The organism is Enterobacter sp. KBR-315C3_2022, from assembly GCF_041399425.1.
GTDB lineage: Bacteria > Pseudomonadota > Gammaproteobacteria > Enterobacterales > Enterobacteriaceae > Enterobacter.
In genome coordinates this window covers 1-56,441 of the sequence record NZ_JBGKEB010000019.1, presented here as the reverse complement: position 1 = coordinate 56,441, position 56,441 = coordinate 1, and the positions used below count along the sequence as shown (strand labels likewise).

The window sequence follows — 56,441 nt, the reverse complement described above, 5'->3', positions numbered from 1 at the left end:
GGGGATCGCCTGGGCGAACCTGCTGCTGGCGCTGATGAAAGGCTTCCGCGACGCGGCCGGAAACGCGCTGGCGCTGATCCTCGGCAGCATTATTGGCGTAATCGCCTACTACTTCTGCTACCGCCTCGGCGGCTATGAGGGCGCGCTTCTGGGCCTGGCGCTGGTGCCTGCGCTGGTGGTCATTCCCGCCGCGTTTATGCTGATGCGCAGAGGCGATATCCCGCTGCGCTATCTCAAGCCGCAGTGGGACAAGGTGCTGGCGGGGCAGCTGGGTAAATTTACCCTGATGGCGCTCATTACGTCCGTCACGCTGCCTGTCGCCTACGTGATGATGCGAAACCTGCTGGCGGCGCACTACAGCTGGGATGAGGTGGGAATTTGGCAGGGCGTAAGCAGCATTTCTGACGCCTACCTCCAGTTTATCACCGCGTCCTTTAGCGTCTGGCTGCTGCCGACCCTATCGCGCCTTGTCACAAAGCAGGATATTACCCGCGAAATCCTCCGCTCCCTGCGCTTTGTTTTACCGGCGGTAGCGGTGGCGAGTTTTACCGTCTGGCTGCTGCGCGACGTGGCGATCTGGCTGCTCTTTTCGGCGAAGTTTACCGCCATGCGCGACCTCTTTGCCTGGCAGCTGGTCGGGGATGTACTGAAAGTAGGTGCTTACGTTTTCGGCTATCTGGTGATTGCCAAAGCGTCGCTGCGGCTGTATATCCTCGCAGAGGTGAGCCAGTTTGCGCTGCTGACGGCGTTCGCCCACTGGCTGATCCCGGCGCACGGCGCGCTGGGCGCCGCTCAGGCCTACATGGCAACCTATATCGTTTATTTCGCTGCCTGCTGCGGCGTATTTTTACTTTGGCGTAAACGCGCATGACTGCACTGATTCACATACTGGGTTCGGATATTCCACACCATAACCAGACCGTGCTGCGGTTCTTCAACGACGAGCTGGCGTCCGGCTCGTCTGATGCGCGCGAGTTTATGGTGGCAGGCCAGGATAACGGACTGAGCGCGGCGTGCCCGGCGCTGAACATCACCTTCTGGCCGAACAAAGCGGCGCTGGCGAAGGCGGTTGTCGCGAAGGCAAAAGCCAATCGCTCGCAGCGCTTCTTTTTCCACGGCCAGTTCAATACCGGCCTGTGGCTGGCGCTGCTGAGCGGCGGGATCAAGCCTTCGCAGTGCAGCTGGCACGTCTGGGGAGCCGATTTGTATGAAGTCTCCCGCGGCTGGAAATTCCGCCTCTTCTATCCCCTGCGCCGCATGGCGCAGGGGCGCGTGGGCCGCGTGTTCGCCACCCGTGGCGATCTCAATTACTTTGCAAAACAGCACCCCAACGTGCGCGGCGAGCTGCTCTATTTCCCGACCCGCATGGACCCGGCGCTGAACGCGATGGCGAACGATTCGCAACGTGAGGGCAAGCTGACGATTCTGGTGGGGAACTCCGGCGATCGCAGCAACGAACACGTCGCGGCGCTGCGCGCGGTCCATCAGCAGTTTGGCGATACGGTCAACGTGGTGGTGCCGATGGGCTACCCGGCCAACAACGACGCTTATATCGACGACGTGCGCCAGCAGGCGCTGACGCTTTTCAGCGAAGAGAACGTGAACGTTCTGCGCGATAAGCTGGCGTTTGACGATTACCTCGCGCTGCTGCGCAGGTGCGATCTCGGCTATTTTATCTTTGCCCGCCAGCAGGGGATTGGCACGCTGTGTCTGCTCATACAGGCTGGCGTGCCGTGCGTCTTGAATCGCGAAAACCCCTTCTGGCAGGATATGGCTGAACAGCACATTCCGGTGCTGTTTACGTCCGACGCGCTGAACGTTGAGGTCGTGCGTGAAGCGCAGCGTCAGCTGGCGCTGGTGGATAAGAACGCCATCGACTTCTTTAGCCCGAACTACCTTACGCCGTGGCACCGCGCGCTGCGTATCGCCTCAGGAGAGACGGCATGAGCCAGTTGCAATTTAGCGGCCTGCTGGTGGTGTGGCTGCTGAGCACGCTGTTTATCGCCACGCTGACGTGGTTTGAGTTTCGCCGCGTGCGATTTAACTTCAACGTCTTCTTCTCGCTGCTGTTTCTGCTCACCTTTTACTTCGGCTTTCCGCTAACCAGCGTCCTGGTTTTCCGCTTTGACGTAGGCGTTGCGCCGCCGGAAATCCTTCTGGAAGCGCTGCTGTCGGCCACCTGCTTCTACGCGGTGTACTACGTCACCTACAAGACGCGGCTGCGGTCCGTTAAGGAGACGGCGCACCGAAGGGCGCTGTTCACCATGAACCGGGTAGAGACGCACCTGACGTGGGTGATGCTGATGACCATCGCGCTGGTGAGCGTGGGCGTCTTCTTCATGCACAACGGTTTTCTGCTGTTTAAGCTCCAGTCCTACAGCCAGATTTTTTCCGCCGAAGTGTCCGGCGTGGCGCTCAAGCGCTTCTTCTACTTCTTCATTCCGGCGATGCTGGTGGTCTTCTTCCTGCGACAGGACAGCAAGGCCTGGCTCTTTTTCCTGGTCAGCACCGTCGCGTTCGGCATCCTCACCTACATGATCGTCGGCGGCACGCGCGCCAACATCATTATCGCCTTCGCCATTTTCCTGTTTATCGGCATCATTCGCGGCTGGATCTCTCTGTGGATGCTGGCGGCGGCGGGCGTGTTTGGCATCGTGGGCATGTTCTGGCTGGCGCTCAAGCGCTATGGGCTGAACGTGGCCGGTGACGAGGCGTTCTACACGTTCCTCTACCTGACGCGCGACACCTTCTCGCCGTGGGAAAACCTGGCGCTGCTGCTGCAAAACTACGACAAAATTGACTTCCAGGGGCTCGCGCCCATCGTGCGCGACTTCTACGTCTTTATCCCGACCTGGCTGTGGCCGGACCGTCCGGGCGCGGTGCTCAACACCGCGAACTACTTCACCTGGGAAGTGCTGAATAACCACTCCGGGCTGGCGATTTCGCCGACGCTGATCGGCTCGCTGGTGGTGATGGGCGGCACGTGGTTCATCCTGCCGGGAGCCGTTGCCGTGGGGCTGATCATCAAATGGTTCGACTGGCTCTACGCGCTCGGCAACCGGGAGACGAATCGCTACAAGGCGGCAATTTTGCACAGTTTCTGTTTCGGTGCCATTTTCAATATGATCGTCCTGGCGCGCGAGGGGCTGGATTCGTTCGTTTCGCGCGTCGTTTTCTTTATGGTGGTTTTTGGCATCTGCCTGCTGCTCGCCAAGCTGCTGTACTGGCTGTTTGAGAGCGCAGGGCTTATCCACAGACGCGAGCCACGGGGCAGCACAACGCTGTCGCAAGTCTGAGTAAGGATCGTAATGACTGACACAACCTCCGCACCGCGCTACGCGCTGCGCGGCCTGCAGCTTATTGGCTGGCGCGATATGCAGCACGCGCTCGATTATCTGTTTGCCGACGGAGAGATGAAATCGGGCACGCTGGTGGCGATCAACGCGGAAAAGATGCTGGCGGTAGAAGATAACGCCGAGGTGCGAAGCCTGATTGAAGCGGCCGAGTTTAAGTACGCGGACGGCATTAGCGTGGTGCGGTCAATCCGCAAAAAGTATCCCGGCGCTAATGTTTCACGCGTGGCCGGAGCCGACCTGTGGGAAGAGCTGATGGCGCGCGCCGGAGCGGAAGGGACGCCGGTTTTCCTGATCGGCGGCAAGCCTGACGTGCTTGCACAAACCGAGGAGAAGCTGCGTCGTCAATGGAATGTTAACATCGTGGGCAGCCAGGACGGTTACTTCAAACCGGAAGACAAGCAGGCGCTGTTTGAACGCGTGCGCGACAGCGGGGCGAAGATTGTCACCGTGGCCATGGGCTCGCCGCGCCAGGAGATCCTGATGCGCGATTGCCGCCTTGTTAGCCCGGATGCGCTCTACATGGGCGTTGGCGGCACGTATGATGTCTTCACCGGCCACGTTAAGCGCGCGCCGAAGATATGGCAAAAGCTGGGACTGGAGTGGCTCTACCGTCTGCTGTCCCAGCCGACGCGAATCAAACGACAGATCCGCCTGCTGCGCTACCTAAGCTGGCACTACACCGGAAAAATGTAATCAAAATGTAGCGCGATATGCTACTCGCGCTGCAACTCCCCTGCAAAACTGCTGCGTTTATGTGCAATGCATTCATTTTTTTAATGCATCGTTTGCCATTTCCCCGATTTTGCGAAACCATTCGCTCCGTATTTCAGTACCCCCTAAAAACAATAACCGGCAAAAGCCGGTAAACAGCAAACACAACCGAGGATTTATGGCAGAGAAAAAACCGGAGCTCCAGCGTGGTCTGGAAGCTCGACACATTGAATTGATCGCGCTGGGCGGCACGATCGGCGTGGGCCTGTTTATGGGTTCCGCAAGCACGCTCAAATGGGCAGGGCCTTCCGTTTTACTGGCGTATATCATCGCCGGGCTGTTCGTTTTCTTCATCATGCGCTCGATGGGCGAAATGCTGTTTATGGAGCCGGTGACCGGTTCTTTCGCCGTTTACGCGCACCGCTATATGAGCCCCTTCTTTGGCTACCTCACGGCCTGGTCGTACTGGTTTATGTGGATGGCGGTCGGCATCTCGGAGATCACCGCGATAGGGGTCTACGTGCAGTTCTGGTTCCCGGACATGGTCCAGTGGATACCCGCGCTGATTGCCGTTGGCCTGGTGGCGCTCGCCAACCTCGCGGCGGTGCGCCTTTACGGTGAAATCGAGTTCTGGTTCGCGATGATCAAAGTCACCACCATTATCGTGATGATTATCGTTGGCCTGGGCGTGATCTTCTTTGGCTTTGGCAACGGCGGCCATTCGATTGGCTTTGGCAATCTGACCGAGCACGGCGGCTTTTTCGCGGGCGGCTGGAAGGGCTTCCTGACGGCGCTGTGCATCGTGGTGGCGTCCTACCAGGGCGTTGAGCTGATCGGCATTACCGCCGGTGAAGCGAAGAACCCGCAGGTCACGCTGCGCAGCGCGGTGGGCAAGGTCCTGTGGCGCATCCTGATTTTCTATGTGGGCGCGATCTTCGTCATCGTCACTATTTTCCCATGGAACGAAATCGGCACCACCGGCAGCCCGTTTGTGCTCACCTTTGCGAAGATTGGCATCACCGCGGCGGCAGGTATCATCAACTTTGTCGTCCTGACGGCAGCGCTCTCCGGCTGTAACAGCGGGATGTACAGCTGCGGGCGCATGCTCTACGCGCTCTCCAAAAACAACCAGCTGCCGGCGGCAATGAGCAAAGTCTCGCGCGCGGGCGTCCCGGTGGCGGGCGTGGCGGTATCGATTGTCATTCTGCTGATCGGCTCCTGCCTGAACTACATTATTCCTAATCCGCAGCGCGTGTTTGTGTACGTCTACAGCGCCAGCGTGCTGCCGGGCATGGTGCCGTGGTTCGTGATCCTGATTAGCCAGCTGCGCTTTCGTCAGGCGTACAGGCAGGCGATTGCCAGCCACCCGTTCCGCTCGATTTTATTCCCGTATGCAAACTACATGACGATGGCCTTCCTGATTTGCGTATTAATCGGGATGTACTTTAATGAAGATACCCGCATGTCGCTGTTTGTCGGGATTATCTTCCTCGCCGCCGTGACGGCTGCGTACAAGCTTTTTGGCCTGGGCCGCCGCGCCTCGACGCAGAAAGTGGAGGATTAAGCGGCAAAATGTGCAAACCATAACCAAACGCGCATTTTTTTCTAAAAAGCACTAGACAGCGGGGACGGAGGTACGTAATATCCAGCCCCGCAACGGCGCTAAGCGCCCGTAGCTCAGCTGGATAGAGCGCTGCCCTCCGGAGGCAGAGGTCTCAGGTTCGAATCCTGTCGGGCGCACCATTAACCCGGTGCTGGAGCTGCGGTGGTCTGAGAAGTAGTCAGTACCGCGTGAAAGAATACAGTGGTGGCTATAGCTCAGTTGGTAGAGCCCTGGATTGTGATTCCAGTTGTCGTGGGTTCGAATCCCATTAGCCACCCCATTATTTGAAAGAGTTGTGAATTGCGAAGGTGGCGGAATTGGTAGACGCGCTAGCTTCAGGTGTTAGTGTTCTTACGGACGTGGGGGTTCAAGTCCCCCCCCTCGCACCACGACTTTTTAAATGAATTGAACTAAAAATTCAAAAAAGCAGTACATCGGCGAGTAGCGCAGCTTGGTAGCGCAACTGGTTTGGGACCAGTGGGTCGGAGGTTCGAATCCTCTCTCGCCGACCAATTTTGAACCCCGCTTCGGCGGGGTTTTTTGTTTTCTGCAATTCCCTGTCTTTGTAGCTTCCTCACGACAACACGCTTTCTCCATGTCGCATTTCGGTGACACTTAACTTATTGTTATAAAAGTTAATATTATTTATGCGCGTTTATTGTCTCCAGATGGCGACGTTTAGACGCGGTACTCGGCGCGATCGGGCGCTTAAGACGGTGCTTAACCGCAAAATTTCCTTTTATCTTAAAATGTTGCGCGATGTAAAAGTTCTGCGTGTTAAGTTGGCACGTTACGTGCAATAATATACGCGTAGATGCTCATTCCATCTCTTATGTTCGCCTTAGTGCCTCATAAACTCAGGAATGACGCAGAGCCGTTTACGGTGCTTATCGTCCACTGACAGATGTCGCTTCGGCCTCATCAAACACCATGGACACAACGTTGAGTGAAGCACCAAATATGTTGTCTTATAGACCTGTTTTAACGCCTGCTTTTATAGCAGGCGTTTTTTTATGGGCAAAAAAAGGAGGCCTTCTGGCCTCCTTAGTGTTTACGGCTGGTTACCGTTGTTCTGCAGCGTTAGCAGGAGCCCGTCGCGCCGCATAGCGGCGGCCTCTTCGGGCTTGTGCTGCTTATCCAGCGAATCCGCAAGCCAGGCGTAATCGTACGCGTCAGGACGCTGCTTCAGCGCCGCGCGGAAGGCGAGGCTCGCCTCCTGCCATTCGCCGTGCTTCATCAGGGACTGGCCGAGCGTGCTCCACAGCAGCGGGCGATCGCCCACGGTTTTGATTTGCTGACGCAGCGCTTTTTCGATTTGCTCTGGATTGTTGGTTTTCAGGCGCGGGATCACCATTACCAGACGATCGTCGTACTGGCGCTTCAGGCCGTCGAGCACGATCTCCTGAGCGGTGTCATGATCGTCACATTCAATCAGATGTTCCGCCATGGCCACCTGCAGCGGAACCTGCTGGCGCGTTTTGCGGCTCTGATTCTTCCACCAGGTTTTCAAACCGTCGCTGCCCAGATCGGCTCGCGCCTGATCCATCAGGCCAATCCACGCCATGCGCTGCAGCTCGTCACGGTGCTCATCATCGCCCACGTCGGCTTTCGCCATGGACGGAATGATGTCCAGCAGCGAGCCCCACGCGCCGGTGCGGATGTAGGCCTGCTCGGCAAGGCGCAGCACTTCCGGATGGCGCGGGGTGATCTCCAGCAGGCGATCGACGCCGTGGCGCGCCGCGTGGTTTTCGTTACGCGCCAGCTGAAGGCGAACGCGGGTGATCTCAACCGGAATCGGATCTTTCGTGGACAGCTCGGACGCGCGCTCAAGGTGCTGATTCGCGCGGGCTTCATCGCCGCGCTGCTGCGCGGCTTCCGCGGCCAGCAGATAGTTCACCACCGGCTGCTCGGCATGGTCGGCATTTTTCGACATCAGCTTTTCAACCTGCTGATAATCGCCTTCGGCCAGCTTAAGCAGCGCCTGTTCGGTCTGCTTGCGGGCGCGGCGACGCTTGCGGCCCACGAACCAGCCGCGGGTATGCGCGCCGGTGCGGAAGAGGCGGCGCAGGATCCACTCAATAGCAAACAGCACGACCACGCCGAGAATCAGAACGATGACCAAACCCGTCACGCTGGTTTCGATGTTGTAGTTATCGGTCTGGATCAGCACGTAGCCCTGATGGCCGGCAAGCATCGGGCCGAGGACGATCCCGGCGATAAGCAAGATAAAGAGGAAGAGAACTTTAAGCATCGTTACTCTCCTTGTGGCGCTTCAGGTGCTACGGCTGGCGCTGCAGCCTGAGGCTCTGCCGGAACGCCCGGCTGCGCCAGCAGGTTACGCACGCGGGTCTGCATCAGCTTTTCCAGAATCGGCTGGCTGACCAGCTTGTCCGGCACACTCATGGTGATGTTTTGCTGGCTCAGCTTGTCGATATCTTCCAGGAACGCGGTCGTGGTGGCGTCGTCGGTGTTGTAATACGCGCGCACCCACGTCGAGACGTTATCCAGCGCCTGCTTGTAGGTCTCTTCCTGATGGCGCGGCACGGCCTGCGCGGCGACCAGCAGGCGAGAGCGGATGTTTTCGCGCAGATAGATATCCTGATTTGGCGCGAGCAACGGCACGGCGGTCTCGTCGCGGCGGCGAATGGTGATGAAGCTGTCCATAAAGTTCTGCCAGCTTTTTTGCAGGTTGATGCGCCACTCGCTCAGCGAGCTGGAAAGCTCGGTGCCGTCAGAGTCCATCGGGGAGTCGTCGTCGTTGTTATCCGCCAGCTGGAGGTTATCAATCTGGTTTGAAAGCTGGTTAACCTTGAGGATGATGCCGTCGTAATCCACCTGCGAAACCGCAGACAGGCTGGCGATATCTTCGGTGATGGCGCGGCGTGCGTTGATCAGGCTTGGGTCATTCATATCCGCCAGGCTGGCGTCGGCGCTTTTCAGCAGCGCGGCGGCGGTGGTTACGTCCTGATCGCTCCAGAGCTTACGCCCGGCGAGCTTAACCAGAAAATCCGCCTGCGAGAGCAGCCAGGTTTTGGCGTCGGTGCCGGAAATGGTCGCAACCTTTTGCTGAACCTCGTCGAGCTGTTTCGTCAGCGCCTGCTGCTTCGCGTTCGCGTCAGCCAGCTCGGCGGCCTGCTGCTTGATCACGCCTTCCAGCTCGGATTTTTGCGTCTCCTGCGCTTTCTGCAGGGCGGTGATTTGGTTGACCAGCGCATCGCTGGTCGCCGTCTGGTTGGTGCCCTGTTGCTTCACCAGGCCGTACAGGCCGACGCCTGCCGCCAGCGCAATGGCGATGGCAATCGCACTCAGCGCGAGGCTGGTTTTACTGCCGCCGTTTTTCTTCTCAACGGTTTTCTCAGTCGTTTCTGGCTGCGGCGTAATGTCCGCAGTTTCCCTGGTCTCTTCAACCACGGCGGAGGATTTTTCGTGTTCCGTCATTATGGCTTCCCATTTGAGAGTTATTGTAATGCGCGCAGCAGCGCATCGTTGTCGGCGTTATCAGCGATCCGAATATCCTGCCAGCCCAGTTCCCGGGCGAGGTTCGCCAGACGCTCGCTGACGACCAGAAGCCGACAGCGGAGTAACCAGTTTTCACGATACCATTGCGGAACAAGCGCCCAAAGCTGCTGCAGCATTTCACCGCTGGTCACCACCAGGGTAGAAATGCCGCGCGCCTGCCAGCGCATGGCCTCCTGTGCGCCATCGTAGTGTTTTGCACAGCGCTGATAGCATTCGCAAAACGTTACGTCAGCGCCGCGCTCGCGCAGCGTTTCGCCCAACAGCTCGCGGCCGCCGTTGCCGCGCAGGATCAGCGCGCGCTTGCCGACAAGAGTTTGTAATTCAGGTAATTGTAGCAAGACTTCGCTGATTTCCCGATCCAGCGGGTAACGAACGTCAATTCCGCTGACGGTGTGCAGGGCCAGCGCGGTCGTACGGCCGATGGCGAAATAGCGCGGAGCGGTTGGCCAGCGCATCCCTTCCTGCTGAAGCTGCGCGTGGGCAAACTCCACGGCATGCTGCGACAGGGCGAACAGGAGGTCATCCTCCCGAAGGGCATTCAAACGGTCGGTGAGCATGGCAAGCTCCCGACCGGGGGAAAATTCGATCAGCGGAAAACTCCAGGCCACCTGCCCCAGTGCGCGCAGACGGCTCACTAATTGCTCTCCTGCGGGAGAAGGGCGGGTGACAAGAATGCTCATGCAGGGGGTTCTCCGTTATAAACCTCGGCCAAGATCTCGCGAGCGCCGTTATCCAGCAGCTCTTCAGCCAGCGATACGCCAAGCGCTTCGGCCTCTTCTGGCCTGCCGCGACGCTCGCCGCGCACCATCTGCGTGCCGTCCGGTGCGCCAACCAGCGCGCGCAGCCACAGCTCGCCGTGGGTTAATTCAGCATAGCTGCCAATGGGCACCTGGCAGCCGCCCTCGAGGCGGGTATTCATCGCCCGCTCGGCTTTGACGCGAATTTCGGTCTCGTCGTGATTCAGCGGCGCAAGCAGCGCGCGGGTGCGATCGTCGTCAAGACGGCATTCGATACCCACGGCACCCTGGCCTACTGCCGGCAGCGAGAGCTCCGGCGGCAGCGCGACGCGAATGCGCGACTCCAGCTCCAGACGCTTCAGGCCCGCCACCGCGAGGATAATTGCATCGTACTCGCCGTTATCCAGCTTGCCGAGGCGCGTGCCGACGTTGCCGCGCAGCGAGCGAATCACCAGATCCGGACGGCGCTCTGCCAGCTGGCACTGACGGCGTAAACTCGACGTGCCAACCACGCTGCCCGGCGGCAACGCGTCAAGGGAATCGTACTGGTTGGAGACAAACGCATCGCGCGGATCTTCGCGCTCGCAGATCGTCACCAGCCCCAGCCCTTCAGGAAATTCTACGGGCACGTCTTTCATGGAGTGCACGGCGATATCGGCACGCTTATCAAGCAGCGCCAGCTCAAGCTCTTTGACGAACAAGCCCTTTCCGCCCACCTTTGCCAGCGGCGTATCAAGAATCACATCGCCGCGCGTGACCATCGGCACCAGCTCGACGCGCAGTCCGGAGTGGCAGGCTTCAAGGCGCTGCTTAACATAATGTGCCTGCCAGAGCGCGAGGGGGCTTTGGCGTGTGGCAATTCTCAAAACATTGTCTAACATGCTTGTTACCGTCATTATCAATCGCTAACCATCCTAACATTGTTGACACTCGGATGGCAGTTTTACGGTTGATGAGGCGAGTGAGGGACAGGGCGGCGTTCTCGTCAGCCAAAGCCGTATTCAGGAATTTACACGTACAGAACGGTGCTACACTTGTATGTAGCGCATCTTTCTTTACGGTCAACCGGCAAGGTGTTAAATTGATCACGTTTTAGACCATTTTTTCGTCTGTACCACCATAAAGATAAGGGCGAAAAAGGGTAACGGTTATCTTTTTGAAATACTGCGGGCCTGCTGTTATTCGATTCTGGAATAGCATGTAACGCCCGGAAACATCAGGCGATACGTCTTGTACCTCTATATTGAGACTTTGAAACAGAGACTGGATGCCATCAATCAACTGCGTGTGGATCGCGCGCTTGCTGCCATGGGCCCTGCTTTCCAGCAGGTATACAGTCTGCTGCCGACATTACTGCACTATCACCATCCGCTGATGCCGGGTTACCTTGATGGTAACGTTCCCCAGGGCATTTGCCTCTTCACGCCTGATGAAACTCAACAGCATTATCTCAACGAACTTGAACTCTACCGCGGCATGCCGCCTCAGGTTTCTCCGAAAGGTGAACTGCCGATCACCGGCGTTTACTCCATGGGGAGTACCTCATCGGTAGGGCAAAGCTGTTCGTCTGACCTGGACATCTGGGTCTGCCACCAATCCTGGCTCGATAACGAAGAGCGCCAGCTGCTGCAGCGTAAATGCAGCCTGCTGGAGAGCTGGGCGGCGTCGCTCGGGGTGGAAGTGAGCTTCTTCCTGATCGATGAAAACCGTTTCCGCCATAACGAAAGCGGCAGCCTGGGAGGCGAAGACTGCGGCTCGACGCAGCACATCCTGCTGCTGGACGAGTTTTACCGCACCGCGGTACGTCTCGCCGGCAAGCGTATTCTGTGGAATATGGTGCCGTGCGATGAAGAAGAGCATTACGACGACTACGTGATGTCGCTCTATTCGCAGGGCGTCCTGACGCCGAACGAATGGCTGGATCTGGGCGGCCTCAGCTCCCTGTCCGCCGAAGAGTACTTTGGCGCGAGCCTGTGGCAGCTTTATAAAAGCATCGACTCGCCGTACAAGGCGGTGCTGAAAACGCTGCTGCTCGAAGCCTATTCCTGGGAATACCCAACGCCGCGCCTGCTGGCGAAAGACATTAAACAGCGCCTGCACGACGGAGAGATTGTCTCCTACGGGCTTGATGCCTACTGCATGATGCTGGAGCGCGTCACCGAATACCTGAAAGCCATTGATGACCACACGCGTCTTGACCTCGTGCGTCGATGTTTCTATCTCAAGGTATGCGAAAAACTGAGCCGCGAGCGCGCCTGCGTGGGCTGGCGTCGTGAAGTGGTCAGCCAGCTCGTGAAAGAGTGGGGCTGGGACGAAGAGCGCCTTGCGATGCTCGACAACCGCGCCAATTGGAAAATCGACCAGGTGCGCGAAGCGCACAACGAACTGCTCGATGCCATGATGCAAAGCTACCGCAACCTGATCCGCTTTGCGCGCCGCAATAACCTGAGCGTTTCCGCCAGTCCGCAGGACATCGGGGTGTTGACCCGTAAGCTATACGCCGCGTTTGAAGCGCTGCCGGGTAAAGTCACGCTGGTGAACCCGCAGATTTCGCCGGACCTGTCAGAACCGAACCTGACCTTTATTTTTGTGCCGCCGGGCCGCGCGAACCGCACCGGGTGGTATCTCTACAACCGTGCGCCAAGCATGAACTCCATCATCAGCCATCAGCCGCTGGAATATAACCGCTATCTTAACAAGCTGGTGGCCTGGGCCTGGTTTAACGGCCTGCTGACCTCGCGCACGCGCCTGTTTATCAAGGGCAACGAGGTCGTCGATTTAGCTAAGCTGCAGGAGATGGTCGCTGACGTGTCGCACCACTTCCCGCTGCGCCTGCCTGCGCCAACGCCGAAAGCGCTCTACAGCCCGTGTGAAATTCGCCATCTGGCGATTATCGTCAACCTGGAGTACGACCCGACGGCGGCCTTCCGCAATCAGGTGGTCCACTTTGACTTCCGCAAGCTGGACGTCTTTAGCTTCGGCGAGCAGCAAAACTGCCTGGTGGGCAGCGTCGATCTCCTGTACCGCAACTCGTGGAACGAAGTGCGTACCCTGCACTTCAACGGCGAGCAGGCGATGATCGAGGCGCTGAAAACCATTCTCGGCAAGATGCACCAGGACGCCGCGCCGCCGGACAGCGTGGAGGTGTTCTGCTACAGCCAGCACCTGCGCGGCCTGATCCGTACCCGCGTGCAGCAGCTGGTGTCGGAATGCATCGAGCTTCGCCTCTCCAGCACCCGTCAGGAAACCGGACGCTTTAAGGCGCTGCGCGTCTCTGGCCAGACCTGGGGCCTGTTCTTCGAACGTCTGAACGTGTCGGTGCAGAAGCTGGAAAACGCCATCGAGTTTTACGGCGCGATATCGCACAACAAGCTGCACGGCCTGTCGGTGCAGGTGGGAACCAACCACGTCACGCTGCCGCAGGTGGTGGACGGCTTTGCGAGCGAAGGGATTATTCAGTTCTTCTTTGAGGAGTCGGGGGACGACGCCGGTTTCAACATCTATATTCTGGATGAGACCAACCGCGCCGAGGTCTATCACCACTGTGAGGGCAGCAAAGAGGAGCTGGTGCGCGACGTCAGCCGCTTCTACTCCTCATCCCACGACCGCTTCACCTACGGTTCAAGCTTTATTAACTTCAACCTGCCGCAGTTCTACCAGATCGTGAACGTGGACGGGCGCGCGCAGGTGATTCCGTTCCGCACCCAAACGATCGCGCCGGTTCCCGCAAACCAGGATACCGCACCGCTGCTGCAGCAGTATTTCTCCTGATTTCGTGAGCCCGGTGGCGGCTACGCCTTACCGGGCCTACAACAGCCCGAACCCGTAGGCCGGGTAAGCGCAGCGCCACCCGGCAAAAAAACTACCTGAAACTGACGGTTTCACCCGCCTGCGCCGTCGCCGCCTGCTCCAGCAGATCCCAGAACGTTTCGCCACTGCGGTCGCACACCCACTCGTCACCTTTCAGGTCGAAATGGTAGCCGCCCTGTTTCGCCGCCAGCCATACCTGGTGCAGCGGCTCCTGACGGTTGATGATGATTTTGCTGCCGTTTTCGAAGCTCAGGGTCAGAATGCCGCCGTTGATTTCACAATCGATATCGCTGTCGCCGTCCCAGTCGTCCAGGCGCTCTTCGATGGTCATCCACAGGGTGTCGGCAAGGCGATGAAATTCACTGTCGTTCATGGTTTTGTTCCTTTTTTCGTGATGGCGGCAGTATAACGCTAAATAATTCCCGTTGCAGGAAAGCGGCAAACTCTTGCTTTTGTGTCTTCTCCTGCGATGATAGAAACAGATTTGAACTTACGGGCAACTTTATAATGAAAAACGTCTTCCGAGCGCTTGCCGTTCTTGTCACTCTGTTTAGCCTGACCGGCTGCGGACTCAAGGGACCTCTCTACTTCCCGCCAGCGGATAAAAACGCGCCGCCGCCAACCAGGCCTGTGCAAAGTGGTATTGATTCCACAACGCCGGACACCAACGACCGCGGCGACAACGGCGGCCCGACCCAGGTGAATTACTGACAATTACGTTCTGTACCCGCGAAGTGGAGCAAATGATGCAGTTCTCTAAAATGCATGGCCTGGGCAATGACTTTATGGTCGTCGACGCGGTAACGCAGAATGTCTTTTTCTCTCCGGAGCTGATCCGCCGTCTGGCGGATCGCCACCTTGGCGTGGGTTTTGATCAGCTGCTGGTGGTTGAGCCGCCTTACGATCCTGACCTAGATTTCCACTATCGCATCTTCAACGCGGACGGCAGCGAAGTGTCCCAGTGCGGCAACGGCGCGCGCTGCTTTGCCCGCTTTGTGCGCCTGAAAGGGCTGACCAACAAGCGCGACATCCGCGTCAGCACCGCCAATGGCCGCATGGTGCTGAGCGTCACCGACGATGAGCTGGTGCGCGTGAACATGGGCGAGCCTAACTTCGATCCTTCCGCCGTGCCATTTCGCGCCAACAAAGCGGAAAAGACCTATATCATGCGCGTGGCCGAGCAGACAGTATTGTGCGGCGTCGTCTCGATGGGTAATCCCCACTGCGTGATTCAGGTTGATGATGTGGAAACCGCGGCGGTCGAAAGCCTCGGCCCGGTGCTGGAAAGCCACGAGCGCTTCCCCGAGCGGGCAAACATCGGCTTTATGCAGGTGGTGAAGCGCGAGCACATTCGCCTGCGCGTATTCGAACGCGGCGCGGGTGAAACGCAGGCCTGCGGAAGCGGCGCCTGCGCGGCCGTGGCGGTAGGTATCTCTCAGGGGTTACTGGCAGAAGAGGTGCGCGTGGAGTTACCGGGCGGACGGCTTGATATCGCCTGGAAAGGACCGGGTCATCCACTGTATATGACGGGCCCGGCGGCACATGTCTATGACGGGTTTATCCATCTATGAAACAACCAGGGGAAGAACTGCAGGAAACGGTGACGGCGCTGGACGATGCGGCCGTCGTTGATTATCTGCTGAACAATCCTGAGTTCTTTATTCGCAACGCGCGCGCGGTCGAACAGATGCGCGTGCCGCATCCGGTGCGCGGCACCGTGTCGCTGGTCGAATGGCACATGGCGCGTTCGCGCAACCACATCCATCAGCTCGAAGAGAACATGACGCTGCTGATGGAGCAGGCCAGCAGCAACGAGAGCCTGTTCTATCGCCTGCTGAATTTACAAGCGCGGCTGGCGTCGGCGCACAGCCTGGAAGAGTTCCTCAATCGTTTCCACCGCTGGGCGCGCGAGCTTGGGCTGGCAGGCGCAACGATTCGCCTCTTTCCCGATCGCTGGCGCATTGGCGCGCCGTCCGGCTTTACCCATCTGGCGCTCAGCCGTCAGGCATTCGAACCGCTGCGCATTCAGCGCCTTGGGCATGAACACCACTATCTCGGGCCGCTGAACGGACCTGAGCTGCTGGTGGTGTTGCCGGAAGCCAAAGCGATTGGCTCGGTGGCGATGTCGCTGATGGGCCGCGACGGCGATCTGGGCGTGATGCTTTTTACCAGCCGCGACGCGCATCATTACGAGCCGGGCCAGGCCACGCACCTCTTGCAGGAGCTTGCGCTGATGCTGCCGGAGCTGCTGGAGCGCTGGATTGAACGGATATGACGGACGCGCTGCTTTCAACTGACGTTACGCGGTTCCTGCGCTATCTGGGCGTTGAGCGCCAGCTTAGCCCCCTCACGCTGCTGAATTACCAGCGCCAGCTTGATGCCATTATGCAGATTGCCGACGAGATCGGCCTTAAAAGCTGGGAGCGCTGCGACGCGGCAACGGTGCGCGGTTTTGTCGTGCGCAGCCGTAAAAAAAACCTTAGCCCGGCAAGCCTGGCGCTGCGGCTTTCAGCCCTGCGCAGCTTCTTCGACTGGCTGGTGAGCCAGGGTACGCTCAAGGCCAATCCGGCAAAAGGTATCGCCACGCCTAAGGCCCCGCGCCATCTGCCCAAGAATATCGACGTTGACGACGTGAACCGCCTGCTGGATATCGATCTTAACGATCCGCTGGCCGTGCGCGATCGCGCGATGCTGGAGGTGATGTACGGCGCCGGGCTGCGTCTGTCCGAGCTGGTCAACCTCGATCTCAACCACCTCGATCTTGAGTCCGGTGAAGTGTGGGTGATGGGGAAAGGCAGCAAGGAGCGTCGCCTGCCGATTGGCCGCAACGCCGTTTCGTGGATTGAGCACTGGCTGGATCTGCGCGGGCTGTTTGGCGCGGAGGAGAACGCGCTGTTTCTGTCGAAGCTCGGCAAGCGTATCTCCGCGCGCAACGTGCAGAAGCGCTTTGCGGAGTGGGGCATCAAGCAGGGGCTGAACAGCCACGTCCACCCGCACAAGCTGCGCCACTCCTTTGCGACCCACATGCTGGAGTCGAGCGGCGATCTGCGCGGCGTGCAGGAGCTCCTCGGCCATGCGAATTTATCGACAACTCAAATCTATACCCACTTAGACTTCCAACACCTTGCCTCGGTGTATGACGCGGCGCACCCACGCGCCAAACGGGGGAAATAATGCGTTTTTACCGCCCACTGGGTCAGATTTCTGCAATCACCTTTGACCTTGATGACACCCTTTATGACAACCGTCAGGTGATCCTGCGCACCGAGCAGGAGTCGCTGGCGTTTGTGCAAAACTACCACCCGGCGCTGAAGGCCATGCAGAACAAGGACTTCCATCAGCTGCGCCAGTCCCTGCGTGAAACCGAGCCGGAGATTTACCACGACGTGACCGAATGGCGCCGCCGCGCGGTGGAGCAGGCGATGCTTAACGCCGGGCTGAGCGCGCGCGACGCGGCGATCGGGGCCGAAGCGTCAATGGAAAACTTCGCCAAATGGCGCAGCCGTATCGACGTGCCGCAGGCAACCCACGACACGCTGGCGAAGCTTGCTGAAAAGTGGCCGCTGGTCGCGATCACCAACGGCAACGCGCAGCCGGAGCTGTTTGGCCTGGGCGACTACTTTGAGTTTGTGCTCCGCGCGGGTCCGCACGGGCGCGCCAAGCCGTTCAGCGATATGTACCACCTGGCGGCTGAAAAGCTAAATCTGCCGCTCGGCCAGATCCTGCACGTGGGCGATGACCTGACGACGGACGTCGCGGGCGCCATCCGCTGCGGCATGCAGGCGTGCTGGATCAAGCCGGAAAACGCGGACCTGATGACAACGCAGGACAGCCGCCTGCTGCCGCACATCGAAATTTCGCGGTTGGCATCCCTCACGACGCTGATATAATCACCAGTAATATTGTATAAATTACCAGGGTTTTGCAGTTGTAGGCCCGGTAAGCGAAGCGCCACCGGGCGTTTTGCTGTGTTCCTGAATACTATGTGACGGTGCCAATGGACGTTTCTTACCTGCTCGACAGCCTTAATGACAAACAGCGTGACGCGGTTGCCGCAACGCGCACCAACATGCTGGTTCTGGCTGGAGCGGGCAGCGGCAAGACGCGCGTGCTGGTTCACCGTATCGCCTGGCTGCAGAGCGTGGAGAACTGCTCGCCGTACTCCATTATGGCGGTGACGTTCACCAACAAGGCGGCGGCGGAGATGCGCCACCGTATCGCGCAGCTGATGGGCACCAGCCAGGGCGGCATGTGGGTAGGCACTTTCCACGGCCTGGCGCACCGCCTGCTGCGCGCGCACCACATGGACGCCAACCTGCCGCAGGATTTCCAGATCCTCGACAGCGAAGACCAGCTGCGCCTGCTTAAGCGCCTGATCAAAGCTATGAACCTCGACGAGAAGCAGTGGCCGCCGCGTCAGGCGATGTGGTACATCAACGGTCAAAAAGACGAAGGGCTGCGCCCGCACCATATTCAGAGCTTCGGCAACCCGGTCGAGCAGACCTGGCAGAACGTCTACAAGGCCTATCAGGAAGCGTGCGACCGCGCCGGGCTGGTGGACTTCGCCGAGCTGCTGCTGCGCGCGCACGAGCTGTGGCTCAACAAGCCGCACATCCTGCAGCACTACCGCGAGCGCTTCACCAACATTCTGGTGGACGAGTTCCAGGACACCAACAACATTCAGTATGCATGGATCCGCCTGCTGGCGGGCGACACCGGCAAGGTGATGATCGTTGGCGATGACGACCAGTCAATCTACGGCTGGCGCGGGGCGCAGGTGGAAAACATCCAGCGCTTCCTGAACGACTTCCCCGGCGCGCAAACCATTCGCCTGGAGCAGAACTACCGTTCGACCAGCAACATCCTGAGCGCGGCCAACGCCCTGATCGAAAACAACAACGGGCGACTGGGTAAAAAGCTGTGGACCGACGGCGTCGACGGCGAGCCGATCTCCATCTACTGCGCGTTCAACGAGCTCGACGAAGCGCGCTTCGTGGTGAACCGCATCAAAACCTGGCAGGACAACGGCGGCGCGCTGGAGCAGTGCGCCATTCTCTACCGCAGCAACGCCCAGTCGCGCGTGCTGGAAGAGGCGCTCCTGCAGGTGGGCATGCCGTACCGCATTTACGGCGGCATGCGCTTCTTCGAACGTCAGGAAATTAAAGATGCGCTGTCGTATCTGCGCCTGATCGCCAACCGCAATGATGACGCCGCGTTCGAGCGCGTGGTGAATACCCCGACGCGCGGCATCGGCGACCGCACGCTGGACGTGGTGCGCCAGGCGTCCCGCGATCGTCAGCTGACGCTCTGGCAGGCGTGCCGCGAGCTGCTGCAGGAAAAAGCCCTCGCCGGACGTGCGGCCAGCGCGCTCCAGCGCTTTATGGAGCTTATCGACGCGCTGGCGCAAGAAACCGCCGATATGCCGCTGCACGTGCAGACCGACCGGGTGATTAAAGACTCCGGCCTGCGCACCATGTACGAGCAGGAGAAGGGCGAGAAGGGCCAGACCCGTATTGAGAACTTAGAGGAACTGGTCACGGCAACGCGCCAGTTCAGCTACAACGAAGAAGACGAAGACCTGATGCCGCTGCAGGCGTTCCTCTCCCACGCCGCGCTGGAGGCGGGCGAAGGGCAGGCGGACACCTGGCAGGATGCGGTTCAGCTGATGACCCTGCACTCCGCGAAAGGCCTGGAGTTCCCGCAGGTGTTTATCGTCGGGATGGAAGAGGGGATGTTCCCGAGCCAGATGTCGCTGGATGAAGGCGGGCGTCTGGAAGAAGAGCGTCGCCTGGCCTACGTCGGCGTAACGCGCGCCATGCAAAAGCTGACGCTGACCTACGCCGAAACGCGCCGCCTGTATGGTAAAGAGGTGTATCACCGTCCGTCGCGCTTCATCGGCGAGCTGCCGGAGGAGTGCATTGAAGAGGTACGCCTGCGCGCGAGCATCAGCCGCCCTCTCAGCCATCAGCGCATGGGCTCGCCTATCGCGGAAACTGACACCGGCTACAAGCTGGGCCAGCGCGTTCGCCACTCAAAATTCGGCGAAGGCACCATCGTCAACCTGGAAGGCAGCGGCGAGCACAGCCGCCTGCAGGTCGCGTTCCAGGGCCAGGGGATCAAATGGCTGGTGGCGGCATATGCTAAGCTGGAAACTGTGTAACTTTCAGAAAAATATCATTATTTTGTAATAATCTGCTAGCCTTATACATTGAAGGTGATTTATTACCCTCAAGCGTCCCGTTGCGTGTTGACGCCGCCGTGAATGCTGGCGTAACATGCGCGCACGATTACGCTAAGAGGACATTCGCCTTGGACACACCCAGTAGATACTGGCTCAATTCCCTGTCATCCAGGAACAACTCCTAAGGCTATCTCCTCTTGCTGATGGCCTTAGTGGTTGTCAGCGACCTGCATTATTCCCGTCGCGCTGAGTCAGGCTTTTAATGGTCTGAAACCCATATTGTTTCTGTGTGCCCACCGAACTGTCCGATATTATTTGCATTGGGAGTCCCGGTCATGTTGAGCGCATTTCAACTCGAAAATAATCGACTGATTCGGCTTGAAGCCGAAGAGTCGCAGCCCCTCAGTGATGCCGTATGGGTGGATCTGGTCGAGCCGGACGACGATGAGCGCCTTCGCGTACAATCAGAGCTGGGGCAAAGCCTGGCAACCCGTCCGGAACTGGAAGACATCGAGGCCTCGGCGCGTTTTTTTGAAGACGAAGACGGCCTGCACATTCACTCTTTCTTCTTTTTTGAAGATGCTGACGATCACGCCGGTAACTCCACCGTGGCGTTTACCATTCGCGACGGCCGCCTGTTTACCCTGCGCGAGCGCGAGCTGCCCGCGTTTCGTCTTTACCGCATGCGCGCCCGCAGCCAGGCGATGGTGGAAGGCAACGCCTACGAGCTGCTGCTCGACCTGTTTGAAACCAAAATTGAACAGCTGGCGGATGAAATCGAAAACATCTACAGCGATCTGGAAAAGCTGAGCCGCGTGATCATGGAAGGCCATCAGGGCGATGAGTATGACGAAGCGCTCTCGACGCTGGCAGAACAGGAGGATATCGGCTGGAAGGTGCGCCTGTGCCTGATGGATACCCAGCGCGCGCTGAACTTCCTGGTGCGAAAAGCCCGCCTGCCGGGCGGCCAGCTGGAGCAGGCGCGTGAGATCCTGCGCGATATCGAATCCCTGCTGCCGCACAATGAATCCCTGTTCCAGAAGGTCAACTTCCTGATGCAGGCGGCGATGGGCTTTATCAACATCGAGCAGAACCGCATCATCAAGATCTTTTCGGTGGTATCCGTGGTGTTCCTGCCGCCGACGCTGGTGGCGTCAAGCTACGGGATGAACTTTGAGTTTATGCCCGAGCTGAAGTGGAGCTTTGGTTATCCGGGCGCGATTATCTTTATGATCCTCGCCGGGCTGGCGCCGTACCTGTATTTTAAGCGCCGGAACTGGCTGTAAAAATTAGAAAAGGGCATGGTTATCTTCTGTGCCCTTTTTTTATAACTTAACATGACAATGGTTTTATTTGTTTGCTCTTGAGGGGATCAGCAACAGCGCAATAGTTAGCACCAGATAGGATGCCCCAATAAAATAGAAACCCATATTTGGATTGTAATAGAGTAAAATCCAAAATCCAAGGACGTAGATAAGTATTTCAATGAGTAGTAGATAACGTCCCTTCAGTCCACAATCTCTTGCTCTTTGCAGGCGCAGGTTGAAATAGCACAGGCTAATGATGAGTGATAAAAGAGTCAGCGAAGATTGTATATTTCGGCTATTGTTGTCTATAAAATTTAGTAATGAAGCAGGAAAGATAATAAACAAAGAATGAATAATTGTAGCAATACAAAAAGGGCGGCGGGTGATTTTTTGTTTCCCATGAAAAAAGAAACAGTGACGTAATATTTTCATGCTAATTGTCTCGAGGATGACAAAGCGACAGGCTAGCATTTTTAGCCCTTTTCTAAAGAAGAAAATTAAGAAAAGGGCATGTTTCAGAATTAATTAATATTAATTACCGCCGAAACCGTTTTGTTGAATAAATTGCATCAATAACAAAAATGGCCAGCGCGCCCCAGATAAACGCGAACGTCACCATCTTATCCGCGCCCGGCACTTCGCCGTAGAACATCACCGCCAGCAGGAACATCAGCGTGGGGCCAATGTACTGGAAGAACCCCAGCGTCGAGAGGCGCAGGCGCGTTGCCGCGCCGGTGAAGCACAGCAGGGGAATGGTGGTCACCACGCCCGCGGCCATCAGCAGCACGTTCAGCGACCACGGGTTACTGCCCATATGGCTGGTGGCGCTGTCGGCGATGCCAAACAGATAAATGGCGGCAACGGGGAGCAGCCACAGGGTTTCGAACAGCATCCCGGTTTGTGCTTCCACGGCAATTTTCTTGCGCACAAGGCCGTAGAACGCGAAGCTGAACGCCAGGCCGAGAGCGATAATCGGCAGCGAGCCGAACGTCCACAGCTGAACCAGTACGCCGCAGAAGGCGAGGATCACCGCCAGCCACTGCATGCGGCGGAAGCGTTCGCCGAGGAAAATCATCCCCAGCACGATATTCACCAGCGGGTTAATGAAGTAGCCGAGGCTCGCTTCGAGCATGTGATGGTTATTCACCGCCCAGATAAACAGCAGCCAGTTGCCGCCAATCAGCACCGCCGAGAGCGCCAGCAGGAAAATCTTTTTCGGCGTCTTCAGCAGCGTTTTAACGCCTGACCACTGACGGCTGATGCTCATCAGCGCAATCATAAAGAAAAACGACCAAATGACGCGGTGAGTCAGGATCTCGTCGGCGGGGACGTAGTGGATCAGCTTGAAATAGGCAGGCGCGATGCCCCAAATAAAATAAGCGGCAAGGGCGAGTAAAACGCCCTGCCGCGTCTGTTTAGCATCCATCGGGAAAATCCATTACAAAAGTGTGAGGCAATTTTACCCGCTTTTGCCGCGTTAACCCACCATATAAGTGGCGGTTGCGCTGGCGATGTAAACCTGCTCTTCGTTATGCAGCTCCACGCGCGCCACGGCGACTTTATTCCCCGCGCGCAGCAGGCTGCTGGTGCAGGTGAAGCGGTTGCCGCGGCCGGGGCGCAGATAGTCGACGCGCAAATCGATCGTGCCCATGCGCGACAGGCGCTGGCGCAGCTCGTCCTCGTTGATGGTGTCGTGGCGCGTCAGCGTGCTGCCCACGCAGACCAGCCCGGCCGCAACGTCCAGCGCCGAGGCAATCACGCCGCCGTGCAAAATGCTTTGCGCCCAGTTGCCTACCATCATCGGCTGGTTATTGAAGTTAAGCTTCGCAAAATCCTTCTCGTAACGCTCCAGCTCCAGCCCCAGCGCGCGGTTAAACGGCATGTGGTAAACAAAAATTTCGCCCACGAGTTTCAACGCTTCTTCAGCGGTAAGCATGGCTGACATCTGTATAGCATCCTTGTTGTTAACAAAATGTTGATTTTATGCTTCGCAACGGAGAAATTCCACTTTCAGAAACCAGGAGGGGAAGTTCGCGCGGAAAAATGTAGAATGCGTCTACAAAACTATTCATTAGACGTCACAATCTCAGGAGAACACCACCGATGCGGACGTATCTGGGTTGGTTACTGGCGGCGGTTTCGCTGCCCCTCACAGCATATGCGCAGGAAGCAACGGTTAAAGAGGTCCATGATACGCCCGCCGTGCGCGGCAGCATCATCGCGAACCTGCTTCAGGAGCATGACAATCCGTTCACGCTTTATCCGTACGACACCAACTATTTGCTCTACACCTGGACCAGCGACCTCAATAAAGAGGCGATTCGCTCCTACGACTGGGCTGAGAATGCGCGCAAGGACGAGGTGAAATACCAGCTCAGCCTGGCGTTTCCGTTCTGGCGCGGGATCCTGGGGCCGAACTCGGTGCTCGGCGCGTCCTATACGCAGAAGTCCTGGTGGCAGCTCTCCAACAGCGGTGAATCCTCGCCGTTCCGCGAAACCAACTACGAGCCGCAGCTGTTCCTGGGCTTCGCGACGGACTACGAGTTTGCCGGCTGGACGCTGCGCGACGTCGAGTTTGGTTTTAACCATGACTCCAACGGCCGCTCCGATCCCACTTCGCGCAGCTGGAACCGCGCCTATACGCGCCTGATGGCGCAGAACGGCAATTACATGGTGGAAGTGAAGCCGTGGTTTGTCGTGGGTGACACTGACGACAACCCGGACATCACCAAATACATGGGTTACTACCAGCTTAAGATCGGCTACCAGCTGGGTGACGCGGTGCTGAGCGCTAAAGGTCAGTACAACTGGAACACGGGCTACGGCGGCGCAGAGCTGGGCGTGAGCTACCCGGTGAGCAAACACGTGCGCCTTTATACGCAGGTCTACAGCGGTTACGGCGAGTCGCTTATCGACTATAACTTCAACCAGACCCGCGTTGGCGTGGGCGTCATGTTGAACGATATTTTCTGATTACGCGTGATGAGGCCGGGAGCATCGCGCTTCCCGGACCTCAATACAACACACCGTCTTTATTTGCTCTGGCATAGTCTTTTGCCGCTTTAATAGCCGCATCATCGAAGATGCGTTGCTCGGTGTTGTTAGATAAATCTCTGACTCGATAGATTTTCCAGTAACTATCCTCGCGCCTGAGATAGACCATGAGCTCCAAAGACTTTCCCTCTTCGACGCCCAGGCTGACCGGAACAATTGCCCCGCCGAACCGCATCGTCGCTTTGCCAATTTTCAATGCGTTAACCCATTCCGGCGCGTAATCCTGACAATAGGTAAAATAGTCCGCTTCAAGAATTTCTTGCTCGAATATCCGGTCTATATCAGTGATTCGGTTCCGGGTATCTACTGATACATACCGTTTAAGCAAAGGAGAGTTGTTAGAAAGGGGGGATTGCTCTGCCTCATCGGGGGCGAAATCTGCAAAGGCCTGAAGATATTGCTGATAAAATGCCCGTGTCGCTGCTTCTGGCGTCTCTTCCTGAGGGTGGCTGCAGCCAATCAGCACGATTGATAGCACGGTGAGTAAAAGTCCCTTTATCATCATCTCTTCCTATAAATTTTGTGAGGGGGACGTCTGGCTCTGTAGCCGGGACCGGCCCACATATCGTTCTGTCTAAAATCAGAAAACCATGCGCTGCCATCATAGATAGCGATATGCCCGGCAAGATTCCCGCCGGAATAGGGTTGAATGACGATGATATCGCCCGCTATAAGATTTTGCCCAGCTCCGAGGGCGACAAAACCTTTGCTTTCGAGAGCTGGCCCATAATCTTTCGCTAATCGTATTCCAGTGATATTTACACCACCAGCGTGCAGAGCGTGACGAACGAATGTCGCACATAAGCTATGTGATGAACTCATCGCATGTTGCCTGGCGTAATTTGATGCTCTGACTGGATCCCATCCCATAATTTATCCCTTAATATTTTATTGTGGGTGGATAATAAACGCTCAATTCATGAGTGTGTGGTAAGCTTTTTGTGTGATATATAATTTATATAAAACAGTTCGTTACGTTTGAATTGTGAATGCTTTCACGCAGGAGGGATGGCATGCGGATTGAGATATCGTCTCTGGTAGGGGATGCATCGCAAAATTCCTCTCAGTATCAAAACCAAGTCGATATTCTTCTTATGAGCGTTTATCATGCTCAACCTTCGGGATGGTTTTTGCTCACCTAGAGTTTTATTTCTGGCAAATGGGGTTAACGTGGCGCAGGCGGAAGTAATGAATCAGGAATCGCTGGCTAAGCAGGTTTTGCAAGAAACCTTTGGCTATCAGCAGTTCCGCCCCGGCCAGGAGACCATCATTGAAACCGTGCTGGAAGGCCGTGATTGTCTGGTGGTGATGCCGACCGGCGGCGGGAAATCGCTGTGCTATCAGGTTCCCGCGCTGGTGCTCAACGGCCTGACGGTGGTGGTATCGCCGCTCATTTCCCTGATGAAGGACCAGGTCGATCAGCTGCTCGCCAACGGCGTGGCGGCGGCCTGTCTGAACTCCACCCAGACCCGCGAGCAGCAGCAGGAAGTGATGGCTGGCTGCCGTACCGGGCAGATTCGCCTGCTCTATATCGCGCCTGAACGGCTGATGCTGGATAACTTCCTCGATCATCTGGCGCACTGGAACCCGGTGCTGCTCGCGGTGGACGAAGCGCACTGTATTTCGCAGTGGGGACACGATTTCCGCCCGGAATACGCCGCGCTAGGCCAGCTGCGCCAGCGCTTCCCCGAGCTGCCGTTTATGGCGCTTACCGCCACGGCGGATGACACCACGCGTCAGGATATCGTCCGGCTTCTGGGCCTGAACGATCCGTTCATCCAGGTCAGCAGCTTTGATCGCCCGAACATCCGCTACATGCTGATGGAAAAATTCAAGCCGCTGGATCAGCTTCTGCGCTACGTGCAGGAGCAGCGCGGCAAGTCCGGCATCATCTACTGCAACAGCCGCGCGAAGGTGGAAGACACCGCCGCGCGCCTGCAAAACCGCGGCTTTAGCGCCGCGGCCTACCATGCCGGATTAGAGAACCACATCCGCGCCGACGTGCAGGAGAAATTCCAGCGCGACGACCTGCAAATCGTGGTCGCCACGGTGGCGTTCGGCATGGGAATTAACAAGCCCAACGTGCGCTTTGTAGTGCACTTCGACATTCCGCGCAATATCGAATCCTACTATCAGGAAACCGGCCGCGCCGGGCGCGACGGCCTGCCCGCAGAAGCGATGCTGTTTTACGATCCGGCGGACATGGCGTGGCTGCGCCGCTGTCTGGAAGAGAAGCCGCAGGGGCAGCTGCAGGATATCGAGCGCCACAAGCTCAATGCGATGGGCGCGTTTGCCGAAGCGCAAACCTGCCGCCGCCTGGTGCTGCTCAACTACTTCGGTGAAGGGCGTCAGGAGCCGTGCGGCAACTGCGATATCTGCCTCGACCCGCCGAAGCAGTACGATGGCCTGATGGACGCGCGTAAGGCGCTCTCGACCATTGGCCGCGTGAATCAGCGCTTCGGGATGGGCTACGTGGTCGAAGTGCTGCGCGGCGCCAATAACCAGCGCATCCGCGATATGGGCCACGACAAGCTGCCCGTTTACGGCATCGGTAAAGAACAGAGCCACGAGCACTGGGTCAGCATCATTCGCCAGCTGATCCACCTCGGTTTCGCCACGCAAAACATTGCTCAGCACTCTGCGCTTCAGCTGACGGAAGCCGCGCGCCCGGTGCTGCGCGGTGAGGTTGAACTGAAGCTCGCCGTGCCGCGCGTGATTGCGCTCAAGCCGCGCGTGATGCAAAAATCCTACGGCGGCAACTACGACCGCAAGCTGTTTGCCAAACTGCGCAAGCTGCGTAAGGCCATTGCCGACGAAGAGAACATTCCGCCGTACGTGGTGTTCAACGACGCCACGCTCATCGAGATGGCCGAGCAGGTGCCGCTCAGCGCCAGCGAAATGCTCAGCGTCAACGGCGTCGGCACGCGCAAGCTGGAGCGCTTCGGTAAAGAGTTTATGGCGCTCATTCGCTCCCACGCCGATGGTGATGATGAGGAGTAGTCAGCCGGGCGAAAAAGTGCCAGGATGGTGACTCACTGAATTATTTCCCCGCGAGTTAATTATGTTGATGCTATTTCTCACCGTGGCGTTAGTGCACATCGTTGCGCTGATGAGCCCCGGCCCTGACTTTTTCTTCGTATCGCAAACTGCCGTGAGCCGCTCTCGTAAAGAGGCGATGATGGGCGTACTCGGCATTACCATGGGCGTGATGGTCTGGGCCGCCGTGGCGCTGCTCGGCCTGAACCTGATCCTGGCGAAAATGGCCTGGCTGCATAACATCATCATGGTGGGCGGCGGCCTGTATCTGTGCTGGATGGGCTACCAGATGCTGCGCGGGGCGCTGAAGAAAGAAGAGAAAAAACCGGAAGAGCCAAAGGTGGAGCTGGCAACGGGCGGACGCAGCTTTGTCAAAGGGCTGCTGACCAATCTGGCGAACCCGAAAGCGATTATCTACTTCGGGTCCGTGTTCTCCCTGTTCGTCGGTGACAGCGTCGGCGCGGGCGCGCGCTGGGGGATCTTCCTGCTGATCGTGGTAGAGACGTTTGCCTGGTTCACCATCGTCGCCAGCCTGTTTGCCATGCCTGCGATGCGCCGCGGCTACCAGCGCATTGCGAAGTGGATCGACGGCTTCGCCGGCGCGCTGTTTGCGGGCTTCGGCATCCACCTCATCATTTCTCGCTAAGCGTGACGCGCTGACGCAAGCAGCGCGCCCACCAGCATAAACAGCGAACCAAATACCTTATTGAGGGCCTTCATCTGCTTAGGCCCTTTAATCCACGCCGCAATCCGCTGCGCCAGCGTCGCGTAGCCAATCATCACAATGATATCGACGATAATGGTGGTCGCGCCGAGCACCACGTACTGCATCACCTGCGGCTGGTGCGGAACGATAAACTGCGGGAACAGCGCGGCGAGAAACACAATGCTTTTCGGGTTAGTCAGGTTCACAAACACCGCACGCTTAAACAGGCGGCCGCGCGTTTGCGTATGGGCGAGGGTATTCAGATCAATCGAGCCCGCCGCGCGCCACTGCTGAATGCCGAGCCAAATCAGGTACGCCGCCCCGGCCCATTTCAGCACTTCAAACGCCAGCACCGAGCGTGAGAACAGCGTGCCGAGGCCAATCCCCACCAGGACGATGTGAATGCCCAGCCCGGTCTGCAATCCGGCAATCGACGCCACCGCCCCGCGGTAGCCGTGGTTGATGGAGGTGGTCATGGTGTTGATGGCCCCCGAGCCCGGAGAAAGGCTGAGGATAATGGATGTCAGCAGGTACGCGAACCACCACTCGAAGGTCATTTGAAGCTCCCGAATCGTCTGTTTTTATGCCACAATACGCTATTGTTGAGTCATTTTGTGACCGGTTAAGAAAAAACGATATTCCTTGGCTTACAGGGGTGGAAACCCAATGTTGCAGCAGAAAAAGGACTGGGAAACACGAGAAAACGCATTTGCTGCTTTCTCTATGGGGCCGCTGACCGATTTCTGGCGTCAGCGCGAGGAAGATGAGTTTACGGGCGTCGATAACGTTCCGGTGCGCTTTGTGCGCTTTCGTAATGAGCAAAACGACCGCGTCATCGTGGTCTGCCCTGGCCGTATCGAAAGCTACGTCAAATACGCCGAGCTGGCGTATGACCTGGTTCACATGGGCTTTGATGTCCTGATTATCGACCATCGCGGGCAGGGGCTTTCCGGGCGCATGCTGTCGGACACGCACCGGGGTCACGTGGATCATTTCAGCGATTACGTCGACGATCTCGCCGCCTTCTGGCAGCAGGAGGTTGAGCCGGGGCCGTGGCGCAGGCGCTACATCCTGGCGCACTCCATGGGCGGCGCTATCGCCACGCTGTTCCTGCAGCGTCACGCGCATCAGTGCGATGCTATCGCGCTTACCGCGCCCATGTACGGCATTGTGATCCGTTTTCCAGACTGGATGGTACGTCCGCTTCTCGACTGGGCTGAGGGCCATCAGCGCATTCGGGAAGGGTATGCCATCGGCACGGGCCGCTGGCGCGCGCTGCCGTTTGCGCTCAACGTGCTCACCCACAGTCGGCAGCGCTATCGCCGCAACCTGCGCTTTTACGCCGATGAGCCGCGCCTGCGCGTAGGTGGTCCCACCTGGCACTGGGTGCGTGAAGGCGTTTTAGCCGGTGAGCAGGTGCTGGGCGGGGTGGCGAACGACGCCACGCCGACGCTTCTGATTCAGGCCGAAGAAGAGCGCGTGGTGGATAACCGCATGCACGACCGCTTTTGTGAACTGCGCGCCGCCGCCGGTCATCCCTGTGAAGGGGGTAAACCGCTGGTCATAAACGGCGCGTACCATGAGATCCTTTTCGAAAAGGACGCTATGCGCTCAGTCGCGCTGAACGCCATCGTCGAGTTTTTCGACAGGCATAACTGATTATTATTTTTTACCAGAGGTTGAGATCCCTATGTACCAGGTTGTTGCATCTGACTTAGATGGCACGCTGCTTTCGCCCGACCACACCCTATCGCCTTACGCGAAAGAGACCTTAAAACTCCTGACTGCCCGTGGCGTGAACTTCGTGTTTGCCACCGGCCGCCACCACGTGGACGTGGGGCAGATCCGCGATAACCTGGACATCAAAGCCTACATGATCACCTCCAACGGTGCGCGCGTACACGACACCGACGGCAACCTGATTTTCACCCATAACCTCGACCGCGATATCGCCGCCGATCTCTTCGGCGTGGTGCATAACAACCCGGCGATCGTCACCAACGTCTACCGCGACGATGAGTGGTTTATGAACCGCCATCGCCCGGATGAGATGCGCTTCTTTAAAGAGGCGGTCTTCCAGTATTCCCTTTACGAGCCGGGCCTGCTGGATCCGGAAGGGATCAGCAAAGTGTTCTTTACCTGCGAAAGCCACGAGGAGCTTCTGCCGCTTGAGCAGGCGATCAACGCGCGCTGGGGCGATCGCGTGAACGTGAGCTTCTCAACGCTGACCTGTCTGGAAGTGATGGCGGGCGGCGTGTCGAAAGGTCACGCCCTGGAAGCCGTCGCGAAGCGTCTGGGCTTTGAGCTGAAAGACTGCATCGCCTTTGGCGACGGCATGAACGATGCCGAAATGCTCTCCATGGCGGGCAAAGGCTGCATCATGGAAAACGCGCACCAGCGCCTGAAGGACCTGCACCCGGAGCTGGAAGTGATCGGCACCAATGCCGACAACGCTGTACCGAAGTATCTGCGCAAGCTGTTCCTTGAATAATTCTCAAGCGGTTATTTATCGTTCAGTTGTCAACTAAAGAGTTCGCTACAATGCCTCTCCTTCTTTTTGCGAGACAAGCATTGTGGCGCTACTCATTATCACCACCATCCTGTGGGCCTTCTCCTTTAGCCTGATTGGCGAATACCTTGCGGGTTCGGTCGACAGCTACTTTTCGGTGCTGATGCGCGTGGGGCTGGCCGCGCTGGTGTTCCTGCCGTTTCTGCGTACGCGCGGGCAAACGCTGAAAACCATTCTGCTGTACATGCTGGTGGGCGCGATGCAGCTCGGCATCATGTACCTGTTCAGCTTCCGGGCCTATGTCTACCTGTCCGTCTCGGAGTTTCTGCTTTTTACCGTGCTCACGCCGCTCTATATCACGCTGATCTACGACCTGCTGAGCAGACGTCGCTTGCGCTGGGGATATCTACTGAGCGCCGCGCTGGCGGTGCTGGGCGCGGCGATTATTCGCTACGACAAAGTGAGCGATCACTTCTGGACCGGGCTGATGTTCGTCCAGCTTGCCAATATCAGCTTCGCCATCGGCATGGTGGGCTATAAGCGCCTGATGGAAACCCGGCCGATGCCGCAGCACAACGCCTTCGCCTGGTTTTACCTGGGCGCGGCGATTGTCGCGGTGGCGGCGTGGTTTATGCTCGGCAACCCGCAAAAGCTCCCGACGACGTCGGTGCAGTGGGGTGTTCTGGTCTGGCTGGGCGTGGTTGCTTCCGGGCTGGGTTACTTCATGTGGAACTACGGCGCGACGCAGGTCGACGCCGGTACGCTGGGGATCATGAACAACGTGCACGTGCCCGCGGGGCTGCTGGTGAACCTTGCCATATGGCAGGAGCAGCCGCACTGGCCGAGCTTCATTATTGGTGGAGCGGTGATTCTGGCTTCGCTGTGGGTCCATCGCCGATGGGTCGCTCCGCGCTCCGCACAAACGGAAGATGGTCGCAGGCGTGGTTCCGCGCTGAGCGAATAAACGCTTCCGTAATGGCCTGGCGCTGCTCGCCGTCGCGCACGGCGGCGTACAGCCTGCTCCACAGGCCCTCGCCCAGGGTTTTGGTGACCACCAGACCCTGACGCTCAAAGCTCTCCACGACCCAGTGCGGCAGCGCCGCGATGCCCATTCTGGCCGCTACCATTTGAATCAACAGCAGCGTGTTATCCACGCTTTTCAACTGCGGGCTCACGCCCGCCGGCTGCAGAAAGTGGCGCCAGATATCCAGGCGGCTGCGCTGCACCGGATAAATCAGCAGCATTTCCGTCGCCAGGTCTTCCGGCGTGACGCGTGTTTTGGCCGCCAGCGGATGATCGGGTGCCAGCACCAGGCGCACCTCATAATCAAACATCGGCGAATAGTGCAGGCCGCTGCGTGGAAGGATGTCGGACGTCATCACCAGGTCCAGTTCGCCCTGCTGGAGCGAGGGCTGCGGGTCGAAGGTGACGCCGGATTTAAAGTCCATCTCTACCTGCGGCCACTTCTGGCGGAAGTTCTCAAGCGCGGGCGTCAGCCACTGAATGCAGCTATGACACTCAATGGCGATACGCAGTTTGGTCTGCTGCGGCTCGTTGCACGACTGCAGCGCGCTGGCAATCTGCGGCAGCACCTGATTCGCCAGCTGTAGCAGGATCTCGCCCTGCGGCGTAAAGCGCAGCGGCTGGCTCTTACGCACAAACAGACGAAAGCCAAGGCGTTGTTCCAGATCGCTGAACTGGTGGGAAAGGGCGGACTGGGTCTGGTGCAGCGTGGCCGCCGCCGCCGCGAGCGAGCCGCAGTTCCGCAACGCTTGTAGCGTTTTCAGGTGTTTTATCTCGATCATGAAAGTCCTTCACTTCGCCATGAACATTTTGCGCTTGAGGAATATACAGTAACTGCCAATTATGGATGTGTAAACATCTGGACGTCTAAAACGTAAAAATTCACAAGGGGCATACCATGACAATCCGCACTCACACTCTCGGTTTCCCTCGCGTTGGCCTGCGCCGCGAGCTGAAAAAAGCACAGGAAAGCTACTGGGCGGGCAATTCCACCCGCGAAGAGCTGCTGGCCGTTGGCCGCGAGCTGCGCGCCCGCCACTGGGAGCAGCAAAAGCAGGCGGGCGTTGACCTGCTGCCGGTGGGCGATTTCGCCTGGTACGACCATGTTCTGACGACCAGCCTGCTGCTGGGCAACGTGCCGGCTCGTCATCAGAACAAAGATGGATCGGTCGATATCGATACCCTGTTCCGCATTGGCCGCGGCCGCGCGCGAACGGGTGAGCCAGCGGCCGCGGCGGAAATGACCAAGTGGTTCAACACCAACTATCACTATATGGTGCCGGAGTTTGTGAAGGGGCAGCAGTTTAAGCTGGGCTGGACGCAGCTGCTGGACGAAGTGGATGAAGCGCTGGCGCTGGGCCACCAGGTGAAGCCCGTGCTGCTCGGGCCGGTAACGTACCTGTGGCTGGGCAAAGTCAAAGGCGAGCAGTTTGACCGCCTCAGCCTGCTAAACGCTATTCTGCCGGTCTACAAGCAGGTGCTGAGCGAGCTGGGCAAGCGCGGCATCCAGTGGGTGCAAATCGACGAACCGGCGCTGGTGCTGGAGCTGCCTCAGGCCTGGCTTGATGCCTTTAAACCGGCGTACGACGCGCTCACCGGGCAGGTGAAGCTGCTGCTGACCACCTATTTCGAAGGCGTTACGCCGAACCTCGACGCCATCACCGCGCTGCCGGTTCAGGGCCTGCACGTTGACCTGGTCCACGGCAAAGACGATGTGGCCGAGCTGCACAGCCGCCTGCCTGCGGACTGGCTGCTCTCCGCCGGTCTGATCAACGGTCGTAACGTCTGGCGCGCCGATCTCACGGAAAAATATGGCCAGATTAAAGAGATCGTCGGCGAACGCGAGCTGTGGGTGGCCTCTTCCTGCTCGCTGCTGCACAGCCCGATCGATCTGAGCGTCGAAACGCGTCTGGATGCGGAAGTTAAAAGCTGGTTTGCCTTCGCCCTGCAAAAATGTGAGGAGCTCGCGCTGCTGCGTAACGCCCTGAACACCGGCGACACGGCGGCGATTGCCGAATGGAGCGCCCCGATTCAGGCGCGCCGCCACTCGGCTCGCGTGCACAACCCGGCGGTCGAGAAACGCCTGGCAGCCATCACCGCCCGGGACAGCCAGCGCCAGAGCCCGTATGAGGTGCGCGCCGAAGCCCAGCGCGCCCGCTTCAATCTGCCCGCGTGGCCGACCACTACCATCGGCTCCTTCCCGCAGACCACCGAGATCCGCGGCCTGCGTCTGGACTTCAAAAAGGGTAACCTGGATGCGAATCACTACCGCACCGGCATCGCTGAGCACATCAAGCAGGCGATTAACGAGCAGGAGCGTCTTGGCCTGGACGTGCTGGTGCACGGCGAAGCCGAGCGTAACGACATGGTGGAATACTTTGGCGAGCATCTCGACGGCTTCGTCTTTACCCAGAACGGCTGGGTGCAGAGCTACGGCTCCCGCTGCGTGAAGCCGCCGGTGGTCATTGGGGACGTCAGCCGCCCGGAAGCGATTACCGTTGAATGGGCGAAGTTCGCGCAGTCGCTCACCGACAAGCCGGTAAAAGGCATGCTGACCGGCCCGGTGACCATTCTTTGCTGGTCGTTCCCGCGCGAGGATGTATCGCGTGAAACCATCGCGAAGCAGATCGCGCTGGCGCTGCGTGACGAAGTGGCGGACCTCGAGGCGGCGGGCATCGGCATCATTCAGATTGACGAACCGGCGCTGCGCGAAGGTTTACCGCTGCGCCGCAGCGACTGGGATGCGTACCTGAAGTGGGGCGTGGAAGCCTTCCGCATCAACGCCGCGGTGGCGAAGGACGATACCCAGATCCACACCCACATGTGCTACTGCGAGTTTAACGACATCATGGATTCCATTGCCGCGCTGGACGCCGACGTGATCACCATCGAGACCTCGCGCTCGGACATGGAGCTGCTGGAGTCGTTCGAGGAGTTTGACTACCCGAACGAAATCGGGCCGGGCGTGTACGATATTCACTCGCCGAACGTGCCAAGCGTGGAGTGGATCGAAGCCCTATTGCAGAAGGCTGCCCAGCGGATCCCCGCAGAACGCCTGTGGGTGAATCCGGACTGCGGCCTCAAAACCCGCGGCTGGCCGGAAACGCGCGCCGCGCTGGCGAACATGGTCAAGGCGGCGCAGAATTTGCGTCAGGGCTAATACAAAATAACAATGGGGCTTTTGGCCCCATTGTTAAATACGAAGTGGACTAAGCTGTTGTTCGCTCTTTCCACGCGTCAGCAAACATGATGTTGCCATCTTCAATGCGCCAGGTGATTTTTTCATATTGTAAGCTGATGGTTTCCATATGATTGACCTGGGAATTACCCGCAAGCTTGACGTTTGGAACAGCACAATTAACGCCAGTTACCTTCACATTTTCCATCAAGACGGTGTAGTAACACACTTCCTGTCCTGCATTGTTGATGCAATAAAAGCGGATTTCAGCACTTTTTAACGTTTGGCCTGAAGCTGCCGCTTTATAAAGGTATGGACTGGAACTGTCGATCGCTTTTTCAATCAACATAGCAGAATGCTGGCGGGTTCCCGTTACCCTACCGTTACTACTATCGACAGGTAAGTTTATTCCGTGACTCAAGCTATTAATTTCAATACTGCCTTCACGATCTTGCACATCAACAGAACCTTTAATGTCGGCTCCGCCATCATCCTTAAGCCACATATAGGGAGGGATAGACATACTAAGAACTCCTTGTTCTTTTAACGAGTTTAATGAATATTGAATACATTACTGTAGATATTAACAAGTTGAAGATAATGATCAGCAGTAGAGATGTGGTACTGGTATTTTCATGAGCCAATTTTTCATAAGGCATAAATCGCAGGCTTAACCAAAACATAAAAGTATAGATAATTATTTTGAAATATCTTCGGATTATGGATTTGCCCAGGGTTTTCAAAAAGCAGTACGGCTTATTGAAATTTTTACCATTGATGATCGATATTACTACACTGAAACAGGGTACGCTGATGATCGTATTAATGATTATGTAGCAATACTCTGCGAGTGAGTCTCGCGGTTCTGGATCTGTCTCACCAAGAATAAAGAATGTGATTTTGTGTGCAGTATCAAAGCCAATATATTGACAAATGGCTGTATTAACACCTTCATCATATGGAATGAATGACACCATCCACATTACCAGCATGAATATACATATCTTAAAAAATAAATTAAGGGCATGTGTTGCCATATGATGTAACGACCTCAATTGTACCGTAGGTTTTTAAATTCCTTTGACATGGAACATCAATTTGATTCGTTCTTAATAGGGCATTACGTAATGTCGAGAAGTCTGTATCATGGGGAAGCGTAATACAGCCTTCAGATAGCGTACCCGGGTGTAAACGAAAGTTCCCCCTTTTGACGTTTTCAATCCACGTGTAATCGTCAATTCCCCAATCATCTCGCCATAATGCGAACCACTCGTTGTGTGTAAACGTTGCGCCTTTTTTATACTGGTTCCAGGAATCCTTAATGCCTGCAACGAGTTGCGATCTTATTCCCCCCTCGGGACGATCTACAATCCAATATTTGCCTGTGGGAATGGGGCCAACCTTTGGTTTCATACCACAGGTGCCTTTGTTACGATATATTCCATCCCCGGAGAATGCCAGAAAAGTGCCGACTCCCGGAAAAATCAGCGGTGAGAAATCAGCGCTATTGATATGAAATGTTCCATGTAAAGCCATACTGTTTTATTTCTTGCTTATTTTGTCGATGACGTATCGTACTCTTCGTTTTGGCGCGCAAAAGGATATATTTTAAATGAGGCATTTTTTGCTAATGATATTTAAATTGAGCTTAGTGCGTTGTTTATTGCGTATGAAATAAATATGATATATTTACCGCTGAATTTCATTCATCAAATGAATATGGTGCGTTAGATAATCTATTCTTTTATATTATTTATCGTTTGCAGATAGCGCTCAAAAAATTATCCAGGAGCAATGTTTTCTTCCATAAAAGATATATCTTTTAGGCACAAGCCTGTGGGGATATTGTTTTTTCAACCGTAGTAGGCCCGGTAAGGCGTCGCCGCCACCGGGCTTATTGCTATTAGGCTTTCTTGCCACCGTACTGGCTAAACCACGCCAGCATCCTCTGCCAGCCGTCTTTGGCCGACTCTTCGTGATAGCTTGGCCGGTAGTCGGCGTTAAACGCGTGCCCGGCATCCGGATAAACCACTATTTCCGCCTTTGCGTTAGCGGCGCGCAGCGCGTGGCGCATGGTCTCCACGGTGTCGAGCGGAATGCCCGTATCCTGCCCGCCATACAGTCCCAGAACCGGTGCGTTAAGATCGGTTGCGATATCAACAGGATGCTCAGGCGAGTTCAGCGTCTTTTCACCCACCAGCTTGCCGTACCAGGCAACGGCGGCCTTCAGCTGCGGATTGTGCGCAGCATACAGCCAGCTAATGCGCCCGCCCCAGCAGAAGCCGGTCACCATTAAGCGGTGCGGATCGCCGCCGTTGCGTGCCGCCCAGCTTGCTACGTGGTCAAGATCCGCCAGCACCTGCGCGTCAGGCACTTTGCTCACCAGATTGCTGAACAGGGTGGGGATATCGCTGTAATCATTCGGATCGCCCTGACGGAAATAGAGCTCCGGCGCCACGGCCAGGTAGCCTTCCTTCGCCAGGCGGCGGCAGAGGTCGCGGATGTGTTCATGAACGCCGAAAATCTCCTGAACCACAATCACGATCGGCAGCGGGCCGTCGGCAGATTCAGGCCGCGCGTGAAAGGCGGGCATATTCTCCCCCTGCGAGGGAATGGAGGTCTCACCCGCCACGATGGCTTCTTCAGAAGTAGAAACAATGGTTGAAGCATGCGGGGCGGCGGCAGGTGCAAAATTGGTTTTCTGAGTCATGGTATTCTCCGTACCCGTAAGTGCATATAAATATAGACCTCAAGATAACAACCCACACTGCCCGAAACGGTCTATCTTTTGTGCAACACGCGACGATATAACTTGTTAATGTGATGTAAATCACCTTTTTATGGAAAATCACTGCAATCATTTTCATTCATGGTGAGATTCATCACGAAATTATGCGTATCGCTTCTGTAAAGTACCGTTTTGCTTCTTCTGACTAACCGACCCACAGAGGAGTCACCTATGTCTAAGTCTGATGTTTTTCATCTCGGCCTCACTAAAAACGATTTACAAGGGGCTACGCTTGCCATCGTCCCGGGCGATCCTGAGCGTGTGGAAAAGATCGCCGCGCTGATGGATAAGCCGGTTAAGCTGGCAGCCCATCGCGAGTTCACCACCTGGCGCGCAGAGCTGGATGGCAAAGCGGTGATCGTGTGTTCTACCGGCATCGGTGGCCCGTCTACCTCTATTGCCGTTGAGGAACTGGCGCAGCTGGGCATTCGTACTTTCCTGCGTATCGGTACAACGGGCGCTATTCAGCCGCACATCAACGTGGGTGACGTGCTGGTGACGACCGCATCCGTGCGTCTGGATGGGGCAAGCCTGCACTTCGCGCCGATGGAATTCCCGGCAGTAGCGGACTTCGCCTGTACAACCGCGCTGGTTGAGGCCGCGAAATCCGTGGGTGCAACCACCCACGTGGGCGTAACCGCCTCCTCCGATACCTTCTACCCGGGCCAGGAGCGTTACGACACCTTCTCTGGCCGCGTGGTCAGCCGCTTCAAAGGCTCTATGGAAGAGTGGCAGTCCATGGGCGTGATGAACTATGAAATGGAATCAGCCACGTTGCTGACAATGTGCGCAAGCCAGGGTCTGCGTGCCGGTATGGTGGCGGGCGTCATCGTTAACCGCACCCAGCAGGAGATCCCGAACGCTGAAACCATGAAGCAGACTGAAAGTCATGCGGTGAAAATTGTGGTAGAAGCGGCTCGCCGCCTGATCTAACCCTCTCTTCTGAGATATAAGGCCGACACGTTCGGCCTTTTCTTTTTTGCGTAGCGCCTCGCAGGAAAACCCTTTCAAACTGGACGTTTATACAGCACAATTCTATCTTGCGGGTAATACGTTGATGCAGGGGGCATTGTGGACATCTCATTCCTGATTTATGCGGTGATAGCGCTGGTGGGCGCAGGCGTTGGCTGGCTGATCTCCAGCTATCAGCACGCGCAGCAAAAAGCCGACCAGCTTGCAGAGCGAGAAGAGATCGTTGCGGAGCTAAGCGCGACAAAACAACAGCTTGCGCAAAGTGCCCACTGGCGAGACGAGTGCGAGTTGCTCAACAACGAACTGCGAAACCTTCGCGATATCAACACATCGCTGGAGGCCGATCTCCGTGAAGTCACCACCCGCCTCGAATCCACGCAGCTGCACGCCGAAGACAAAATTCGCCAGATGATCAACAGCGAACAGCGCCTGAGCGAACAGTTTGAGAACCTCGCCAACCGAATATTTGAGCAGAGCAACCGGCGCGTTGACGAACAAAATCGTCAGAGCCTGAATGGGCTGTTAACGCCGCTGCGCGAGCAGCTGGACGGTTTTCGCCGTCAGGTGCAGGACAGCTTTGGCCAGGAAGCGCGCGAGCGCCACACGCTGGCGCATGAGATCCGCAATCTCCAGCAGCTGAATGCGCAGATGGCGCAGGAGGCGGTTAACCTGACGCGCGCGCTTAAAGGCGACAATAAAACGCAGGGCAACTGGGGCGAAGTGGTGCTGACGCGCGTGCTCGAAGCTTCCGGCCTGCGCGAAGGATATGAATACGAAACCCAGGTGAGTATCGAAAACGACGCCCGCTCGCGCATGCAACCTGACGTGATCGTGCGTCTGCCACAGGGCAAGGACGTGGTGATCGATGCCAAAATGACGCTGGTTGCCTACGAGCGCTACTTCAATGCGGAGGACGACTATACCCGCGAGGCGGCGCTGCAGGAGCATATTGCCTCCGTGCGTAACCACATTCGCCTGCTGGGCCGCAAAGACTATCAACAGCTCCCGGGCCTGCGCTCGTTAGATTACGTGCTGATGTTTATTCCGGTAGAGCCCGCGTTTCTGCTGGCGCTCGACATACAGCCCGAACTGATTACCGAAGCGTTGCGAAATAACATTATGCTGGTCAGCCCGACTACGCTGCTGGTGGCCCTGCGCACCATTGCGAATCTCTGGCGCTACGAGCACCAGAGCCGTAACGCGCAGCAGATCGCCGATCGCGCCAGCAAGCTGTACGACAAAATGCGCCTGTTCGTGGACGACATGTCCTCCGTTGGGCAAAGCCTGGATCGCGCGCAGGATAACTACCGCCAGGCAATGAAAAAGCTCTCTTCCGGCCGCGGTAATCTGTTGGCGCAGGCTGAGGCATTTCGTAGCCTGGGGGTGGAAGTGAAACGCGAGATTAATCCGGAACTGGTGGAGCAGGCGACGGCGCAGGATGAAGAGTTCCGGCTGCGTGAAGCCTCTGACGATCAAAAAACAGGCGCTGAAGACAACGACTTAGCGGCGAATTTTCCACCAGATGCCTCTCATGAACGTTACGTTCGCGGCGGTTGAATCGTAGGGCAAACGCGCCCAATCTGTTACACTTCACAAACATTTTACTGATAAGCAGGCTCTGAGATGGTTGAAGAATCACAAGACACGACGCACTTTGGCTTTCAGACTGTCGCCAAGGCGCAGAAGGCAGACATGGTGGCCCACGTATTTCATTCCGTGGCGGCGAAGTACGATGTAATGAATGACCTGATGTCGTTCGGCATTCATCGCTTGTGGAAGCGCTTCACCATTGACTGCAGCGGCGTGCGTCGCGGGCAAACGGTACTGGACCTGGCGGGCGGCACGGGCGACCTGACGGCGAAATTTTCCCGTCTGGTGGGAGAAACCGGCCGCGTTGTTCTGGCAGATATCAATGACTCCATGCTGAAAATGGGACGCGAAAAGCTGCGTAACATTGGCGTAGTAGGCAACGTGGAGTATGTGCAGGCAAACGCCGAAGCGCTGCCGTTCCCGGATAACACCTTCGACTGCATCACCATATCGTTCGGCCTGCGTAACGTTACCGATAAAGACAAAGCGCTGCGCTCCATGTATCGCGTGCTTAAGCCCGGCGGACGCCTGCTGGTGCTGGAATTTTCAAAACCGATTATCGATCCGCTGAGCAAAGCCTACGACGCCTATTCGTTCCATGTGCTGCCGCGCATCGGCGAGCTGGTGGCAAACGACGCGGAGAGCTATCGCTATCTGGCGGAATCCATCCGTATGCACCCGGATCAGGACACCCTGAAAGCGATGATGCAGGATGCAGAATTTGAAAACGTTGAATATTTCAACATGACGGCGGGTGTCGTTGCGCTGCATCGCGGTTATAAGTTCTGAGTGGAGGTCTCCTGTGCCCTTTAAACCCTTAGTCACCGCAGGCATCGAGAATGTGCTTAATGCCTTCCTGTACCGTGCGCCAGCGTTAAAGTCCGCGCGCCAGCGCCTCAACGGAAAGGTGTTACGCATTTCGTTAAGCGAGTTTTCGACGCCGCTTGTGCTGGTCTTCAGCGAGCGTCAGCTCGACGTGCTGGGCGAGTGGGAAGGTGAAGCCGACTGCTCCGTTATCACCCGCATGAGCGTGCTGCCAAAACTGCGCGACCGCCAGCAGCTGACGGCGCTGATCCGCAGCGGTGAGTTGCAGGTTGAGGGCGATATCCAGGTGGTACAGAACTTCGTTGCGCTCAGCGATCTGGCGGAGTTCGATCCGGCAGAGCTGCTTGCCCCCTATATCGGCGATATCGCTGCTGAAGGTATCAGCAAAGCGGTCCACGGCGGTACGACGTTCCTGCGTAAAAGCCTGCAGCGACAGCAGCGTTACGCGGCTGAAGTGTTAACCGAAGAGTGGCGCATGGCGCCAGGACCGCTTGAAGTAGCGTGGTTTGCTGAAGAAACCGCCGCCGTTGAGCGCGCGACCGATGCATTGACCAAACGGCTGGAAAAACTGGAGGGCAAATGACGCCTGGTGAAATTCGGCGCCTCTATTTTATCATCCGCACCTTTTTGAGTTACGGGCTCGACGAGCTTATCCCCAAAATGCGTATTACGCTGCCGCTTCGCATCTGGCGGCGGATGTTATTCTGGATGCCAAACCGCCACAAAGATCAGCCGTTAGGCGAACGCCTGCGTCTTGCGCTGCAGGAGCTTGGCCCGGTATGGATCAAGTTTGGCCAGATGCTGTCTACCCGCCGCGATCTCTTTCCGCCGCAAATTGCCGATGAACTGGCAATGCTGCAGGACCGGGTCGCCCCGTTTGACGGGGAAAGAGCGAAGAAACAGATCGAAGAGGCGATGGGCAACATTCCCGTTGATACCTGGTTTGATGATTTCGATATCAAACCGCTGGCATCCGCGTCAATCGCTCAGGTCCACACCGCCCGGCTGAAAGAGAACGGCAAAGAGGTGGTGATCAAGGTGATCCGTCCGGATATTCTGCCGGTCATCAAAGCGGACATGAAGCTGATCTACCGTCTGGCCCGCTGGGTGCCGCGCCTGCTGCCCGATGGACGACGTTTGCGTCCTGTGGAAGTGGTGCGTGAGTATGAAAAAACGCTCATTGACGAGCTGAACCTGCTGCGAGAATCAGCCAACGCGATCCAGCTGCGACGCAACTTCGAAGACAGCCCCATGCTGTACGTTCCTGAAGTCTACTCCGACTACTGCAGCCAGAATATGATGGTCATGGAACGCATCTACGGCATTCCGGTATCTGACGTGATGGCGCTGGAAAAGCAGGGTACCAACATGAAGCTGCTGGCCGAGCGCGGCGTGCAGGTCTTCTTTACCCAGGTATTCCGCGACAGCTTTTTCCATGCGGATATGCACCCGGGCAATATTTTCGTCAGTTATGAACACCCGGAAAACCCGAAATACATCGGCATCGACTGCGGTATTGTCGGCTCGCTGAATAAAGAAGATAAGCGCTACCTTGCTGAAAACTTTATTGCCTTCTTCAACCGCGACTACCGCAAGGTGGCCGAGCTGCACGTTGACTCCGGCTGGGTTCCGCCGGACACCAACGTTGAAGAGTTCGAGTTTGCTATCCGCACGGTGTGCGAGCCGATTTTTGAAAAGCCGCTGTCAGAGATCTCGTTTGGCCACGTTCTGCTGAACCTTTTCAACACCGCGCGCCGCTTCAATATGGAAGTCCAGCCGCAATTAGTTTTACTTCAGAAAACATTACTTTACGTTGAGGGCGTAGGCCGCCAGCTCTATCCTCAGTTAGACTTGTGGAAAACGGCGAAGCCATTCCTCGAATCCTGGATTAAGGATCAGGTCGGTATTCCGGCGCTGGTGCGCTCGTTTAAGGAGAAAGCACCGTTCTGGATCGAAAAAATGCCTGAAATCCCTGAACTGGTTTACGACAGTTTGCGTCAGAGCAAGAACCTTCAGCACAGCATGGATAAAATCGCCACCGAGTTACAGGCTAGTCGCGTTCGCCAGGGGCAGTCGCGCTATCTCTTCGGTATTGGCGCCACGCTGCTGCTAAGCGGAACGTTACTGCTGATCAACCGGCCTGACTGGGAAATGATGCCCGCCTGGCTGATGGCCGGAGGTGTTGTTGTCTGGCTCGCGGGTTGGAGAAAAACGCGCTGAAATTGCATCGCTATCACAAGGTCGCATACGTATAATGCGATTTGATTAATTAATCATCTATCACTGAGGAATATGTATGGGTGGTATCAGTATCTGGCAATTGGTCATTATTGCCGTCATCGTCGTGCTGCTGTTTGGCACGAAGAAACTCGGCTCTATTGGCTCCGACCTTGGTGCATCGATTAAAGGCTTTAAGAAAGCCATGGGCGATGATGAGAATAAGCAGGATAAATCCGGCCAGGACGCTGACTTTACTGCTAAATCTATCGCCGACAAGCAGGATGAAGCCAAAAAGGAAGACGCTAAACGCCACGATAAAGAGCAGGTGTAATTCGTGTTCGATATTGGTTTTGGTGAGCTGCTGTTGGTCTTCGTGATTGGCCTGATTGTGCTTGGGCCCCAGCGTTTGCCTGTTGCGGTGAAAACCGTGGTGGGTTGGGTGCGCGCGCTTCGCTCGCTGGCAACCACCGTACAGAACGAGCTGGCGCAAGAGCTGAAGCTTCAGGAATTTCAGGACAGCCTGAAAAAAGTTGAGAAGGCGAGCATGGATAACCTGACGCCGGAGCTGAAAGCCTCAATGGATGAACTGCGCGAAGCGGCTGAATCCATGAAGCGTTCCTACAGCGTTAACGATCCTGAAAAAGCGAGCGATGAAGCTAACACCATCCATAACCCGGTGGTGAAGAACAGCGAAGCGCAGCGAGAGGGCGTCACGCCTGCCAGCGCGGAGCATCAGGCCGATGCGCCGGAACAGACGCCGCAGGAATCTGAACTGAAAAAACAGGTGGAGCCGGAAGAGGCCGTCGGCAAAACGGCTGAAGCCAAACCCGCAGCGCCCGTTTCCGAATCATCCCCCACGTCGAGTGATAAAGCGTAGCCATGGCAGTAGATGATACTCAACCGCTTATTACGCATCTTATTGAGCTGCGTAAGCGCCTGTTAAACTGCATTATTGCAGTTTTCCTCATTTTCCTGTGCCTGGTCTATTTCGCCAACGATATCTACCAGGTTGTCTCCGCGCCGCTGATTAAACAGATGCCGCTGGGTGCGACGATGATTGCAACGGATGTTGCTTCACCGTTCTTTACCCCGATTAAGCTGACGTTTTGGGTGTCGCTGATTGCCTCTGCCCCGGTCATTCTGTATCAGGTGTGGGCGTTTGTGGCGCCCGCACTGTACAGACACGAGCGCAAGCTGGTAATCCCGCTGCTGGTGTCCAGCTCCCTGCTGTTCTACATCGGCATGGCGTTTGCCTACTTCGTGGTGTTCCCGCTGGCCTTTGGCTTTCTGACGCACACGGCGCCAGTTGGGGTGCAGGTCTCGACCGACATCGCAAGCTACCTTAGCTTCGTCATGGCGCTGTTTATGGCTTTCGGCGTGGCGTTTGAAGTGCCGGTGGCGATTGTGCTGCTTTGCTGGGTGGGCGTGACCACGCCTGACGACCTGCGCAAAAAGCGTCCGTATATCCTGGTTGGCGCGTTCGTGGTCGGTATGCTGCTGACGCCGCCGGACGTCTTCTCGCAAACGCTATTGGCTATTCCGATGTACTGCCTGTTTGAAGTGGGGGTCTTCTTCTCCCGTTTCTATGTGGGTAAAGGGCGTCGGCAGAACGACGAAGACGACGAGTCTGAAAAGACCACCGAAGAATAATTCCAGCCGCCCGTCAGGGCGGTTGTCATATGGGGACCAGCATGTTTGATATCGGGCTCAATCTGACCAGCTCGCAGTTTGATAACGATCGCGATGAGGTTGTGGCGCGCGCGTTTGACGCAGGCGTGAAGGGGCTGTTACTGACCGGCACCAATCTTCACGAAAGCGAACAGGCGCAGCAGATGGCGCATCGCTATGCGCGCTGCTGGTCAACCGCGGGCGTGCATCCGCATGACAGCAGCCAGTGGACGAACGAAAGTGCGGAAGCGCTCCGCGCGCTGGCAGACACGCCAGAAGTGGTGGCGATCGGTGAGTGCGGGCTGGATTTTAACCGCAACTTCTCGACGCCTCAGGAGCAGGAATACGCCTTTATCGCGCAGCTTACGCTGGCGGCAGAGCTGGGGATGCCGGTGTTTATGCACTGTCGCGACGCGCACGAGCGTTTTCTGGCGCTGCTGGATCCGTGGCTCGATAAACTGCCCGGCGCGGTGCTGCACTGCTTCACCGGTTCATATCAGGAGGCGCAGGATTGCCTGAAGCGGGGGCTTTATCTGGGGATTACGGGCTGGGTCTGCGATGAACGCCGCGGGCTGGAACTCCGCGAACTGCTGCCCGCTATTCCGGCCGAGCGGCTATTAATCGAAACCGATGCACCCTATCTGCTGCCGCGAGACATGAAGCCTAAGCCTGCATCCCGACGCAATGAACCGGCGTATCTGGAGCATATTGTCGAGCGCGTCGCGCACTGGCGCGGAGAAGACGTGCAGCAGCTGGCAGCGCAAACGGATGAAAACGTGCGCCGCCTGTTCGGCGTGCAATTTTAAACTTTGCGGAAGTCGGTGTTCTTGACGCTCTGCAGCACCTGCTTGTTGAGCAGATTAAGCAGCAGCATAGAGCGCGCTTCGCCGTCCGGCTCGGAAAAGATGGCCTGCAGTCCTTCGAACGCACCTTCGGTAATCACCACGCTGTCGCCTTCATAAGGCGTGTCAGGATCGGTAATGTCCTCGGGCTGTTGATAGACAGAAAGTTGATGGATAACCTTTGACGGAACCGTCGCCGGTTGCGTACCAAAGCGCACGAAATGGCTGACGCCGCGCGTGGCGCTGATGGTCGTAGTGTGGATAACTTCCGGGTCGAACTCGACGAACAGGTAGTTGGGAAAAAGCGGTTCGCTGACGGTAGTACGCTTCCCACGCTGGATTTTTTCAAGCGTGATAACGGGCGTCAGGCAATTGACAGACTGACGTTCAAGATGTTCCTGCGCGCGCTGAAGTTGGCCGCGTTTGCAATACAGTAAATACCAGGCCTGCATAATCACTTTTTCCCTTGGTTCGGGGCGCAAGCATACCAAAAACCCGGCGGGATCGCTAAGGTGATTATCCTGGCCGTCAGCGGAGTAAGCCGCGGTAGTTCACGCTAATTTAACAAAATTACAGCATCACGCCGCCTTACGCCGTATAATGAAGCGCTTACAGAGAGGCCATGACTAACTGCATGAAATATCACGATCTTCGCGACTTCCTGGCGCTGCTGGAAAAGCAGGGCGAACTCAAACGCATTACGCTACCTGTTGATCCTTACCTGGAAATGACAGAAATTGCCGACCGCACCCTGCGTGCCGGTGGCCCGGCTCTGCTGTTTGAAAACCCGAAAGGCTACTCAATGCCGGTGCTGTGCAACCTGTTTGGCACGCCGCGACGCGTGGCGATGGGCATGGGGCAAGAGGATGTCACGGCGTTACGTGAAGTCGGCAAGCTGCTGGCCTTTCTGAAAGAGCCGGAGCCGCCTAAGGGCTTTCGCGATCTGTTCGACAAGCTGCCGCAGTTTAAGCAGGTGTTGAACATGCCTACCAAACGCCTGCGCGGCGCGCCATGCCAGCAGAAAGTGCTGGAAGGCGATGCGGTCGATCTGACTCAAATTCCAATTATGCAGTGCTGGCCTGAAGACGCCGCGCCGCTCATTACCTGGGGCCTGACCGTGACGCGCGGTCCGCATAAGGAGCGGCAGAACCTCGGCATCTATCGCCAGCAGCTGATCGGTAAAAACAAACTCATCATGCGCTGGCTGTCGCATCGCGGCGGCGCGCTGGATTTCCAGGAGTGGTGTGCGGCGCATCCCGGCGAGCGTTTCCCCGTCTCCGTGGCGCTGGGCGCCGATCCGGCAACGATTCTGGGCGCGGTCACGCCGGTTCCCGATACCCTGTCAGAATATGCCTTTGCCGGGCTGCTGCGCGGCACGAAAACCGAAGTAGTGAAGTGCGTTTCCAATGATCTGGAAGTTCCGGCCAGCGCTGAAATTGTCCTTGAAGGTTATATCGAACAGGGCGAGCTGGCGCCGGAAGGGCCGTACGGCGACCACACCGGCTATTACAATGAAGTCGATAATTTCCCGGTGTTTACCGTCACGCACATTACCCGACGTGAAGATGCGATTTACCACTCCACCTACACCGGCCGTCCACCGGATGAACCGGCCGTACTGGGCGTGGCGCTGAACGAGGTGTTTGTTCCGATCCTGCAAAAGCAGTTCCCGGAAATTGTTGATTTCTATCTGCCGCCGGAAGGATGTTCCTATCGCCTGGCGGTAGTGACGATGAAAAAGCAGTACGCGGGCCACGCGAAACGCGTCATGATGGGCGTCTGGTCTTTCCTGCGCCAGTTTATGTATACCAAATTTGTGATTGTCTGCGATGATGACGTCAACGCCCGCGACTGGAACGACGTCATCTGGGCTATCACCACGCGCATGGATCCGGCGCGTGATACGGTGTTAGTCGAAAATACGCCGATAGATTATCTGGACTTTGCCTCGCCGGTTTCCGGGCTTGGCTCAAAAATGGGACTGGATGCCACGAACAAATGGCCAGGCGAAACCGAGCGTGAATGGGGCCGCCCGATCAAAAAAGATCCTGCCGTGATCGCGCGAATAGACGCGATCTGGGACGAGTTGGCCATAATGAGTAACGGTAAGCCAGAGACTGACCGTTAAGCCCTATAGACTTCCCGACAGAGAGAGCGAATGACAACCTTAAGCTGTAAAGTGACCTCGGTAGATGCTATCACCGACACCGTATATCGCGTCCGTTTAGTGCCAGAAGCGGCGTTCTCTTTCCGCGCTGGCCAGTATTTGATGGTGGTGATGGACGAGCGTGATAAGCGTCCTTTCTCTATGGCCTCGACGCCAGCAGAGCAGGAATTTATTGAGCTTCATATTGGGGCGTCTGAGCTTAATCTCTATGCGATGGCCGTGATGGACCGCATCCTGAAAGAACGTGAAATCGTGGTCGATATTCCTCACGGTGAAGCCTGGCTGCGCGATGACGAAGACCGTCCGCTGATCCTGATTGCTGGCGGCACCGGCTTCTCTTACGTGCGCTCGATTCTGCTTACGGCGCTGGCGCGCAATCCGAATCGCGATATCACCATCTACTGGGGCGGTCGTGAGGAAAAACACCTCTATGACCTGTCCGAGCTGGAAGCGCTGAGCGTGAACCATCCGAACCTGCGCATCGAGCCGGTGGTTGAACAGCCGGAAGAGGGCTGGCGCGGGCGCAGCGGTACGGTATTAACGGCGGTACTGCAGGACTACGGCACGCTGGCGGGACACGATATCTACATTGCCGGACGTTTTGAGATGGCGAAAATTGCCCGCGACCTGTTCTGCAACGAGCGCGGCGCGCGTGAAGATCGCCTGTTCGGCGATGCGTTTGCGTTTATCTAAATAAAAAACCCGCCCCTGACAGGCGGGAAGAACGGCAACTAAACTGTCTCTCTTCGCCAATGACGCCACTGGCAGTGAGATACTTTTCGTAGGCCGGGAAAGCGCAGCGCCTCCCGGCAAAAGCCCGATGGCGCGATGCTTATCGGGCCTACGTTATAGCCTTATACCCTTTCAAACACCGTTGCGATCCCCTGACCCAACCCGATACACATCGTTGCCAGACCAAACTGGGCGTCTTTGCGTTCCATCAGGTTGAGCAGCGTGGTGCTAATACGCGCCCCGGAGCAGCCCAGCGGGTGGCCGAGCGCAATCGCGCCGCCGTTGAGGTTAATCTTCTCGTCGATCTGATCCATCAGCCCCAGATCTTTAATGCACGGCAGGATCTGCGCGGCAAAGGCTTCGTTCATCTCGAACAGGTCGATATCGCCAGCGGTTAATCCCGCTTTTTTCAGCGCCAGCTTCGACGCCGGAACCGGGCCGTAACCCATAATCGACGGATCGCAGCCGACAACCGCCATCGAGCGAATGCGGGCGCGCGGCGTGAGGCCCAGCTCGCGGGCGCGGCTTTCGCTCATCAGCAGCACCGCCGCGGCGCCGTCGGACAGCGCCGAGGAGGTACCCGCCGTGACGGTGCCAGTCACGGGGTCAAACGCCGGGCGCAGCGTGGAAAGCGCTTCGACGGTGGTTTCCGGGCGGATCACCTCGTCGTAGCTAAACTGCTTAAGCACGCCGTCAGCGTCGTGGCCGCCGGTGGGGACGATCTCGTTTTTAAACGCGCCGGACTGGGTCGCTGCCCAGGCGCGAGCGTGAGAGCGCGCGCCGAAGGCATCCTGCATTTCGCGGCTAATGCCGTGAATGCGCGCGAGCATTTCGGCGGTCAGCCCCATCATGCCCGCGGCCTTTGCGACGTTACGGCTCAGGCCCGGATGGAAATCCACGCCGTGGCTCATCGGCACGTGGCCCATATGCTCTACGCCGCCAATCATGCAAACCTGCGCATCGCCGGTCATGATCATCCTCGCCGCATCGTGCAATGACTGCATTGACGAGCCGCACAGGCGGTTAACGGTGACGGCCGGAACGGAGTGAGGCACCTCCGCCAGCAGCGCGGCGTTGCGGGCAATATTGAAGCCTTGCTCCAGGGTCTGCTGCACGCAGCCCCAGGAAATATCATCGATGGCGGCGGGGTCCAGCGCCGGGTTACGCGCCAGCAGGCTGCGCATCAGGTGTGCGGACAGGTCTTCCGCGCGCACGTTGCGAAATGCGCCGCCCTTTGAACGGCCCATCGGGGTACGAATCGCATCAACAATGACTACGTGTTCCATTGTGACTCCTTAAGCCGTTTTCAGCTCGCCAACCGGACGGGCTGGCTCAACCGCTGGATAATAGGGTTCGTTATGGCGCGCTTTATTACGCAGGCCTTCCGGTACGTTATAAAGCGGGCCGAGGTGCTGATACTGCTGGGCCATGTCGAGATAGCGCGCGCTGCCAAGCGTATCCAGCCAGCGGAACGCGCCGCCGTGGAACGGAGGGAAACCGAGGCCATAGACCAGCGCCATATCCGCTTCCGCCGGGCTGGCGATAATGCCCTCTTCCAGACAACGCACCACCTCGTTGATCATCGGGATCATCATGCGGGCGATAATTTCGTCGTCGGAGAAGTCGCGTTTCGGCTGGCTGACGTCGGCCAGCAGGCCATCGACCACGGCATCTTCTTCTTTCTTCGGTTTGCCTTTGCTGTCTTCCTTATAGCGCCAGAAGCCGAGGCCGTTTTTCTGGCCGAAGCGGTTGGCGTCAAACAGCGCGTCGATCGCGTCACGGTAATCTTTCTGCATGCGCAGCGGGAAGCCCGCCGCCATCACCGCCTGCGCGTGGTGCGCGGTATCGATGCCGACCACGTCCAGCAGATAGGCCGGGCCCATCGGCCAGCCGAACTGTTTCTCCATCACCTTATCGATCTTGCGGAAGTCCGCGCCGTCGCGCAGCAGCTGGCTGAAGCCGGCAAAGTACGGGAACAGCACGCGGTTAACGAAGAACCCCGGGCAGTCGTTCACCACGATCGGCGTTTTGCCCATCTTGCTGGCCCAGGCCACCACTTTGGCTATGGTCTCGTCGGAGGTTTTCTCCCCGCGAATCACCTCAACCAGCGGCATGCGGTGCACCGGATTAAAGAAGTGCATGCCGCAGAAGTTTTCCGGACGCTTCAGCACGCCTGCCAGCTCGCTGATAGGAATAGTCGAGGTGTTTGAGGCCAGCACGGTTTCCGGGCGAACCTTATCTTCCGTCTCGGCCAGCACGGCTTTTTTAACTTTCGGATTTTCAACGACCGCTTCGACGACCACGTCAACGCGGTCAAACCCGCTGTATTCCAGGGTTGGCTGGATGGTCGAGATCACGCCCGCGAGCTTAAGCCCGTCAATCTTGCCGCGCTCAAGCTGTTTATTCAGCAGCTTGGCCGCTTCGGTCATGCCGAGCGTCAGCGATTTTTCGTTGATGTCCTTCATCACCACCGGGACGCCTTTCCAGGCGGACTGGTAGGCAATGCCGCCGCCCATAATGCCCGCGCCGAGCACCGCCGCGTGTTTTGGCGTTTCAACGCTTTTGGTCAGCTGTTTGGCTTTTCCTTTCACGAACTGATCGTTGAGGAAGATGCCAACCAGCGCGCGCGCTTCATTGGTGTGCGCCAGCGGAACAAAGCTCTGGTTTTCAAGCTTCAGCGCGTCATCGCGCCCCATGCGGGCCGCGGCTTCAATGGTCTTAACGGCGGTGATTGGCGCCGGATAGTGTTTGCCCGCCGTCTGCATCACCATGCCTTTGGCGATGGTGAAGCTCATGGTGGCTTCAATTTTGCTGAGCTTGAGCGGCTCCAGCTTCGGCTGGCGTTTGGCTTTCCAGTCGAGTTCGCCCCCGATCGCCTGACGCAGTATGGCGAGGGCGCCTTCAACCAGTTTTTCTGGCTTAACGACGCCGTCGACCAGGCCAATTTTCTGCGCCTGTTCTGCGCCTACGTCCTTACCTGCGGCAATGATTTCGAGGGCGCTATCGGCACCCAGCATGCGCGGCATACGCACGGAGCCGCCAAAGCCCGGCATGATCCCCAGCTTGGTTTCCGGCAGGCCGATGCGCAGGTCGGGCGTTGCCAGGCGGTAGTCGGTCGCCAGCACGCATTCGCAGCCGCCGCCCAGCGCGTAGCCGTTAACCGCGGAGACGGTCGGAACCGGCAGATCTTCCAGACGATTAAAGACGCTGTTGGCAAAGTGCAGCCACTGGCTGAGCTGTTCTTCAGGTACCTGGAATAGCGAAAGGAATTCGGTGATGTCGGCACCGACGATAAAGGCCGCTTTGTTCGAGCGCAGCAGCAGCCCTTTTAAATCCGATTGTTTTTCGAGCACGTCCAGCGCCTGGCCAAGGCTGGCCACCGTCGCGGTATCGAGCTTATTCACTGAGCCGGGGGCATCGAACACAAGTTCGGCGATGCCATCGTCCAGCCAGTCTACGTACAGGGTGTCGCCTTTGTAGAGCATGTCAGTCTCCTGAATCCAGCAAGGGGATCTGGTCATACCAGATGAGACCGAGTGTGGAATTTATGTTAACAAAATGCAAATTAGTCATTAAGAAATTGCTGCGCCGATCACGGTTGGTGGAGATCACGCAGTCGGAGCGAGGTGTGCTAAGATGCGAGGACTTGAGGTCAAAAAATCGAAAGGAAGAATGATGGACTCACTGGCTTCGCTCTATAAAAATCATATCGTTACCCTACAGGAACGTACACGCGACGTGTTGGCCCGTTTTAAGCTGGATGCGCTATTAATTCACTCCGGCGAGCTGATGAACACGTTTCTGGACGACCACGCCTACCCGTTTAAGGTGAACCCGCAGTTCAAGGCCTGGGTGCCGGTGACGCAGGTCCCTAACTGCTGGCTGCTGGTGGATGGCGTGAATAAGCCGAAACTGTGGTTCTACCTGCCGGTGGATTACTGGCATAACGTGGAGCCGCTGCCGACCTCTTTCTGGACCGAAGAAATTGATGTCATCGCGCTGCCAAAAGCGGACGGCATTGGTAGCCAGCTGCCCGCTGCGCGCGGCAACATTGCCTACATTGGCCCGGTCGCCGAACGTGCGCTGGGGCTGGATATTCCCGCCGACAAGCTCAACCCGAAAGGCGTGCTGGACTACCTGCACTACTACCGTGCGTATAAAACCGATTACGAGCTGTACTGCATGCGTGAAGCGCAAAAAACGGCCGTGATTGGCCATCGCGCGGCGCACGAGGCGTTCCAGTCCGGCATGAGCGAGTTCGATATCAACCAGGCCTACCTGACCGCAACCGGACACCGCGACACCGACGTGCCTTACAGCAACATCGTGGCGCTGAACGAGCACGCGTCCGTACTGCACTACACCAAACTCGACCACCACGTGCCGTCCGAAATGCGCAGCTTCCTGCTGGACGCGGGGGCAGAGTACAACGGATACGCGGCGGACCTCACCCGCACCTGGGCGGCGAATGCGGATACCGATTTTGCCCACCTGATTAAAGACGTGAACGACGAACAGCTGGCGCTTATCGGCACCATGAAAGCCGGAACCAGCTACGTGGATTACCACATCCAGTTCCATCAGCGCATCGCCAAGCTGCTGCGTAAGCATCAGATCGTGAAGGACATGAGCGAAGAGGCGATGGTCGAGAACAATCTGACCGGGCCGTTTATGCCGCACGGCATTGGTCACCCGCTGGGCCTGCAGGTTCACGACGTCGCGGGCTTTATGCAGGACGATACCGGGACGCACCTCGCGGCTCCGTCCAAATATCCGTACCTGCGCTGCACCCGCGTGCTTGCGCCGCGCATGGTGTTGACCATCGAGCCGGGCATCTACTTTATCGAATCCCTGCTGGCGCCGTGGCGCGAAGGCGAGTTCAGCAAGCACTTCAACTGGGACAAAATTGAGGCGCTTAAACCGTTTGGCGGCATTCGTATCGAAGATAACGTGGTGATCCACGAAAACGGCGTTGAGAACATGACGCGAGATCTGAAGCTGGCCTGATGGAAAGCTGGCTGATACCGGCTGAACCGGTCACCTTCGTCGAGGAAATAAAGAAAAGCCGCTTTATCACGCTGTTGGCGCATACCGACGGCGTTGAGGAAGCAAAAGCGTTTGTCGAATCCGTTCGCGCGCAGCACCCTGACGCGCGCCACCACTGCGTGGCGTGGGTCGCGGGGCCGCCGAACGACTCGCAGCAGCTGGGTTTTTCTGATGACGGTGAACCGGCGGGCACGGCCGGTAAGCCCATGCTCTCCCAGCTAATGGGCAGCGGCGTGGGCGAAATTACCGCCGTGGTGGTTCGCTACTACGGCGGCATTTTGTTGGGGACCGGCGGGCTGGTCAAAGCCTACGGTGGCGGTGTCCAGCAGGCGCTCAATCTGCTTACTACCACCCGCAAAACGCCGCTGACCGAATATACTTTATTGTGCGATTACGCTCAGCTATCGGGTATTGAGTCATTGCTTAAACAGTTCAACGGCGTGATTGCGCACAGTGAATATCAGGCGATGGTGCAATTACGCGTGGCGCTTCCTCAGGCTGAGCTGGCTGCTTTTTCAGCAAAACTGGCGGATTTTAGTCGCGGTTCGTTGCAATTGCTGCCGATTGAAGAATAATCCCCACCTTACTTTTAATACCAAAGGAAGCGGCAGAGATGCATTTTCGTGCCATAACCCGAATCGTTGGACTGCTGGTCATACTCTTTTCCGGGACGATGATTGTCCCCGGGCTGGTGGCGCTTATCTACCGGGACGGTGCGGGGCGTGCGTTTACCCAGACGTTTTTTGTCGCGCTGACCATCGGCTCGCTGCTGTGGTGGCCTAACCGCCGCGAAAAGGGCGAGCTCAAATCCCGCGAAGGGTTTTTGATTGTGGTGCTGTTCTGGACGGTGCTGGGAAGCGTGGGTGCGCTGCCCTTTATCTTTGCCGAGCAGCCGAACCTGACGATTACCGACGCTTTCTTTGAGTCTTTCTCCGGGTTAACGACCACGGGCGCGACGACGCTGGTGGGGCTGGATTCCCTTCCGCACGCTATTCTTTTTTACCGACAGATGCTGCAGTGGTTCGGCGGTATGGGGATCATCGTCCTGGCCGTGGCAATCCTGCCAATCCTGGGCGTAGGCGGCATGCAGCTTTATCGCGCTGAAATGCCCGGCCCGCTGAAGGATAACAAAATGCGCCCGCGCATCGCGGAGACGGCTAAAACGCTTTGGCTTATCTACGTATTGCTGACGGTCGCCTGCGCGCTGGCGCTGTGGTTTGCCGGGATGCCCGCGTTTGACGCCATCGGGCACAGCTTTGCGACCATCGCCATCGGCGGGTTCTCAACCCACGATGCCAGCGTCGGCTACTTTGACAGCCCGACGATTAATACCATTATCGCTATCTTCCTGCTGATCTCCGGCTGTAACTACGGCCTGCACTTCTCCCTGCTGAGCGGGCGCAGCCTGAAGGTTTACTGGCGCGATCCAGAATTTCGCATGTTTATTGGCGTCCAACTGACGCTGGTGATCATCTGTACTCTCGTGCTGTGGTTCCATGACGTTTATAGCTCTGCGGTCACCACGCTCAACCAGGCGTTCTTCCAGGTGGTGTCGATGGCGACCACCGCGGGCTTTACCACGGACAGCATCGCGCGCTGGCCGCTGTTCCTGCCGGTGCTGCTTCTGTGCTCTGCGTTTATTGGCGGCTGTGCGGGGTCGACGGGCGGTGGCCTGAAAGTGATTCGCATATTGCTGCTGTTCAAGCAGGGGAACCGCGAGCTCAAGCGCCTGGTCCACCCGAACGCGGTTTACAGCATCAAGCTGGGGAACCGCGCGCTGCCGGAACGTATTCTGGAGGCGGTATGGGGTTTCTTCTCGGCGTATGCGCTGGTGTTTATCGTCAGCATGCTGGCCATTATAGCAACCGGCGTGGATGATTTCTCGGCGTTTGCCTCCGTGGTGGCGACGCTGAACAACTTAGGCCCCGGGCTGGGCGTAGTAGCGGATAACTTTGCCAGCATGAACCCGGTCGCGAAGTGGATCTTAATCGCCAATATGCTGTTTGGGCGTCTTGAGGTCTTTACGCTGCTGGTGCTGTTTACCCCAACATTCTGGCGCGAGTAAGGAGACGTCGGTGAAAACACTCATTCTTTTCTCTACCCGAGACGGGCAAACGCGTGAAATTGCCTCCAGTATCGCTTCTGAACTCAAGGAGCTGGGCATCTATGCGGACGTGGTGAACCTGAACCGTACTGAAGACATCCCCTGGCAGGAGTATGACCGCGTCGTTATTGGCGCATCTATCCGCTATGGGCATTTCCATCCTGCGCTGGATCGTTTTGTGAAAAAGCATATGGCGGTGCTGAATGCGCTACCCGGCGCATTCTTTTCGGTAAACCTGGTGGCGCGGAAAGCGGAGAAGCGTACTCCGCAGACCAATAGCTATACGCGCAAGTTTTTGCTGAACTCGCCGTGGCAGCCGGATTTGTCCGCGGTGTTTGCGGGCGCGCTCCGTTATCCACGCTACCGCTGGTATGACCGCTTGATGATCCGCCTGATTATGAAGATGACGGGCGGTGAAACGGATACGCGCAAAGAGGTGGTCTATACCGACTGGGCGCAGGTTGCGAATTTCGCTCGTGAAATTGCGCGATTAACCACCGATTCGCGGACAAAACAGGCGTAATGCCTGAAAAATAAGCGAGTGAAACGTTTTTTGAAATTTATGCTTGTCACGTCAGAATAACTCCCTATAATGCGCCTCCACTGACACGGAACAACGGCTTACAGGCCGCCGGGTTAGCGGAGGAAAGCAAATTAAATGCTTGACTCTGAAGCGGGAAAGCGTAATATGCACACCCCGCGTCGCTGAGAAAACGAAGCGGCACTGCTCTTTAACAATTTATCAGACAATCTGTGT

54 protein-coding genes and 4 tRNA genes (1 of these 58 running past the window's edge) are annotated in these 56,441 nt (G+C 57.2%); 40 read left to right on the top strand and 18 right to left on the bottom strand.

All coding sequences use genetic code 11. From position 1 onward, the window contains the following. From wzxE to AB8804_RS17945, 9 genes are all read left to right on the top strand, one after another. Positions 1–871 carry the 3' portion of a lipid III flippase WzxE gene (gene wzxE / locus AB8804_RS17985; RefSeq protein WP_371188578.1) on the top strand. 380 nt of this gene lie to the left of the window's left edge, so only the last 871 of its 1,251 coding nucleotides appear in the window; its start codon lies off the left edge, out of view; it ends in the stop codon at positions 869–871. Then, positions 868–1,947, top strand: a complete 1,080-nt coding sequence (locus AB8804_RS17980; RefSeq protein WP_371188576.1) for a TDP-N-acetylfucosamine:lipid II N-acetylfucosaminyltransferase — start codon at positions 868–870, stop codon at positions 1,945–1,947. Before wzxE ends, AB8804_RS17980 begins: the two co-directional genes overlap by 4 nt. Beyond that, positions 1,944–3,296, top strand: a complete 1,353-nt coding sequence (gene wzyE, locus AB8804_RS17975; protein WP_371188574.1) for an ECA oligosaccharide polymerase — start codon at positions 1,944–1,946, stop codon at positions 3,294–3,296. The genes AB8804_RS17980 and wzyE overlap by 4 nt, the downstream gene beginning before the upstream one ends. A gap of 12 nt (positions 3,297–3,308) precedes the next feature. After that, positions 3,309–4,049 carry a lipopolysaccharide N-acetylmannosaminouronosyltransferase gene (gene wecG / locus AB8804_RS17970; RefSeq protein ID WP_371188572.1) on the top strand — a complete coding sequence of 247 codons (741 nt, stop codon included), beginning with the start codon at positions 3,309–3,311 and terminating at the stop codon, positions 4,047–4,049. A 196-nt stretch (positions 4,050–4,245) separates the two neighbouring features. Further along, entirely contained in the window at positions 4,246–5,631 is a 1,386-nt protein-coding gene (locus AB8804_RS17965; RefSeq protein WP_371188570.1) for an amino acid permease, read from the top strand. Between the two features lie 102 nt (positions 5,632–5,733). Continuing rightward, positions 5,734–5,810 (top strand) — tRNA-Arg (locus AB8804_RS17960). Positions 5,811–5,874: 64 nt separating this feature from the next. Then, positions 5,875–5,950: transfer RNA gene (locus tag AB8804_RS17955), tRNA-His, on the top strand. 22 nt (positions 5,951–5,972) lie between these two features. Further along, positions 5,973–6,059: transfer RNA gene (locus tag AB8804_RS17950), tRNA-Leu, on the top strand. Between the two features lie 46 nt (positions 6,060–6,105). Further along, a tRNA-Pro gene (locus AB8804_RS17945) sits at positions 6,106–6,182 on the top strand. Positions 6,183–6,721: 539 nt separating this feature from the next. Here the strand turns inward: AB8804_RS17945 and hemY are convergent. Genes hemY through hemC form a run of 4 tightly spaced genes read right to left on the bottom strand, consistent with a single transcriptional unit; the run spans position 6,722 to position 10,807 of the window. Continuing rightward, entirely contained in the window at positions 6,722–7,921 is a 1,200-nt protein-coding gene (hemY, locus tag AB8804_RS17940; RefSeq protein ID WP_371188568.1) for a protoheme IX biogenesis protein HemY, read from the bottom strand. A 2-nt stretch (positions 7,922–7,923) separates the two neighbouring features. Beyond that, complete coding sequence (gene hemX, locus AB8804_RS17935; RefSeq protein WP_371188566.1) at positions 7,924–9,108, bottom strand: uroporphyrinogen-III C-methyltransferase; 1,185 nt, start codon at positions 9,106–9,108, stop codon at positions 7,924–7,926. A 20-nt stretch (positions 9,109–9,128) separates the two neighbouring features. Next, on the bottom strand, positions 9,129–9,869 hold the full coding sequence (gene hemD / locus AB8804_RS17930; RefSeq protein ID WP_371188564.1) for a uroporphyrinogen-III synthase: 741 nt from the start codon (positions 9,867–9,869) through the stop codon (positions 9,129–9,131). Beyond that, entirely contained in the window at positions 9,866–10,807 is a 942-nt protein-coding gene (gene hemC / locus AB8804_RS17925; RefSeq protein WP_371188562.1) for a hydroxymethylbilane synthase, read from the bottom strand. Before hemC ends, hemD begins: the two co-directional genes overlap by 4 nt. A 349-nt stretch (positions 10,808–11,156) precedes the next feature. Here hemC and cyaA point away from each other — a divergent pair, with 349 nt between their 5' ends. After that, a complete protein-coding gene (gene cyaA, locus AB8804_RS17920) occupies positions 11,157–13,697 on the top strand; it encodes a class I adenylate cyclase (RefSeq protein WP_371188560.1) in 2,541 nt (846 codons plus the stop codon). Between the two features lie 91 nt (positions 13,698–13,788). Here cyaA and cyaY read toward each other — a convergent pair whose 3' ends face one another. Further along, entirely contained in the window at positions 13,789–14,109 is a 321-nt protein-coding gene (gene cyaY, locus AB8804_RS17915) for an iron donor protein CyaY (protein WP_006179235.1), read from the bottom strand. A gap of 134 nt (positions 14,110–14,243) precedes the next feature. On the opposite strand from cyaY, the gene AB8804_RS17910 reads away from it, so the two are divergent. The 8 genes from AB8804_RS17910 to corA all read left to right on the top strand — a co-directional run bounded on the left by AB8804_RS17910 (position 14,244) and on the right by corA (position 21,203). After that, complete coding sequence (locus AB8804_RS17910) at positions 14,244–14,447, top strand: lipoprotein (protein ID WP_371188558.1); 204 nt, start codon at positions 14,244–14,246, stop codon at positions 14,445–14,447. A 35-nt stretch (positions 14,448–14,482) separates the two neighbouring features. Then, positions 14,483–15,307, top strand: coding sequence for a diaminopimelate epimerase (gene dapF / locus AB8804_RS17905; protein ID WP_112012625.1), 825 nt, complete (start codon positions 14,483–14,485; stop codon positions 15,305–15,307). Beyond that, the gene (locus AB8804_RS17900; protein ID WP_112012624.1) at positions 15,304–16,011 is read left to right on the top strand and encodes a DUF484 domain-containing protein; all 708 of its coding nucleotides are present in this window, start codon (positions 15,304–15,306) and stop codon (positions 16,009–16,011) included. Before dapF ends, AB8804_RS17900 begins: the two co-directional genes overlap by 4 nt. Next, complete coding sequence (gene xerC, locus AB8804_RS17895) at positions 16,008–16,910, top strand: tyrosine recombinase XerC (RefSeq protein WP_371188555.1); 903 nt, start codon at positions 16,008–16,010, stop codon at positions 16,908–16,910. Before AB8804_RS17900 ends, xerC begins: the two co-directional genes overlap by 4 nt. Beyond that, complete coding sequence (yigB, locus tag AB8804_RS17890; RefSeq protein WP_371188553.1) at positions 16,910–17,626, top strand: 5-amino-6-(5-phospho-D-ribitylamino)uracil phosphatase YigB; 717 nt, start codon at positions 16,910–16,912, stop codon at positions 17,624–17,626. Before xerC ends, yigB begins: the two co-directional genes overlap by 1 nt. Positions 17,627–17,733: 107 nt before the next feature. Beyond that, entirely contained in the window at positions 17,734–19,896 is a 2,163-nt protein-coding gene (uvrD, locus tag AB8804_RS17885; protein WP_371188551.1) for a DNA helicase II, read from the top strand. Between the two features lie 149 nt (positions 19,897–20,045). After that, the gene (ysgD, locus tag AB8804_RS17880) at positions 20,046–20,102 is read left to right on the top strand and encodes a YsgD/CorL family protein (RefSeq protein WP_212743980.1); all 57 of its coding nucleotides are present in this window, start codon (positions 20,046–20,048) and stop codon (positions 20,100–20,102) included. Positions 20,103–20,252: 150 nt separating this feature from the next. Continuing rightward, a complete protein-coding gene (gene corA, locus AB8804_RS17875; RefSeq protein WP_112012619.1) occupies positions 20,253–21,203 on the top strand; it encodes a magnesium/cobalt transporter CorA in 951 nt (316 codons plus the stop codon). A 63-nt stretch (positions 21,204–21,266) separates the two neighbouring features. Here corA and AB8804_RS17870 read toward each other — a convergent pair whose 3' ends face one another. The 3 genes from AB8804_RS17870 to yigI all read right to left on the bottom strand — a co-directional run bounded on the left by AB8804_RS17870 (position 21,267) and on the right by yigI (position 23,169). Next, on the bottom strand, positions 21,267–21,656 hold the full coding sequence (locus AB8804_RS17870) for a hypothetical protein (protein ID WP_371188548.1): 390 nt from the start codon (positions 21,654–21,656) through the stop codon (positions 21,267–21,269). Positions 21,657–21,759: 103 nt separating this feature from the next. Continuing rightward, entirely contained in the window at positions 21,760–22,650 is an 891-nt protein-coding gene (rarD, locus tag AB8804_RS17865) for an EamA family transporter RarD (protein ID WP_371188546.1), read from the bottom strand. Positions 22,651–22,701: 51 nt separating this feature from the next. Beyond that, positions 22,702–23,169 carry an acyl-CoA thioesterase YigI gene (gene yigI, locus AB8804_RS17860; protein WP_112012617.1) on the bottom strand — a complete coding sequence of 156 codons (468 nt, stop codon included), beginning with the start codon at positions 23,167–23,169 and terminating at the stop codon, positions 22,702–22,704. A gap of 158 nt (positions 23,170–23,327) precedes the next feature. On the opposite strand from yigI, the gene pldA reads away from it, so the two are divergent. Beyond that, the gene (gene pldA, locus AB8804_RS17855) at positions 23,328–24,197 is read left to right on the top strand and encodes a phospholipase A (RefSeq protein ID WP_371188543.1); all 870 of its coding nucleotides are present in this window, start codon (positions 23,328–23,330) and stop codon (positions 24,195–24,197) included. 40 nt (positions 24,198–24,237) lie between these two features. Here the strand turns inward: pldA and AB8804_RS17850 are convergent, their stop codons facing one another. Both AB8804_RS17850 and AB8804_RS17845 read right to left on the bottom strand, forming a co-directional pair. Then, positions 24,238–24,783, bottom strand: a complete 546-nt coding sequence (locus AB8804_RS17850) for a YbjP/YqhG family protein (RefSeq protein WP_371188541.1) — start codon at positions 24,781–24,783, stop codon at positions 24,238–24,240. Beyond that, positions 24,780–25,148 (bottom strand): hypothetical protein, encoded by a 369-nt coding sequence (locus AB8804_RS17845; protein WP_371188539.1) that lies wholly within the window; start codon positions 25,146–25,148, stop codon positions 24,780–24,782. Before AB8804_RS17845 ends, AB8804_RS17850 begins: the two co-directional genes overlap by 4 nt. 300 nt (positions 25,149–25,448) lie before the next feature. On the opposite strand from AB8804_RS17845, the gene recQ reads away from it, so the two are divergent. Together recQ and rhtC are read left to right on the top strand one after the other, a co-directional pair. After that, positions 25,449–27,278: an ATP-dependent DNA helicase RecQ gene (gene recQ / locus AB8804_RS17840; protein WP_371188537.1), complete on the top strand. Its 1,830-nt coding sequence runs from the start codon at positions 25,449–25,451 to the stop codon at positions 27,276–27,278. 61 nt (positions 27,279–27,339) lie between these two features. After that, positions 27,340–27,960, top strand: coding sequence for a threonine export protein RhtC (rhtC, locus tag AB8804_RS17835; protein ID WP_371188535.1), 621 nt, complete (start codon positions 27,340–27,342; stop codon positions 27,958–27,960). On the opposite strand, the gene rhtB is transcribed toward rhtC, so the two are convergent. After that, positions 27,957–28,577: a homoserine/homoserine lactone efflux protein gene (gene rhtB / locus AB8804_RS17830; protein WP_100778449.1), complete on the bottom strand. Its 621-nt coding sequence runs from the start codon at positions 28,575–28,577 to the stop codon at positions 27,957–27,959. The genes rhtC and rhtB overlap by 4 nt on opposite strands. 109 nt (positions 28,578–28,686) lie before the next feature. Between rhtB and pldB the strand changes: the two genes are divergently transcribed. The 3 genes from pldB (at position 28,687) to AB8804_RS17815 (ending at position 31,493) form a co-directional block, all read left to right on the top strand. Further along, positions 28,687–29,679 (top strand): lysophospholipase L2, encoded by a 993-nt coding sequence (gene pldB, locus AB8804_RS17825; RefSeq protein ID WP_371188532.1) that lies wholly within the window; start codon positions 28,687–28,689, stop codon positions 29,677–29,679. 31 nt (positions 29,680–29,710) lie between these two features. After that, entirely contained in the window at positions 29,711–30,511 is an 801-nt protein-coding gene (gene yigL, locus AB8804_RS17820; protein ID WP_371188530.1) for a sugar/pyridoxal phosphate phosphatase YigL, read from the top strand. Positions 30,512–30,593: 82 nt separating this feature from the next. After that, positions 30,594–31,493, top strand: coding sequence for a carboxylate/amino acid/amine transporter (locus tag AB8804_RS17815; RefSeq protein ID WP_371188528.1), 900 nt, complete (start codon positions 30,594–30,596; stop codon positions 31,491–31,493). Here AB8804_RS17815 and metR read toward each other — a convergent pair. Further along, the gene (gene metR / locus AB8804_RS17810) at positions 31,381–32,334 is read right to left on the bottom strand and encodes an HTH-type transcriptional regulator MetR (RefSeq protein ID WP_371188526.1); all 954 of its coding nucleotides are present in this window, start codon (positions 32,332–32,334) and stop codon (positions 31,381–31,383) included. The two genes, AB8804_RS17815 and metR, sit on opposite strands and share 113 nt — an antisense overlap. 116 nt (positions 32,335–32,450) lie before the next feature. On the opposite strand from metR, the gene metE reads away from it, so the two are divergent. Beyond that, positions 32,451–34,712 (top strand): 5-methyltetrahydropteroyltriglutamate--homocysteine S-methyltransferase, encoded by a 2,262-nt coding sequence (metE, locus tag AB8804_RS17805; RefSeq protein ID WP_371188524.1) that lies wholly within the window; start codon positions 32,451–32,453, stop codon positions 34,710–34,712. A gap of 49 nt (positions 34,713–34,761) precedes the next feature. Here metE and AB8804_RS17800 read toward each other — a convergent pair whose 3' ends face one another. The 3 genes from AB8804_RS17800 to AB8804_RS17790 form a co-directional block, all read right to left on the bottom strand. Further along, a complete protein-coding gene (locus AB8804_RS17800; protein WP_371188521.1) occupies positions 34,762–35,253 on the bottom strand; it encodes an Hcp family type VI secretion system effector in 492 nt (163 codons plus the stop codon). 494 nt (positions 35,254–35,747) lie between these two features. Further along, entirely contained in the window at positions 35,748–36,266 is a 519-nt protein-coding gene (locus AB8804_RS17795) for a DUF2778 domain-containing protein (RefSeq protein ID WP_371188519.1), read from the bottom strand. A 367-nt stretch (positions 36,267–36,633) separates the two neighbouring features. Further along, positions 36,634–37,440 carry a dienelactone hydrolase family protein gene (locus AB8804_RS17790; protein WP_371188517.1) on the bottom strand — a complete coding sequence of 269 codons (807 nt, stop codon included), beginning with the start codon at positions 37,438–37,440 and terminating at the stop codon, positions 36,634–36,636. Between the two features lie 249 nt (positions 37,441–37,689). Here AB8804_RS17790 and udp point away from each other — a divergent pair, with 249 nt between their 5' ends. The 9 genes from udp to tatD all read left to right on the top strand — a co-directional run bounded on the left by udp (position 37,690) and on the right by tatD (position 45,599). Continuing rightward, positions 37,690–38,451, top strand: a complete 762-nt coding sequence (udp, locus tag AB8804_RS17785; RefSeq protein ID WP_112012606.1) for a uridine phosphorylase — start codon at positions 37,690–37,692, stop codon at positions 38,449–38,451. A 138-nt stretch (positions 38,452–38,589) separates the two neighbouring features. Next, entirely contained in the window at positions 38,590–40,047 is a 1,458-nt protein-coding gene (gene rmuC, locus AB8804_RS17780) for a DNA recombination protein RmuC (protein ID WP_371188514.1), read from the top strand. A 66-nt stretch (positions 40,048–40,113) separates the two neighbouring features. Further along, the gene (ubiE, locus tag AB8804_RS17775; RefSeq protein ID WP_371188512.1) at positions 40,114–40,869 is read left to right on the top strand and encodes a bifunctional demethylmenaquinone methyltransferase/2-methoxy-6-polyprenyl-1,4-benzoquinol methylase UbiE; all 756 of its coding nucleotides are present in this window, start codon (positions 40,114–40,116) and stop codon (positions 40,867–40,869) included. 13 nt (positions 40,870–40,882) lie between these two features. Then, positions 40,883–41,488 carry a ubiquinone biosynthesis protein UbiJ gene (ubiJ, locus tag AB8804_RS17770; RefSeq protein ID WP_371188510.1) on the top strand — a complete coding sequence of 202 codons (606 nt, stop codon included), beginning with the start codon at positions 40,883–40,885 and terminating at the stop codon, positions 41,486–41,488. Continuing rightward, positions 41,485–43,125 carry a ubiquinone biosynthesis regulatory protein kinase UbiB gene (gene ubiB, locus AB8804_RS17765; protein ID WP_371188508.1) on the top strand — a complete coding sequence of 547 codons (1,641 nt, stop codon included), beginning with the start codon at positions 41,485–41,487 and terminating at the stop codon, positions 43,123–43,125. Before ubiJ ends, ubiB begins: the two co-directional genes overlap by 4 nt. Positions 43,126–43,201: 76 nt before the next feature. Beyond that, complete coding sequence (gene tatA, locus AB8804_RS17760; protein ID WP_371188506.1) at positions 43,202–43,456, top strand: Sec-independent protein translocase subunit TatA; 255 nt, start codon at positions 43,202–43,204, stop codon at positions 43,454–43,456. A 3-nt stretch (positions 43,457–43,459) separates the two neighbouring features. After that, positions 43,460–44,002, top strand: coding sequence for a Sec-independent protein translocase protein TatB (tatB, locus tag AB8804_RS17755; RefSeq protein WP_371188504.1), 543 nt, complete (start codon positions 43,460–43,462; stop codon positions 44,000–44,002). A gap of 2 nt (positions 44,003–44,004) precedes the next feature. Beyond that, on the top strand, positions 44,005–44,775 hold the full coding sequence (gene tatC / locus AB8804_RS17750; protein WP_371188502.1) for a Sec-independent protein translocase subunit TatC: 771 nt from the start codon (positions 44,005–44,007) through the stop codon (positions 44,773–44,775). A gap of 41 nt (positions 44,776–44,816) precedes the next feature. Beyond that, complete coding sequence (gene tatD / locus AB8804_RS17745) at positions 44,817–45,599, top strand: 3'-5' ssDNA/RNA exonuclease TatD (RefSeq protein WP_371188500.1); 783 nt, start codon at positions 44,817–44,819, stop codon at positions 45,597–45,599. On the opposite strand, the gene rfaH is transcribed toward tatD, so the two are convergent. After that, the gene (gene rfaH / locus AB8804_RS17740) at positions 45,596–46,087 is read right to left on the bottom strand and encodes a transcription/translation regulatory transformer protein RfaH (RefSeq protein ID WP_371188632.1); all 492 of its coding nucleotides are present in this window, start codon (positions 46,085–46,087) and stop codon (positions 45,596–45,598) included. The genes tatD and rfaH overlap by 4 nt on opposite strands. Positions 46,088–46,257: 170 nt before the next feature. On the opposite strand from rfaH, the gene ubiD reads away from it, so the two are divergent. Both ubiD and fre read left to right on the top strand, forming a co-directional pair. After that, a complete protein-coding gene (gene ubiD, locus AB8804_RS17735; protein WP_371188498.1) occupies positions 46,258–47,763 on the top strand; it encodes a 4-hydroxy-3-polyprenylbenzoate decarboxylase in 1,506 nt (501 codons plus the stop codon). Positions 47,764–47,793: 30 nt separating this feature from the next. Then, positions 47,794–48,495: an NAD(P)H-flavin reductase gene (gene fre / locus AB8804_RS17730; protein ID WP_371188496.1), complete on the top strand. Its 702-nt coding sequence runs from the start codon at positions 47,794–47,796 to the stop codon at positions 48,493–48,495. 161 nt (positions 48,496–48,656) lie between these two features. Here the strand turns inward: fre and fadA are convergent, their stop codons facing one another. Next, positions 48,657–49,820: an acetyl-CoA C-acyltransferase FadA gene (fadA, locus tag AB8804_RS17725; RefSeq protein WP_371188494.1), complete on the bottom strand. Its 1,164-nt coding sequence runs from the start codon at positions 49,818–49,820 to the stop codon at positions 48,657–48,659. A 9-nt stretch (positions 49,821–49,829) separates the two neighbouring features. Then, positions 49,830–52,019, bottom strand: coding sequence for a fatty acid oxidation complex subunit alpha FadB (fadB, locus tag AB8804_RS17720; RefSeq protein ID WP_371188492.1), 2,190 nt, complete (start codon positions 52,017–52,019; stop codon positions 49,830–49,832). A 190-nt stretch (positions 52,020–52,209) separates the two neighbouring features. On the opposite strand from fadB, the gene pepQ reads away from it, so the two are divergent. The 4 genes from pepQ to hemG are packed head-to-tail and all read left to right on the top strand — an operon-like array spanning position 52,210 to position 56,207. Beyond that, positions 52,210–53,541 (top strand): Xaa-Pro dipeptidase, encoded by a 1,332-nt coding sequence (pepQ, locus tag AB8804_RS17715; RefSeq protein WP_371188630.1) that lies wholly within the window; start codon positions 52,210–52,212, stop codon positions 53,539–53,541. Continuing rightward, positions 53,541–54,155 carry an IMPACT family protein gene (locus tag AB8804_RS17710; RefSeq protein ID WP_371188490.1) on the top strand — a complete coding sequence of 205 codons (615 nt, stop codon included), beginning with the start codon at positions 53,541–53,543 and terminating at the stop codon, positions 54,153–54,155. The genes pepQ and AB8804_RS17710 overlap by 1 nt, the downstream gene beginning before the upstream one ends. Before the next feature lie 38 nt (positions 54,156–54,193). Further along, positions 54,194–55,645: a Trk system potassium transporter TrkH gene (gene trkH / locus AB8804_RS17705; protein WP_371188488.1), complete on the top strand. Its 1,452-nt coding sequence runs from the start codon at positions 54,194–54,196 to the stop codon at positions 55,643–55,645. Between the two features lie 10 nt (positions 55,646–55,655). After that, the gene (gene hemG / locus AB8804_RS17700) at positions 55,656–56,207 is read left to right on the top strand and encodes a menaquinone-dependent protoporphyrinogen IX dehydrogenase (RefSeq protein WP_371188486.1); all 552 of its coding nucleotides are present in this window, start codon (positions 55,656–55,658) and stop codon (positions 56,205–56,207) included. Positions 56,208–56,441: the final 234 nt, after the last annotated feature.

Excerpts from the sequence above, each read along its gene's own strand:
- AB8804_RS17980 (WP_371188576.1), top strand. The coding sequence starts at position 868 with ATGACTGCACTGATTCACATACTGGGTTCGGATATTCCACACCATAAC.
- wzyE (WP_371188574.1), top strand. The coding sequence starts at position 1,944 with ATGAGCCAGTTGCAATTTAGCGGCCTGCTGGTGGTGTGGCTGCTGAGC.
- wecG (WP_371188572.1), top strand. The coding sequence starts at position 3,309 with ATGACTGACACAACCTCCGCACCGCGCTACGCGCTGCGCGGCCTGCAG.
- AB8804_RS17965 (WP_371188570.1), top strand. The coding sequence starts at position 4,246 with ATGGCAGAGAAAAAACCGGAGCTCCAGCGTGGTCTGGAAGCTCGACAC.
- hemY (WP_371188568.1), bottom strand. The coding sequence starts at position 7,921 with ATGCTTAAAGTTCTCTTCCTCTTTATCTTGCTTATCGCCGGGATCGTC.
- hemX (WP_371188566.1), bottom strand. The coding sequence starts at position 9,108 with ATGACGGAACACGAAAAATCCTCCGCCGTGGTTGAAGAGACCAGGGAA.
- hemD (WP_371188564.1), bottom strand. The coding sequence starts at position 9,869 with ATGAGCATTCTTGTCACCCGCCCTTCTCCCGCAGGAGAGCAATTAGTG.
- hemC (WP_371188562.1), bottom strand. The coding sequence starts at position 10,807 with ATGTTAGACAATGTTTTGAGAATTGCCACACGCCAAAGCCCCCTCGCG.
- cyaY (WP_006179235.1), bottom strand. The coding sequence starts at position 14,109 with ATGAACGACAGTGAATTTCATCGCCTTGCCGACACCCTGTGGATGACC.
- AB8804_RS17910 (WP_371188558.1), top strand. The coding sequence starts at position 14,244 with ATGAAAAACGTCTTCCGAGCGCTTGCCGTTCTTGTCACTCTGTTTAGC.
- dapF (WP_112012625.1), top strand. The coding sequence starts at position 14,483 with ATGCAGTTCTCTAAAATGCATGGCCTGGGCAATGACTTTATGGTCGTC.
- AB8804_RS17900 (WP_112012624.1), top strand. The coding sequence starts at position 15,304 with ATGAAACAACCAGGGGAAGAACTGCAGGAAACGGTGACGGCGCTGGAC.
- xerC (WP_371188555.1), top strand. The coding sequence starts at position 16,008 with ATGACGGACGCGCTGCTTTCAACTGACGTTACGCGGTTCCTGCGCTAT.
- yigB (WP_371188553.1), top strand. The coding sequence starts at position 16,910 with ATGCGTTTTTACCGCCCACTGGGTCAGATTTCTGCAATCACCTTTGAC.
- uvrD (WP_371188551.1), top strand. The coding sequence starts at position 17,734 with ATGGACGTTTCTTACCTGCTCGACAGCCTTAATGACAAACAGCGTGAC.
- corA (WP_112012619.1), top strand. The coding sequence starts at position 20,253 with ATGTTGAGCGCATTTCAACTCGAAAATAATCGACTGATTCGGCTTGAA.
- AB8804_RS17870 (WP_371188548.1), bottom strand. The coding sequence starts at position 21,656 with ATGAAAATATTACGTCACTGTTTCTTTTTTCATGGGAAACAAAAAATC.
- rarD (WP_371188546.1), bottom strand. The coding sequence starts at position 22,650 with ATGGATGCTAAACAGACGCGGCAGGGCGTTTTACTCGCCCTTGCCGCT.
- yigI (WP_112012617.1), bottom strand. The coding sequence starts at position 23,169 with ATGTCAGCCATGCTTACCGCTGAAGAAGCGTTGAAACTCGTGGGCGAA.
- pldA (WP_371188543.1), top strand. The coding sequence starts at position 23,328 with ATGCGGACGTATCTGGGTTGGTTACTGGCGGCGGTTTCGCTGCCCCTC.
- AB8804_RS17850 (WP_371188541.1), bottom strand. The coding sequence starts at position 24,783 with ATGATGATAAAGGGACTTTTACTCACCGTGCTATCAATCGTGCTGATT.
- AB8804_RS17845 (WP_371188539.1), bottom strand. The coding sequence starts at position 25,148 with ATGGGATGGGATCCAGTCAGAGCATCAAATTACGCCAGGCAACATGCG.
- rhtC (WP_371188535.1), top strand. The coding sequence starts at position 27,340 with ATGTTGATGCTATTTCTCACCGTGGCGTTAGTGCACATCGTTGCGCTG.
- rhtB (WP_100778449.1), bottom strand. The coding sequence starts at position 28,577 with ATGACCTTCGAGTGGTGGTTCGCGTACCTGCTGACATCCATTATCCTC.
- pldB (WP_371188532.1), top strand. The coding sequence starts at position 28,687 with ATGTTGCAGCAGAAAAAGGACTGGGAAACACGAGAAAACGCATTTGCT.
- yigL (WP_371188530.1), top strand. The coding sequence starts at position 29,711 with ATGTACCAGGTTGTTGCATCTGACTTAGATGGCACGCTGCTTTCGCCC.
- metR (WP_371188526.1), bottom strand. The coding sequence starts at position 32,334 with ATGATCGAGATAAAACACCTGAAAACGCTACAAGCGTTGCGGAACTGC.
- metE (WP_371188524.1), top strand. The coding sequence starts at position 32,451 with ATGACAATCCGCACTCACACTCTCGGTTTCCCTCGCGTTGGCCTGCGC.
- AB8804_RS17800 (WP_371188521.1), bottom strand. The coding sequence starts at position 35,253 with ATGTCTATCCCTCCCTATATGTGGCTTAAGGATGATGGCGGAGCCGAC.
- AB8804_RS17795 (WP_371188519.1), bottom strand. The coding sequence starts at position 36,266 with ATGGCTTTACATGGAACATTTCATATCAATAGCGCTGATTTCTCACCG.
- AB8804_RS17790 (WP_371188517.1), bottom strand. The coding sequence starts at position 37,440 with ATGACTCAGAAAACCAATTTTGCACCTGCCGCCGCCCCGCATGCTTCA.
- udp (WP_112012606.1), top strand. The coding sequence starts at position 37,690 with ATGTCTAAGTCTGATGTTTTTCATCTCGGCCTCACTAAAAACGATTTA.
- ubiE (WP_371188512.1), top strand. The coding sequence starts at position 40,114 with ATGGTTGAAGAATCACAAGACACGACGCACTTTGGCTTTCAGACTGTC.
- ubiB (WP_371188508.1), top strand. The coding sequence starts at position 41,485 with ATGACGCCTGGTGAAATTCGGCGCCTCTATTTTATCATCCGCACCTTT.
- tatA (WP_371188506.1), top strand. The coding sequence starts at position 43,202 with ATGGGTGGTATCAGTATCTGGCAATTGGTCATTATTGCCGTCATCGTC.
- tatC (WP_371188502.1), top strand. The coding sequence starts at position 44,005 with ATGGCAGTAGATGATACTCAACCGCTTATTACGCATCTTATTGAGCTG.
- tatD (WP_371188500.1), top strand. The coding sequence starts at position 44,817 with ATGTTTGATATCGGGCTCAATCTGACCAGCTCGCAGTTTGATAACGAT.
- rfaH (WP_371188632.1), bottom strand. The coding sequence starts at position 46,087 with ATGCAGGCCTGGTATTTACTGTATTGCAAACGCGGCCAACTTCAGCGC.
- ubiD (WP_371188498.1), top strand. The coding sequence starts at position 46,258 with ATGACTAACTGCATGAAATATCACGATCTTCGCGACTTCCTGGCGCTG.
- fre (WP_371188496.1), top strand. The coding sequence starts at position 47,794 with ATGACAACCTTAAGCTGTAAAGTGACCTCGGTAGATGCTATCACCGAC.
- fadA (WP_371188494.1), bottom strand. The coding sequence starts at position 49,820 with ATGGAACACGTAGTCATTGTTGATGCGATTCGTACCCCGATGGGCCGT.
- fadB (WP_371188492.1), bottom strand. The coding sequence starts at position 52,019 with ATGCTCTACAAAGGCGACACCCTGTACGTAGACTGGCTGGACGATGGC.
- pepQ (WP_371188630.1), top strand. The coding sequence starts at position 52,210 with ATGGACTCACTGGCTTCGCTCTATAAAAATCATATCGTTACCCTACAG.
- AB8804_RS17710 (WP_371188490.1), top strand. The coding sequence starts at position 53,541 with ATGGAAAGCTGGCTGATACCGGCTGAACCGGTCACCTTCGTCGAGGAA.
- trkH (WP_371188488.1), top strand. The coding sequence starts at position 54,194 with ATGCATTTTCGTGCCATAACCCGAATCGTTGGACTGCTGGTCATACTC.